Source organism: Pseudoalteromonas sp. SR44-8 (genome assembly GCF_014163635.1).
In the GTDB taxonomy this organism is placed as follows: domain Bacteria; phylum Pseudomonadota; class Gammaproteobacteria; order Enterobacterales; family Alteromonadaceae; genus Pseudoalteromonas; species Pseudoalteromonas rhizosphaerae.
In genome coordinates, this window is sequence record NZ_JACJDS010000022.1 from 1 (window position 1) to 57,671 (window position 57,671).

52 protein-coding genes (1 of these 52 running past the window's edge) are annotated in these 57,671 nt (G+C 40.0%); 34 read left to right on the plus strand and 18 right to left on the minus strand.

Going from position 1 to position 57,671, the window contains the following annotated elements:
* The first annotated feature begins 818 nt into the window (after positions 1–818).
* From H5183_RS12320 to H5183_RS12350, 7 genes are all read left to right on the plus strand, one after another.
* Positions 819–1,076 (plus strand): type II toxin-antitoxin system Phd/YefM family antitoxin, encoded by a 258-nt coding sequence (locus H5183_RS12320; RefSeq protein ID WP_149981240.1) that lies wholly within the window; start codon positions 819–821, stop codon positions 1,074–1,076.
* Positions 1,064–1,363: a type II toxin-antitoxin system RelE/ParE family toxin gene (locus H5183_RS12325; protein WP_182731804.1), complete on the plus strand. Its 300-nt coding sequence runs from the start codon at positions 1,064–1,066 to the stop codon at positions 1,361–1,363. Before H5183_RS12320 ends, H5183_RS12325 begins: the two co-directional genes overlap by 13 nt.
* A 307-nt stretch (positions 1,364–1,670) precedes the next feature.
* The gene (locus H5183_RS12330) at positions 1,671–2,186 is read left to right on the plus strand and encodes a hypothetical protein (RefSeq protein WP_182731805.1); all 516 of its coding nucleotides are present in this window, start codon (positions 1,671–1,673) and stop codon (positions 2,184–2,186) included.
* A 566-nt stretch (positions 2,187–2,752) separates the two neighbouring features.
* The gene (locus tag H5183_RS12335; protein WP_182731806.1) at positions 2,753–3,748 is read left to right on the plus strand and encodes a fatty acid desaturase; all 996 of its coding nucleotides are present in this window, start codon (positions 2,753–2,755) and stop codon (positions 3,746–3,748) included.
* An 83-nt stretch (positions 3,749–3,831) separates the two neighbouring features.
* Positions 3,832–4,209 carry a VOC family protein gene (locus tag H5183_RS12340; protein ID WP_182731807.1) on the plus strand — a complete coding sequence of 126 codons (378 nt, stop codon included), beginning with the start codon at positions 3,832–3,834 and terminating at the stop codon, positions 4,207–4,209.
* A 50-nt stretch (positions 4,210–4,259) separates the two neighbouring features.
* Complete coding sequence (locus H5183_RS12345) at positions 4,260–4,508, plus strand: TIGR03643 family protein (RefSeq protein WP_182731808.1); 249 nt, start codon at positions 4,260–4,262, stop codon at positions 4,506–4,508.
* Positions 4,509–4,595: 87 nt separating this feature from the next.
* Complete coding sequence (locus H5183_RS12350; protein WP_182718283.1) at positions 4,596–5,003, plus strand: GFA family protein; 408 nt, start codon at positions 4,596–4,598, stop codon at positions 5,001–5,003.
* A gap of 28 nt (positions 5,004–5,031) precedes the next feature.
* Here the strand turns inward: H5183_RS12350 and H5183_RS12355 are convergent, their stop codons facing one another.
* Entirely contained in the window at positions 5,032–5,550 is a 519-nt protein-coding gene (locus H5183_RS12355) for a carboxymuconolactone decarboxylase family protein (RefSeq protein ID WP_182731809.1), read from the minus strand.
* Positions 5,551–5,860: 310 nt separating this feature from the next.
* Here H5183_RS12355 and H5183_RS12360 point away from each other — a divergent pair, with 310 nt between their 5' ends.
* Positions 5,861–6,754, plus strand: a complete 894-nt coding sequence (locus tag H5183_RS12360) for an AraC family transcriptional regulator (RefSeq protein ID WP_149981235.1) — start codon at positions 5,861–5,863, stop codon at positions 6,752–6,754.
* Positions 6,755–6,759: 5 nt separating this feature from the next.
* On the opposite strand, the gene H5183_RS12365 is transcribed toward H5183_RS12360, so the two are convergent.
* Positions 6,760–7,956, minus strand: a complete 1,197-nt coding sequence (locus H5183_RS12365) for an MFS transporter (protein ID WP_259397247.1) — start codon at positions 7,954–7,956, stop codon at positions 6,760–6,762.
* Between the two features lie 212 nt (positions 7,957–8,168).
* Between H5183_RS12365 and H5183_RS12370 the strand changes: the two genes are divergently transcribed.
* The 5 genes from H5183_RS12370 (at position 8,169) to H5183_RS12390 (ending at position 12,863) form a co-directional block, all read left to right on the plus strand.
* Positions 8,169–9,911 (plus strand): VWA domain-containing protein, encoded by a 1,743-nt coding sequence (locus tag H5183_RS12370; protein ID WP_182731811.1) that lies wholly within the window; start codon positions 8,169–8,171, stop codon positions 9,909–9,911.
* A 180-nt stretch (positions 9,912–10,091) separates the two neighbouring features.
* A complete protein-coding gene (locus tag H5183_RS12375; protein WP_145241223.1) occupies positions 10,092–10,673 on the plus strand; it encodes a sigma-70 family RNA polymerase sigma factor in 582 nt (193 codons plus the stop codon).
* Positions 10,663–11,292 (plus strand): hypothetical protein, encoded by a 630-nt coding sequence (locus tag H5183_RS12380; protein WP_145241221.1) that lies wholly within the window; start codon positions 10,663–10,665, stop codon positions 11,290–11,292. The genes H5183_RS12375 and H5183_RS12380 overlap by 11 nt, the downstream gene beginning before the upstream one ends.
* Before the next feature lie 87 nt (positions 11,293–11,379).
* Positions 11,380–11,643 (plus strand): helix-turn-helix domain-containing protein, encoded by a 264-nt coding sequence (locus H5183_RS12385; RefSeq protein WP_182731812.1) that lies wholly within the window; start codon positions 11,380–11,382, stop codon positions 11,641–11,643.
* 2 nt (positions 11,644–11,645) lie between these two features.
* Entirely contained in the window at positions 11,646–12,863 is a 1,218-nt protein-coding gene (locus tag H5183_RS12390; protein ID WP_182731813.1) for a type II toxin-antitoxin system HipA family toxin, read from the plus strand.
* 25 nt (positions 12,864–12,888) lie between these two features.
* On the opposite strand, the gene H5183_RS12395 is transcribed toward H5183_RS12390, so the two are convergent.
* The 3 genes from H5183_RS12395 to H5183_RS12405 all read right to left on the minus strand — a co-directional run bounded on the left by H5183_RS12395 (position 12,889) and on the right by H5183_RS12405 (position 17,516).
* Positions 12,889–14,943 carry a TonB-dependent receptor gene (locus H5183_RS12395; protein WP_182731814.1) on the minus strand — a complete coding sequence of 685 codons (2,055 nt, stop codon included), beginning with the start codon at positions 14,941–14,943 and terminating at the stop codon, positions 12,889–12,891.
* A 65-nt stretch (positions 14,944–15,008) separates the two neighbouring features.
* The gene (gene rhlP / locus H5183_RS12400) at positions 15,009–15,866 is read right to left on the minus strand and encodes a rhombotarget lipoprotein (protein ID WP_182731815.1); all 858 of its coding nucleotides are present in this window, start codon (positions 15,864–15,866) and stop codon (positions 15,009–15,011) included.
* Positions 15,867–15,935: 69 nt separating this feature from the next.
* Entirely contained in the window at positions 15,936–17,516 is a 1,581-nt protein-coding gene (locus H5183_RS12405) for an ATP-binding cassette domain-containing protein (RefSeq protein ID WP_182731816.1), read from the minus strand.
* A 404-nt stretch (positions 17,517–17,920) separates the two neighbouring features.
* Here H5183_RS12405 and H5183_RS12410 point away from each other — a divergent pair, with 404 nt between their 5' ends.
* The 3 genes from H5183_RS12410 to H5183_RS12420 all read left to right on the plus strand — a co-directional run bounded on the left by H5183_RS12410 (position 17,921) and on the right by H5183_RS12420 (position 19,878).
* Positions 17,921–18,340, plus strand: coding sequence for a hypothetical protein (locus H5183_RS12410; protein WP_182731817.1), 420 nt, complete (start codon positions 17,921–17,923; stop codon positions 18,338–18,340).
* Positions 18,341–18,442: 102 nt separating this feature from the next.
* Positions 18,443–18,775: a hypothetical protein gene (locus tag H5183_RS12415; RefSeq protein ID WP_145241208.1), complete on the plus strand. Its 333-nt coding sequence runs from the start codon at positions 18,443–18,445 to the stop codon at positions 18,773–18,775.
* A 14-nt stretch (positions 18,776–18,789) separates the two neighbouring features.
* On the plus strand, positions 18,790–19,878 hold the full coding sequence (locus H5183_RS12420) for an endonuclease/exonuclease/phosphatase family protein (protein ID WP_182718292.1): 1,089 nt from the start codon (positions 18,790–18,792) through the stop codon (positions 19,876–19,878).
* A gap of 88 nt (positions 19,879–19,966) precedes the next feature.
* Here H5183_RS12420 and H5183_RS12425 read toward each other — a convergent pair whose 3' ends face one another.
* Entirely contained in the window at positions 19,967–21,343 is a 1,377-nt protein-coding gene (locus H5183_RS12425) for an NAD-dependent succinate-semialdehyde dehydrogenase (RefSeq protein WP_182731818.1), read from the minus strand.
* Positions 21,344–21,534: 191 nt separating this feature from the next.
* Between H5183_RS12425 and H5183_RS12430 the strand changes: the two genes are divergently transcribed.
* A complete protein-coding gene (locus tag H5183_RS12430) occupies positions 21,535–22,566 on the plus strand; it encodes a nitronate monooxygenase family protein (protein WP_182731819.1) in 1,032 nt (343 codons plus the stop codon).
* Positions 22,567–22,614: 48 nt separating this feature from the next.
* Here H5183_RS12430 and H5183_RS12435 read toward each other — a convergent pair whose 3' ends face one another.
* Positions 22,615–23,136, minus strand: a complete 522-nt coding sequence (locus H5183_RS12435) for an NUDIX hydrolase (RefSeq protein ID WP_182731820.1) — start codon at positions 23,134–23,136, stop codon at positions 22,615–22,617.
* Between the two features lie 153 nt (positions 23,137–23,289).
* Between H5183_RS12435 and H5183_RS12440 the strand changes: the two genes are divergently transcribed.
* Genes H5183_RS12440 through H5183_RS12460 form a run of 5 tightly spaced genes read left to right on the plus strand, consistent with a single transcriptional unit; the run spans position 23,290 to position 28,820 of the window.
* Positions 23,290–24,630: a sigma-54 dependent transcriptional regulator gene (locus H5183_RS12440; protein WP_145241198.1), complete on the plus strand. Its 1,341-nt coding sequence runs from the start codon at positions 23,290–23,292 to the stop codon at positions 24,628–24,630.
* A gap of 31 nt (positions 24,631–24,661) precedes the next feature.
* Positions 24,662–24,871, plus strand: a complete 210-nt coding sequence (locus tag H5183_RS12445; RefSeq protein ID WP_145241196.1) for a histidine kinase — start codon at positions 24,662–24,664, stop codon at positions 24,869–24,871.
* A 21-nt stretch (positions 24,872–24,892) separates the two neighbouring features.
* Positions 24,893–26,377: an ATP-binding protein gene (locus H5183_RS12450; RefSeq protein ID WP_149981220.1), complete on the plus strand. Its 1,485-nt coding sequence runs from the start codon at positions 24,893–24,895 to the stop codon at positions 26,375–26,377.
* Positions 26,378–26,839, plus strand: a complete 462-nt coding sequence (locus H5183_RS12455) for a response regulator (protein ID WP_145241192.1) — start codon at positions 26,378–26,380, stop codon at positions 26,837–26,839. It abuts the gene before it with no gap.
* Between the two features lie 19 nt (positions 26,840–26,858).
* Entirely contained in the window at positions 26,859–28,820 is a 1,962-nt protein-coding gene (locus H5183_RS12460; protein ID WP_182731821.1) for a hybrid sensor histidine kinase/response regulator, read from the plus strand.
* On the opposite strand, the gene H5183_RS12465 is transcribed toward H5183_RS12460, so the two are convergent.
* Genes H5183_RS12465 through H5183_RS12475 form a run of 3 tightly spaced genes read right to left on the minus strand, consistent with a single transcriptional unit; the run spans position 28,807 to position 32,509 of the window.
* Positions 28,807–29,811, minus strand: coding sequence for a LacI family DNA-binding transcriptional regulator (locus H5183_RS12465; protein WP_149981218.1), 1,005 nt, complete (start codon positions 29,809–29,811; stop codon positions 28,807–28,809). The two genes, H5183_RS12460 and H5183_RS12465, sit on opposite strands and share 14 nt — an antisense overlap.
* Positions 29,812–29,822: 11 nt before the next feature.
* Positions 29,823–31,154: a glycoside-pentoside-hexuronide (GPH):cation symporter gene (locus H5183_RS12470; RefSeq protein WP_182731822.1), complete on the minus strand. Its 1,332-nt coding sequence runs from the start codon at positions 31,152–31,154 to the stop codon at positions 29,823–29,825.
* Between the two features lie 20 nt (positions 31,155–31,174).
* A complete protein-coding gene (locus H5183_RS12475) occupies positions 31,175–32,509 on the minus strand; it encodes a GH1 family beta-glucosidase (RefSeq protein WP_145241184.1) in 1,335 nt (444 codons plus the stop codon).
* A gap of 290 nt (positions 32,510–32,799) precedes the next feature.
* Between H5183_RS12475 and H5183_RS12480 the strand changes: the two genes are divergently transcribed.
* From H5183_RS12480 to H5183_RS12490, 3 genes are all read left to right on the plus strand, one after another.
* On the plus strand, positions 32,800–34,014 hold the full coding sequence (locus H5183_RS12480) for a sugar MFS transporter (RefSeq protein WP_259397251.1): 1,215 nt from the start codon (positions 32,800–32,802) through the stop codon (positions 34,012–34,014).
* Between the two features lie 16 nt (positions 34,015–34,030).
* Positions 34,031–36,538, plus strand: coding sequence for an exo 1,3/1,4-beta-D-glucan glucohydrolase (locus H5183_RS12485; protein WP_182731825.1), 2,508 nt, complete (start codon positions 34,031–34,033; stop codon positions 36,536–36,538).
* 121 nt (positions 36,539–36,659) lie between these two features.
* Entirely contained in the window at positions 36,660–37,256 is a 597-nt protein-coding gene (locus tag H5183_RS12490; protein ID WP_149981213.1) for a fumarylacetoacetate hydrolase family protein, read from the plus strand.
* On the opposite strand, the gene H5183_RS12495 is transcribed toward H5183_RS12490, so the two are convergent.
* The 3 genes from H5183_RS12495 to H5183_RS12505 all read right to left on the minus strand — a co-directional run bounded on the left by H5183_RS12495 (position 37,195) and on the right by H5183_RS12505 (position 39,843).
* Positions 37,195–38,136: an ABC transporter substrate-binding protein gene (locus tag H5183_RS12495; protein WP_182731826.1), complete on the minus strand. Its 942-nt coding sequence runs from the start codon at positions 38,134–38,136 to the stop codon at positions 37,195–37,197. The two genes, H5183_RS12490 and H5183_RS12495, sit on opposite strands and share 62 nt — an antisense overlap.
* Positions 38,137–38,343: 207 nt before the next feature.
* Positions 38,344–39,396 carry an aldo/keto reductase gene (locus H5183_RS12500; RefSeq protein WP_182731827.1) on the minus strand — a complete coding sequence of 351 codons (1,053 nt, stop codon included), beginning with the start codon at positions 39,394–39,396 and terminating at the stop codon, positions 38,344–38,346.
* Between the two features lie 15 nt (positions 39,397–39,411).
* Positions 39,412–39,843: a thioesterase family protein gene (locus tag H5183_RS12505; protein WP_145241172.1), complete on the minus strand. Its 432-nt coding sequence runs from the start codon at positions 39,841–39,843 to the stop codon at positions 39,412–39,414.
* Positions 39,844–39,989: 146 nt separating this feature from the next.
* Between H5183_RS12505 and H5183_RS12510 the strand changes: the two genes are divergently transcribed.
* From H5183_RS12510 to H5183_RS12520, 3 genes are all read left to right on the plus strand, one after another.
* Complete coding sequence (locus tag H5183_RS12510) at positions 39,990–40,193, plus strand: hypothetical protein (protein ID WP_145241170.1); 204 nt, start codon at positions 39,990–39,992, stop codon at positions 40,191–40,193.
* 66 nt (positions 40,194–40,259) lie between these two features.
* On the plus strand, positions 40,260–41,312 hold the full coding sequence (gene dinB / locus H5183_RS12515) for a DNA polymerase IV (RefSeq protein ID WP_145241168.1): 1,053 nt from the start codon (positions 40,260–40,262) through the stop codon (positions 41,310–41,312).
* Between the two features lie 175 nt (positions 41,313–41,487).
* Positions 41,488–43,011, plus strand: a complete 1,524-nt coding sequence (locus H5183_RS12520) for a leucyl aminopeptidase family protein (RefSeq protein ID WP_182718306.1) — start codon at positions 41,488–41,490, stop codon at positions 43,009–43,011.
* Positions 43,012–43,081: 70 nt separating this feature from the next.
* On the opposite strand, the gene H5183_RS12525 is transcribed toward H5183_RS12520, so the two are convergent.
* Together H5183_RS12525 and H5183_RS12530 are read right to left on the minus strand one after the other, a co-directional pair.
* The gene (locus tag H5183_RS12525; protein ID WP_182731828.1) at positions 43,082–44,719 is read right to left on the minus strand and encodes a methyl-accepting chemotaxis protein; all 1,638 of its coding nucleotides are present in this window, start codon (positions 44,717–44,719) and stop codon (positions 43,082–43,084) included.
* Positions 44,720–44,896: 177 nt separating this feature from the next.
* Positions 44,897–47,122 carry a S9 family peptidase gene (locus H5183_RS12530; protein WP_145241162.1) on the minus strand — a complete coding sequence of 742 codons (2,226 nt, stop codon included), beginning with the start codon at positions 47,120–47,122 and terminating at the stop codon, positions 44,897–44,899.
* Positions 47,123–47,238: 116 nt separating this feature from the next.
* On the opposite strand from H5183_RS12530, the gene H5183_RS12535 reads away from it, so the two are divergent.
* Positions 47,239–47,634: an HIT domain-containing protein gene (locus tag H5183_RS12535; protein WP_145241160.1), complete on the plus strand. Its 396-nt coding sequence runs from the start codon at positions 47,239–47,241 to the stop codon at positions 47,632–47,634.
* A 135-nt stretch (positions 47,635–47,769) separates the two neighbouring features.
* On the plus strand, positions 47,770–48,513 hold the full coding sequence (locus tag H5183_RS12540) for an ABC transporter substrate-binding protein (protein WP_182731829.1): 744 nt from the start codon (positions 47,770–47,772) through the stop codon (positions 48,511–48,513).
* Positions 48,514–48,580: 67 nt separating this feature from the next.
* Here H5183_RS12540 and H5183_RS12545 read toward each other — a convergent pair whose 3' ends face one another.
* Positions 48,581–50,281, minus strand: coding sequence for a dipeptidyl-peptidase 3 family protein (locus H5183_RS12545; protein WP_182731830.1), 1,701 nt, complete (start codon positions 50,279–50,281; stop codon positions 48,581–48,583).
* A 283-nt stretch (positions 50,282–50,564) separates the two neighbouring features.
* Between H5183_RS12545 and H5183_RS12550 the strand changes: the two genes are divergently transcribed.
* Complete coding sequence (locus H5183_RS12550) at positions 50,565–51,404, plus strand: HDOD domain-containing protein (protein WP_145241153.1); 840 nt, start codon at positions 50,565–50,567, stop codon at positions 51,402–51,404.
* A gap of 66 nt (positions 51,405–51,470) precedes the next feature.
* Here the strand turns inward: H5183_RS12550 and rdgC are convergent, their stop codons facing one another.
* Complete coding sequence (gene rdgC, locus H5183_RS12555) at positions 51,471–52,382, minus strand: recombination-associated protein RdgC (RefSeq protein WP_145241151.1); 912 nt, start codon at positions 52,380–52,382, stop codon at positions 51,471–51,473.
* Positions 52,383–52,503: 121 nt separating this feature from the next.
* The gene (locus H5183_RS12560) at positions 52,504–54,267 is read right to left on the minus strand and encodes a HAMP domain-containing sensor histidine kinase (protein WP_145241149.1); all 1,764 of its coding nucleotides are present in this window, start codon (positions 54,265–54,267) and stop codon (positions 52,504–52,506) included.
* Between the two features lie 283 nt (positions 54,268–54,550).
* On the opposite strand from H5183_RS12560, the gene H5183_RS12565 reads away from it, so the two are divergent.
* The 3 genes from H5183_RS12565 to thrB all read left to right on the plus strand — a co-directional run.
* Entirely contained in the window at positions 54,551–54,916 is a 366-nt protein-coding gene (locus H5183_RS12565) for a response regulator (RefSeq protein WP_182731831.1), read from the plus strand.
* Between the two features lie 230 nt (positions 54,917–55,146).
* On the plus strand, positions 55,147–57,564 hold the full coding sequence (thrA, locus tag H5183_RS12570) for a bifunctional aspartate kinase/homoserine dehydrogenase I (protein ID WP_182731832.1): 2,418 nt from the start codon (positions 55,147–55,149) through the stop codon (positions 57,562–57,564).
* Between the two features lie 9 nt (positions 57,565–57,573).
* Positions 57,574–57,671, plus strand: partial view of a homoserine kinase gene (thrB, locus tag H5183_RS12575; protein WP_182731833.1) — the 5' portion only. 829 nt of this gene lie beyond the right edge of the window; 98 of the gene's 927 nt are visible here — the first part of the coding sequence; the start codon lies at positions 57,574–57,576; the stop codon falls past the right edge of the window.

Here is a 57,671-nt window from a genome sequence, read left to right on the forward strand (position 1 = left end):
TAAAGCAACAGCAAATCCTCTTTTTATATTTTACGTAAAATCGAAGTAAGCGATTGAATCAAAATAGGAACTCGACTATGGTTAAACCATCAATAAAAATAAATTAAAAACGAGTAATTCTACAGCCTTATTAGGTGTTCATTATACTTGGAGGTCATATGGGTTATAAATTCTGGATTATGAGGGCGCTTAAAGTTTTTATCGGAGTGTTAATTTTACTTTTTATTGTTCAATTACTTAAGCAGCACACTATCGAAGACTCTATTATATTTGCAGTTACATGGTCATTTATAACAACATTGGTATTTATTGGTTCAAGAATCTATCAATCCCGTAAAGGTGTAGAATGCGCTCTTTGCAATGACACACCCGACTCAGGTAATAAAAACACCTAACACATATGAGCCTTAACTCTGTCAATAGGCACTAGTATTCTTTTTGACCGTTTTTATAAATGGACGGTCAATTCTAAATCAATAAACAAATTCGTTTACTTCGTCTGTCGATGTGGCTGTTAAGCAAGTAGCTTACGGCAAACACATATAGAGGCGCTTTTATCGCAGCCAGGTTTTTCCCATATCCTTTTGGGGTCGCTGGGGCACTACGACCAAATGGATTTAGAAGGTAGAGCAAAGCAGTATGCCAGAGCCGAGACATTCATCGGTTAACTTCATCATGGCACTACTCAAGAGGGCTGGTTTCATCAATCGAATATGTCAGTCTAGTTTCGTCTAATTTTAATCTACATGCTCGTTAGCTGTGTTTCCTAAATTGCTTACTCAGTGCTACTATAGTGATACATTTTTATGGAGGTTATTATGAGAGTAGAGTTAGTAACAACATTGAAACGCCAAGCGACGAAAATATTATCTGAACTGCATTTAACTAAAGAGCCCGTATTAATCACCGAACATGGGCAACCGTCAGCGTATCTTGTTGATGTTGATGACTTCGAATTCATGCAGAAACGTATGCAAATCCTTGAGGCGTTGGCTAAAGGTGAGCAGGCAATAAGTAGAGGAGAAACTACGTCTAATATTGAAGCTAAAGAGAAAATGAATAAATGGCTGAAATAATCTGGACAAATCCTGCTCTGGAAGATCTAAACGATATCGCTGAATATATTGCATTGAGTAACTTGCTGTCAGCTAAAAAGTTGGTGGCGAAAATCTTTGCTAAAGTTGAACACCTTGAAGATTTCCCTGAATCAGGGAAAACACCGATTGAACTATCAAATATGAATTACCGTGAAGTGATAGTTAATCCTTGTCGTATATTTTACAAAATAGACAATGATAAGGTTTTTATTTTACACATAATGAGACAAGAGCGTGATTTACGTAAGTTCTTGTTGCAAATGTAGCTTACACTAATCGGGTAGCCTGAGCTCTTTCAACATCACCCATATGCGCTTTTTATTTACAGTAAGTGCAGTGGGCGGTTCACCTCCTGTAATCACGATGTACTGATAAGGCTAGGCACTTACCACATAAAATAAGCCACTCAAACACCTGCAAAAATGCCAATTAAAACAACACCAAGCCCTCTTTTTATTTTTTACGTGAAAGCCAGTTGTCGATTGAATCAAAATAGCAACTGGGCTATGGTTAATGCATCAATAAAAATAAATTAAAAACGAGTTATTCTACAGGCTCGTTAGAGTTTTCTGTATGTCTCTTGTAAACGGAATTCCAATTTCAGAACTACCAAAGGTTCTTAATCTTATCTTTGAAGATGATGTTCTTATTTACGAAGCTTATTCAGATTTCGATAAAGAAATACAATTTTTTTCTAATCGGAAGGATTTGAATGAATATGCTAATTTCAAACTATCTGAGAATGACTTTAGGTGTAAAGATATCAACTTGACTCTCCATTACTCTGACACTGGTGGGGAGGTTTACATTGAGAAACATGATTTGGTTCCAGATAAGTGTGATGGTGCTACCTCTAGATATACAGCAGATGGCTGGGGCACAATCAATTTCAATATTTTTATTGAAGGAGATTACTTCGTGTTGTTTTCGCTTCATGCAAGAGATAAAAAGGAAGCAAAAGAGTGGCAGGATACTTATCCAGAGTTTGGGTCTTTTTTAGTTTGGGAATGGAAAAATGTCAGTAAGCATTTAAAAAGACTAGAGACGTCATACCGTGCAATTCATAATAAGTTGGCAAAAAAACTCTAACAAGTCGATTATGTTCGCCCAACAATTTGGGCTGAGACTGCAAACCCGCGCGCCATATCGAAGAAAAACAGCATCAGGTCTTGCATCTTGCATTTTATTATAAAAGTCAAAAAGAAAGACCTGCCGACGGAACCATGCGAAGGTTATAGTCTCTGAAAAGGCAAAAGCTATCCCAACTTGTCAGCTAGTGATTCAAATTACTCATGCTCTAAATATCAACCGTGGGAAGCTGAAGCGTTTGAACTAGAAGGTAGAGTAAGAGAAGCTTTATATAACAGGATCCCAGAATTAAAATGCTTATAACAAGCAATTAGGATCGGCAACGTCCGTTCATGGCACTCTGTCGCCATAATAATTCTTACAGGTCAAAAGACTGCTATTTTAATTTAAGTCGATTTAGCTACGGCTAACTTAACCAATTGTAGTTATATTAAAAAAACATGCTTGACTTAAATTAACGGCACTTTTATTTTTTCGTTGCTCGTTGCTCGTTGCTCGTTGCTCTAGCAGCTTTTTATTTATTCGGGTATCATTTGCGCAACTTTGATTATCAGTTGCTATTTATTATGACCACGTTAAGTGCTAAGGAAAATATTCAAGCCATTGTTAAGGCGATTAAAGCTGAAGAAGCTAAGCTTCGTCAAAAGCACCCGTTATTAGCCCATCAAAATACTATCGGGATGGCTATTTTATTATTATCACTCAGTGCGTTAATTGGGGTTGGTGCACTTTATTACTTCGCTATTATCCCTGCGTGGCTATGTATTATTTTAGCAGCCATTGCAGCGTCAATTTCCCACGAGCTTGAACACGACCTGATCCATAAACAGTACTTTAGTAACCAGCCTTTTCTACATAACTTTATGATGCTAACAGTGTGGCTAATGCGCCCAAATACTATTAGCCCATGGTATCGCCGTAAAATGCATTTACATCATCATAAAGTGTCGGGTACTGAGCAAGACTTAGAAGAGCGCTTAGTGGGTAATGGCATTAAAAAGCCATTGTTACGGGCGTTGGTAATTGTTGATGGCTTACTCGGCTTGTTAATTAACGCTAAACGTTTTAGTAAAGAAATCAAAGGGTTTAGCTTTTTTAAGGTATTTAACGCAGGGTTTCCGGTTACCACAGCGTACTTTGCTATTTTATACAGCGTAATTGTGTTCCATTTAGTTGATTTATTTACCCCACTTGCGGCTAATTCGCCGGCGTTGTTGCTAGATACTATGGCGGTGTTTGAGTTTTTAATGGTGGTGTTGATTGTGCCTAATATTGTGCGTTCAAGTTCATTAAATTTTGTGACTTCATCAATGCATTACTATGGCGGCGTTAATAACATGCTGGAGCAAACGCATGTTTTAACGAGTCGCTTGTTCGCACCGTTTAACTTGTTTTGTTTTAACTTTGGCCATACCCATACGATTCACCATTTTGTGCCGAATCAACCGTTTTATTTACGCCAAATGATCAGCAAGAAAGTACTTGAGGTAATGAAAAAACACGGTGTTCGCTTTAACGATTTTGCTAGCATCAAACAAGCAAATCGCTATCAAGCTTCTTAATATCAAGATACAAATTACTAATTGACCTCAAGTTAAGTTAAGGTTTTAAAGTCGTTATCTAACTCAATATTTAGGTAACGACTATGAACCTTAATCAAATCACTTTACCTGTCTCTGACATCGAAAAAGCAAATCAATTTTACCTGGCCATGGGCTTTACACAAATTGTAAAAATGGATCATTATTCACGCTTTGAGTGCCCTAATAAAGCTACATTTTCTTTATTATTAACCGATGATGTGTTTAGTAATGGCGCGGTTATATATTTTGAAAGCGCAGAACTAGAAAAGTGGGTCGCGTCACTAAAAGCTAAGGGCTTTGAGTTTGAATCAGCGATCACCGAGCAGCGTTATTTATGGCGAGAAGCGGTGTTAAAAGACCCATCAGGCAATAAAATTAAACTTTATTGGGCGGGGTGTAATCGGCTGAATCCACCATGGCGAGTTGAAATTACAGATTGATCGTATTCTTGCTATGTCGGGTATAAAGATATTTTGTAGAAGAGTCTGTTATGTTTGATAGTAGCCAAATGTCTAGAATTATCGAGATGGCATGGGAAGATCGCACGCCATTTGAAGCCATTGAAAACCTTTATGGTTTAAATCATTCCCAGTTAGTTAATTTTATGCGCGACAATATCTCATCGGGTTCGTTTAAAGTTTGGCGCAAGCGCCATGCTGGCCGTACAACAAAACATTTAAAGTTACGCAATCCCGCTATTATGCGCAGCCACTGTAAAACCCAGTATAAAAACCGTTAATGACCTAAACGTTTGTTGAAAATACAAGGGAAGTTGGCGTAAAGTGATACCACTTTAGTTAGTTAAAATTCTATGTAGGGATCTTAAATGCAAATTACCGGACGTTGTCATTGTGGGGAAGTTACTTACCATGCAGAAGTTGATGAAAATAAAGTAATAAATTGTCATTGTACTGATTGCCAAATTATCGCAAGTTCCCCATTTCGAACTGTGGTTATATCACATCCTAACGCGGTTACGTTTACTGCAGCTGCGCCGAAAGAATATATAAAAACAGCCGAAAGTGGTAATAAGCGTGCACAGGGATTTTGTGGTAATTGCGGAACCTCTTTGTATGCAACGTCAGTCGGTGATGGCGATAAAATTTATGGCCTACGTATTGGGGCTATTGAGCAGCGTGAGCAACTTATACCTAAAGCACAAATTTGGTGTCGTTCAAGTCCATCTTGGTTAAAAGAGCTAAACACTATAACTGGCTTTGATACTGTGCCTTAAGCGTCTAATTTCGTAATGTATATTACTACTATGCGCGCTCTAACAATTTTGCAAAAGATACATTAGCGCGCATTGCTACGTTTATATCTGCTTTAATAGCCAGTGAATTGATCACGGCATTTATGTGTGCTGCTTCAAATTGCGAATCAAGACATGTAACTAAATGGGCTTGAAGCAGAGCTTGAAAATTATCGTCCACCGCCAATGCCCCCAGCTTTATTGCCAAGTAACAGTGATGAGAAAGCCTGCTTTGGGCGCTGTTTATTTTAGTCGTGGATAGGTGTTCAATTTCTTTTTCAACCAATGCTGTACGATTTGGCTGTCTTTGCAAACATATTTGTTTTAGCACGTTTAGGCTATTTAACGCCCGAGGGGCACCAATGTAGGTAACCATATAAGAAAATGCACTATTAAGCTCATCAATGGTATGTCCTTTATCTAAGGCTTCGTTCAACAAGTTTTTTAGACGATATAACTCCCCCATTGCTGCAAGTGCGGCAATAGCTGCAACAAACGGGTATTTTGTGTGGTTATTTACTTTAAGCATAATGTCTCTTTAAAAATTAAATTGTTAAAAAGCAAAAATATCGCAGTAGGTAAGCTTTACCTTAGGCTGCTTAATTTGCTGTTTAAAATAGTGCGTAGAGAAGTGAATTATTTGGGTTTTTATAGTGATAACCTGTCAGCGCATTGATATGCCTGAGCGAATATTTATTATTACTGATAATGGCTAAATGTGTTTGTTAAAACCAATGTGTTTTTTGCCTAAAACAACAGATCGTGATTGTTTTTAATATTTATGAGTGTGCTTAGTGCTAAGCTTTGATTAAAGTATGATGAGATCAAATTAAAACGCGATGACTAGTAAACAGACCTTAACCGAATCCGTGTTAGCAATTGCTACACACGATGGTATTTTTAACACTCAGATAGATGCGCTTAAATTAGTACGTCGCAGCAATGTGTCTGAGCCTATGCCATGTGTTTATGGGCTTGGTTTAGGCATTACTGTGCAAGGTGGCAAGCGTGTTACCTTGGGCGAAGATATTTATGATTATGCAGAAGGACAAACATTAGTTGCCTCTGTTGATGTGCCAGTTGTAAGCCATATTACTTCAGCGTCTATACAACGACCTTTTTTAGGGTTGCACTTATGTATCGACAGTAAAGTTTTAGGTCAAGCAGTTGCTAATATGGATTTTTCATCTCAAGATCATGTAGCTCGTCAATGTGCTATGTCGGTAGTCGATGCTGATGAGGGGCTTTTAGATGCTATAAATAGGCTGATTAAATTATTAAACGAGCCTAAGCTGCTTTTGCAACTCGCCCCTTTAATCCAAGAGGAGATTGTTTTTCGGTTATTACAAAGCCCACATAGTTATCAATTAAGGCAAATAGTAACCGCAGGATCCGCTAGTCAAAAAATAGCTAAAATTTTATATTGGTTAAAACAAAATTATAAAGATGATTTTTCGATAGTTGACTTAGCTGTTGAGGCGCATATGAGTGAATCAACGTTTCGCCAGCACTTTCGAGAAGTGACTAAACTCAGCCCTTTGCAATATATCAAGAATTTACGTTTACAAGAGGCGAGGCAATTAATGCTGAATCAGCGCCTTGATGCGAATACGGCTGCTTTGCAAGTGGGCTATGAAAGCGCCTCACAATTTAGCCGAGAGTACACCCGATTTTTTGGTCGTCCTCCTCTTAAAGATATAAATGCATTGCGTTTAAGCAATGCATTTATTTAAGTGCTTTAGTTGTCATTTCTCATGGTGATATTACGTCCACCTAAATAACCAAATACGGCGCACAATGCACTCGCAAAAGCACATAACCATAAGGTGGTTGTCCAATTGCCAAAGTAGCTATGTAATGAGCCTGCGATAATAGGCCCAGAGGCTGCAAGCAAATAACCCAAACACTGTGCCATGCCTGAAAGTGATGTAGCCTGACGGGTGTCATGGGTACGTAAGCTAATAAACGATAACCCTAGAATAAAACATGCTCCTGAACAAAATCCTAAGGTAATAGCCCACATTGCTGCAAACTCAGGGATAAACAGTAATCCTAATGAGCAAAATGCGGCTACCAGCGCTAATAAGCTAGTTAATATGCGTTGATCTTTAAGCTTGGCAAGTAGCGGTATTAAGATGATGCCAGGGGTTGCTGAGGCTACCTGAAATGCGCCTTGCAAAGCTCCCGCGTGTTGTGCTGTATGACCTGCTTCAATCAAAATGCTCGGCAACCAACTAATCATAATATAGGTAAAAAATGAATTTAACCCCAGCAATAAGGTAATTTGCCACGCAAGCGCCTCGTGCCATACTTTGTTGGTGTTGACACTCGCCAGTAGATCTTTTGTTGGCTTAGTATGAAGTTTTAACTGTGGTAGCCAAATAACAATACTAACTAGGGTAAGTAAGCCATAACAAGCAAGGGCTAATTGCCAGCCGATACTTTTATATTCAGCCAGCGGAATAATAAGCGCGGCATAACTACCACCAAAAATTCCCATTGCTAGTACGTAAGTAGAGGTCATCACTGCAACTTTATGTGGGAAGTCGCGTTTAATTAAACTCGGTAACAGTACGTTACCAATTGCGATACCGATGCCAATGACTGCTGTGCCTAAGTAAAGCATTGGCATAGAGTCAATCAGTCGTGAAGCCAGGCCCAAACCAATCAGAATAAGCGCAATAAACAATGATATTTCTAGCCCTTGTTTTTTAGCAAGACTTGCCGCCATCGGGCTGGCTAAAGCAAAGGCAATTAACGGCAGTGTTGTGAGCATACCGGCTTGCGAAGGGCTTAAGTTAAAGGTCAAAATTATTTGCTCAAGCACAGGAGCAAGCCCTGTAACGGGGGCGCGTAAGTTAGCGGCAATAAAAATAATGCCTAAAATTAAAATCGCAGTGGAAAATAAAGTCCGTTTAATTGGAGTTGAATACAAAACTAAAGTCACCAAGTAGATGGCAGGTAGCGTAATTATACCCCAACGCAACTGACGTTGATATTAAATTGCCAGCTGATTACTCTTTAAATTTGAATAACTTATTCTTAACAATTCCTTGTTCAGCAGGGTATTTTAAAAATAATTAACCCTACTTTTTAAAGTCATCCGTTAATAGGTTTAGTAATCCTAATTAATAACAAGGTGAGTTTATGAACCACACTACATGTTACCACTATGGTAAAAACAATTTGCGTTTGACGCTATTAAGTATCGCGGTTTTGGCTGGTTTAGCTGGCTGTGATCACACATCACGTAGCTCTGTTAAAGAGCAAGAGCAACAAACAGATGCGATCGAAGTAACGCAAACTGAAGTAGATAGTCAACAGGGGCTTGAGCAGCAAGTTCAGCTGCAAAAACGACAACGATTGCACCCGGTAAGCTACGCAGCAAGCCCTCAAGGTTTAACGCATGCAAGTGTTATGTTAATGCCGCAAATGCCACAACCAATGCCTATTGATGATGTGGTATTTACTACTGAACAAGAACGTGAAAACTATTTGAAATCCCAGCAAAACCCAGTAAAACAAGTTGGTACTGAACCGGTTTCAACCTTTTCAATTGATGTTGATACGGGCAGTTACAGCAATACTCGGCGTATGCTCAATATGGGGAAATTACCACCTAATGACGCAGTGCGTGAAGAAGCTTTTATTAATTATTTTGACTACGATTACAGTGCACCCAATAGCATAGCTACACCTTTTAATGTTCATACCGAGATGGCAACAGCTCCTTGGAATGAGCATCGGCAACTGTTAAAAATTGGCATTAAAGGTTTTGAGATTGAAAAAGCCGATTTAAAGGCAGCGAATTTAGTGTTTTTACTGGATGTATCTGGCTCTATGAATGCACCAAATAAGTTACCCTTATTAAAAACCAGTTTAACCATGTTAACTAAACAATTAGATGAAAATGATTCAGTTGCCATTGTCGTGTATGCCGGTGCCGCAGGCGTGGTTTTGCCAGCAACGAAAGGCAATGATCAACAAACTATCAGCGCCGCGTTAGATAAACTGGCAGCAGGCGGCTCAACTAATGGCGAGCAAGGTATTGAACTGGCTTATCAAATTGCGGCCGAAAATTTTAAAAAAGGAGGTATTAATCGGGTGATTCTAGCCACTGATGGCGACTTTAATGTGGGCACCCAATCAATCGATAAACTCACAGAGCTGGTGGCATCTAAGCGCAAGACGGGGATTGCCTTAACTACTTTGGGATTTGGCCAAGGTAATTATAATGATGGCCTAATGGAGCAACTGGCGAATATAGGTAACGGCCAGCATGCTTACATAGATAACATAAACGAAGCACGCAAAGTACTGGTCGATGAACTCAGCAGTACCATGCAAATTATTGCCAAAGACGTAAAAGTTCAAGTGGAATTCAATCCACAGCAGGTGGCTGAATATCGTTTAATTGGTTATCAAAATCGCGTACTCGCTAATGAAGATTTTAATAACGATAAGGTCGATGCCGCAGAGTTAGGGGTAGGGCATAGCGTGACTGCGCTGTATGAAATAACCTTAGCCAACTCAGATCATAAACAAATTGATGAGCTGCGTTACCAATCTAAAGAAGACAAAAAACTGGCTACCAGCAATGAACTCGCCTTTGTAAAAGTGCGTTATAAACAGCCTGACGCTGAGCAAAGTAAGTTGATCACTCAAGCTGTTGCAACACCTAAAGGTGAGCTGCCTTTATCGCAAGCCAGCCAAGACTTTAAATTTGCCGCCGCAGTGGCTGGTTTTGCGCAGTTATTAAAAGGTGCAAAATATATCGGAGACTGGCAGTATGAAGATTGCGCTAAATTGGCAACCGCTAACAAAGGCATAGACACATTTGGCTATCGTAGTGAGTTTGTGCAACTCGTTAATAATGCTGCGGCACTGTGATACCAATCAACTTAAATATTTAGTCATTCTAGCGCGCTAAATAAAGCGCTAACTGTGTTATAAATTTCTCAAATAGAACAACTATATGTCAAAGTTTATGCCTTGTTATCACTCTATTTATATGTCGCTATAAATGACTAATAACTTAACACGATTGGTATGATTTAAGTAAAGGATGTTATGACAGAACTAGCTGATGAGCAATTAATGTTGAGTTATGGACAAGGTGATGTACAGGCTTTTACCCAGCTGTACCTACGCCATAAAAATAGCTTATATCGTTATTTTTTACGCCAGTGCGCAAACCCGCAAGTGGCTGAAGAGCTTTATCAAGAAGTCTGGAATAAGCTGATAAAAGCGCGCTCACAGTATCAAGTGAGCGCTAAGTTTACCACTTGGTTGTATCGTATTGCGCACAATGAATTGATTGATCATTACCGCCGCACTGGTACGCAAAACAAATGGCTAGACGGTGATAATCAAGACATTGAAATTGCCGAATTTGCTGATCATAACAGTCGACCAGATGCTGAAAAGCTCGAGCAGGCTCAGCAAGCAGCGCAGTTAAAAGTGTGCCTAGCACAATTGCCACGTGAGCAAAAAGAGGCGTTTTTACTTAAACACGAAGCTGATTTTACCCTCAAAGAAATTGCCGAACTAGCGGTAGAAACAACTGAAAATATCAAAAGCCGCATCCGTTACGCGCTAGCCAAGCTAAAGCAATGTATCAAGTATAAAATGGAGACTAACAATGAGCGATAAGTTAACCGATCATGATATTGCTTCACTTTATAAACGAGGTGCAACGGAGCAACCAAGCTTACAACTTGATGAGCAAATATTACAACATGCAGCTGAAGCCGCTAATGCTAACAAAGTAACCAATATTAATAAGCGCAAACGCTTTTACCAAACTTGGTATGGGCAATTATCTACTGCGGCATCACTGGTGTTAGTCGCGGTTTTATATATGCAAAATACTACTCAGTATCTTAAGCCGTCAGAGGCAATGAATGATCTACAAATTTTAGCCGATGAACAGACTGCTTTAGCACCTGCAGCCTCGTCTGAAATGATGCAAAGCGAAGTGCTAGAACAAAAGCAGCTAGAGCAATTAAAGCAAACTCAAAGGCTTCAACGCAGTACACAATCTTACATGGCAGGACGGCAATTTGAGTCGCAAAGCATGACCGCTAAAAGCGAAGTATTATTAGAGCTTGAAATTATCACCGCAGAGGTAGCAAATAAATTTAAACGTATAGATACACTTATTGCTGATGGTGAAACAACCGCCGCTAAAGCTCAGCTTGCTGAGTTATTAGTAGCGCACCCAGAACTCAAGGTGCACTTAACTGAGCAGTATAAACAGCTATTACAGTAAAAGGTAATCTAGTTATGTTCGCTATATAGCTATATTTTTTGTTTTATACTACCATGTTCGCTATATGGCGAGTTTTTGGTGGCTGCGATGAATAGAATAGAAATAGGAAAAGCGCTTGCTCAGGCGCGAAAAGAAAAACAACTAACACAACGAGAAGTGCAAAAATTGACGAACATTAATAAAAGCACACTATCTGAAATTGAAAACGGTAAATTTACAGGATCATTGGATATCCTTGAGCGTTATACTCATTATTTAGATTATGAGCTAGCTGTAGTACCAAGAACTTTGTCTAAATCACGGTTACCTCGTTGGGATGAATTAAACGAGCTTTTTAGTGAGGATAGCTAGTGATGGCTTTTAACCTACCTGAAAAAGTACAAAAGTTGACAGTGTGTATAGATGACAAAGAGCTGGGTGTGCTAACTCATGATGCAATACACGATTATAAGCAAACGCAAAATGAGTTTAATCTATCATTAACTATGACTGAAAAAGGCATGGATGATAGTTATCGATCTGGTGCATTGCATCCTATTTTTGCGCAAAATTTGCCTGAAGGGCATAACCGTAGATACATTGCACAAAGGCTTGCTCGTTACGCCAAAGTTAACGACATGTACTTATTAGCTTTGCAAGGAAGTGATGGTATTGGCATGTTATCTTACCAAGGTGACTTTAAATTACCGCAAGTTGATAGCGTGTCACTTAACGATATTCTTACGTATTCGCATGCACAGCCTTTATTTCCGCAGTTATTAGAAAAATACTATCTCAGGAATACCTTGTCAGGAATGCAACCCAAAGTAAGTATTCCAAGTGTTGAGCGAACAGTTCATCAAAAAGATCTGATCGTAAAATCATTTGATGAAGAGTTTGAGCTGCTTACTGTTAATGAATATGTGTGCATGCAAGCAGCTAAATATTGCGGTCTAGCACCGCCAAATACGTATTTATCTGATAACCTTGAAACATTTGTGATTGAACGCTTTGATCGTGGTGAAAGTGGCACTCAGTTGCTAGGTTATGAAGACTTTACAACTTTGATGAAGCGCTCTTCAGATCCCGATGAAAAATATCGGGGAAGTTACGAAACCCTACTGAAAGCAACCTATTTGTACACGAATAATATGCTCGAAGTTGAAAAAATGTATAAGTACATCGTTTTCAGTTGTTTAATTGGTAACGGTGACGCCCATCTTAAAAATTTTGCGCTGCAGTACACGCCAGATATGAGCAATATTTTTGTTTCTCCACCTTTTGATATTACTCATACATTAATTTATCCAACCATCAATAATAAAATGGCACTTAATATTTGTAAGAGCAAAGAGTTTCCAGACTGTGATCACTTAATTAAGCTGGCTAATCAAGGTCATATCGTAATTAGGAATGCGCAAGAGATTGTTGAATCGTTAGCTCAAGGGGTTATAGAGTATGTTTCAAGGTCACAAGAAGTCTTGCTCTTAAGTGGTTTAAAAGAGTCGATTTTAGCTGGAATTGATAAAGTGATGACTGCAACTTACAACTCAAAATCATATCGCCATGATAAAAAGAAAAAGTTTGAGTAATAGCAGAAATCACTTAATTCAATATTTACCAAGCGTAACTTGCTGAGAACATTATATTACGTGGTCGCCCAGGAAAATAACGGTCGCCAGTAAAGCTGGTGTAATCGGCACGCTCTGCATAGGCGGTATCAAATAGATTGTTAATGCGCGCGGTTAGTTTCAATTGTTCAGTCAGTTTCCATGCTGCGCGTAAATTTAGTAAGTCATGGCCTGCGTAACTGTGTTGGTTTTCAGGATCGGTAAAATAGTCACTGACATGATACCACTCAATAGCAATTAAGGTGTTATTGGTGACTTGCCAGTTAGCTTGTAGGTTGGCGATATTACGCGGTGCTGTGTCTATGTCGTTACCGTTAATGTTTACTTCAGATAAAACTTGGTCATAGTCGTATGTGTGTATTGCATGGCTTGCTGCTAGGGCAAGTTGAATCGACTGAGTAAGTTGATAATCCAGCTCCAGTTCAATACCACGGTGCTGAGTTTGGCCATCATTAATGGTGAAAAAATTGCTGTCGCGAAAAATCACGTTTTGTTTATTCATCGTATACGCAGAGACTACATAGTGCAGTTGTTGATATTGCCCTTTGAGGCCCACTTCTAGATTGTCTGCTGTTTCAGATTCGAGATCAGCCACTTGTTGTTCGCGCTGTAGCTGATAAAGTTCAGCCGCTTGCGGCGCACGGTAACCGCGAGATAGGTTTGCATATAAATAATTATCAGCACTTAATTGATAACTCAAGCCAAGTTTAGGCGATGTATTGGTAAAGGTATTCTTACTACTTGGCGGGCGCGAGTAACGACAACCGCCAAATCCACATTCGCTGCCATTCTCGTCAGTGCGACCAGCCAGCATATTATTGGTGTAGTCGTAATCAAGCTGCTCAAAGCGTGCGCCTAAACTGATAGCGAGTTGCTGCCATTGCCAATCAAGGCTAATAAAAGGGGCGAGTAGGGTGCTGGTTACATCGTAATCGTAATGCTTACCTTGTGGCACAGTTGCTACTAAAAATGCTGAACCTTGAGTTGGCTCGTCTTGATATTGCAAAAAATCTGCACGGGTGTATTCGCTGTCTAGCCCTAAATTAGCAGTTAATTCGTTTGAATACGCATGCTGCCAAAGTGATTGCACGCCAACGCCATTTTGGCTGTTTTCTTCAAGCGGTGTGCCCGGTAAAAAATGCTTAAAGAAGGTCATACTTTGATTGCGCACATACGGGGTAATGGTTAGCGTATCTTTTGCTGTTTGCCATTGTGTTTTTGACCAAAGCCGAAATGAGCGGGCTTTTCTAAATGCATCAGGATCAAAGTTTTGCTGGGCTATTTCATCGTTTTTATAGCTTTCAAAGCCTTCAATAAATCCGGCAGTTTTTTGATCTAAGTGGGTATAGCTCAATCCTGTTGTGACGGATAGATCATCACTTGTATAGCGATGGCGCAGATTGAGCTTTTCTTGGTCTACGCTTTCATCATCACGGTATCCGGTATCGCGAGTGATACTGGCATTGATACCAAATCCTTGATTGCCTAAATCTTTTCCGCTGCGCAGTTTGAATCGGTTGTAACCGTAAGAGCCTAAATCAACGCCGAGCAAATGTTCATCATAAGTGGTATCTGGGGTGATCACATTAATTACGCCATGCACAGCATTTGAGCCGTAAAGGGCAGAGCCTGGGCCTTTTAAAACTTCAATACGCTGCGCCATTTCGGTGTGCGCTTCAAACAATTCGTTAATATTGCAAAAGCCTGCCGCACGCAGGGGGATGCCATCTTCGGCTGTTAAAATACCGCCACAGGCGCCAGCGCCAGAAAGCACCGGAGAGCGCAGTGCGGGCAAATATTCTTGACCGTTACCATGTTGCACATTGGCACCTGCAACTTGCTTTAACACTTGCTCGATATGGGTCGGTGCGATTAAATCTAACTGTGCTTTAGTGATGCTGCTTATTACTAAAGGAAGAGGATCGGCGCGTACCTCAGCACGAGATGCTGTAGTGGTAATGCGTTCAATGTCGTTTTGCGCGGCGAAAGAATTAAAGGCTGTAGGTGTGATCAGCGCCAGAGATAATAATCGAGAAAGCATGAAAGCCCTTTATCTAAGATATTTCAAAAGGGCAGGATATAACCTTTTTTAGGAATTCTAAAGCTTTAGCGATAAACGCTTGTTAGTTTAATGTAGAGCTGTTTAGTTATTTGCTCGTGTTGTTTTAAAATTAACATAGCAGTTAGTAACATTAATAAGAAATATAAACTGCCACCACTGCTGCCGTCTTTATGATTAACATTGGCTATTTTGTCTTCTTTGACACGGGTTTTAAATGAACCAAGTTCAGCATCTAAGTTTGTGATCATGTCATCAACAGCTAAGCTAAAGCTGCCTTGCGACTGCTCGTTTAAGGTTTCATCAATACCGACGGCTGTACTGCGTTGCTCTACTTTGTTAATTCCCGGAGCTCGAAACAGCATTTTTCTACTTTTCACATCGAAAACAGCTGTATCAACAAAAGTTTGTACGGTGTTTTCGTTGCCAGGAATAACGTATAACCCCACAATTGTTAAATATAAGAATGCAGCATTATTTTCGAGAGTTTGTGATACTTGGTCATATGATACCAGCGCAATAATATCAACGTCATATAATCTAGATACTTGCTCAAGAGTGGTAAATCCTTGACCTCCTTTTAAATAACTACTAGGAATAACTTCAATACGGTCAATGTAGTCATATTGCATAAACTGTTTTTTTACTTTCTCAAGCAAGGCGATTTCGTCGTTACTGCGAATGCCAGAGTCATATTGGTTAGGAATAAATGCAATACCTACAGTGGCAGGTAAGTTGAGTGTTGGCACGCTTGGTTGATGGGCTTGGCGACTTTGTTCATCAGGGTATAGAAAATCCACCAAGCTACTTGAGCGCGTTTTTTGATTCGCATTTTGGCTGAGCATAGTGCTGCAGCCAGCTAACGAAGTAATTACAATCACCAAAACCAATTTTAGAGTTTTCATATTATTCCTTTTTATAATTAAGTGATCCGATGAGTTTGAACCTTGAACGATGAAAAAGTTCTCACTGTGCTATTTTAAGATAATGTTAGTTAGTACATTAGATTGCTTAATAAACTCCTCATCGTGGCTCACCAATATAAAGCTGCCAGTAAAATCAGCCAGATTTTGCGCAAGATGTTGCTTGTTAGCCAAGTCTAAGTGGTTATCGGGTTCATCGAGTAACAATAAATAGTGCTGCGCATTTTGCGCCGCTATAAGCATGGCTAATTGCATTTTCTCGCCGCCGCTTAATTGACTAATTGGCCGATAAATATTCTCTCCCTTAAAGCCAATATTCGCAAGCAAATGGCGTACTGTTTGTTGTTTTAGCTGACAGTGTTTTTCTAATGCATTGCATAAAGTGTCTGTTGCTCCTAAAAAAGAGCTGTGTTGATCGATATAAAGCACTTTACTATTTAATTGAAGCGCTGTTGATACTGGTGAATTTGCCGAGTCATTAATCATCCGGAGTAATGTTGACTTACCGCTGCCATTGGCTCCTTTTAGGTGTAACTTATCACCACTAAAAATTTGCAGGGTGATTGCTTTATTAGCGCTTGAAAATGGCAAAGTAAGTTTTTCAATAAATAGTAGGCGTTTATTGCTAGTCGGTTGCGTAAACTTTACTGTTTTAGCTTTACTATTTGGTAACTGCTGTTGAAGTGTTTGGCGTTTTTCGGTTAGGGCTTCGTGTTTGGCTGAGGCTAGCCGCTCAGAAGCGCCTTTACTTGCTTGGGCACTGTTTTTCTTAAAGTCTAACATCACTTTTGGTTGGCTGGTGGTGTTACGTTTTTTATTACCTTGTGCTGCTCTTTGTTGGGCTTTTTCACGATTAAGCTGGGTTTGCTGAAGGTGTTTTTGTCGCTCCTTGTCAAGGTTATTAATTTGCTTTGTAAGCGCAGTTTGTTGTCGTGTTTTTTGCTCATTAAAATGCTCATAATTCCCCGTTTCATAATGAATACTTTGGCTGCTGAGCTCAATAATAGCATCGCATTGATTAAGTAATTGGCGGTCATGACTTACTACAATTACTTGCCCTTTAAACGCATGTAATTGGTCAATTAGCCATTGCTTTGCTGATTGGTCTAAATGGTTACTTGGCTCATCTAAAATCAGTAAATCAGGCTTTGTTTGCAACGCGCAAAATAGCATTAAACGCCGCTGTTGACCGCCGCTTAAATGCTTAATTGGCTGGTTTAATGAGGTATCAATAGCAAGGGCTAAAAGTTGTTGTTTGTAATATTGCTCGCATAACCAATCATCATTGATTAGGTTAAAGTCAGCCTCATGGCAGCTTCCTTGTTCAATACGATTAAGGGCGGCTAACTTTTTATCAACTCCTAATAGTTGTGCAATTGTGGATGACGATGTTTGAAGGTGCTGCTCACTTAATTGTTGTTGTGAAATAAGCACGCGAGTACCACTAAATTCAACATGTCCCGTACTAGGTTGTTGTTGGTTTGCCAATATACTCAACAATATTGATTTACCGCTGCCATTAGCACCAATGATCGCGGTGAGCTTTTCATTTATTGAAAAACTAAGTTGTTTAAATTGAGTTTGGCCATCAGGGTGTTGATAGCTTAAATTGTGGATGTGTAATGTATGCATAATGCCTCTGGAGTGTTCAGGGCATGGCGCGCAAAGCAATTAAAATTAACTAGGTATCGTTAAGTCGATAGCAAGATATATGACGAATTTTGCGCCCACTAACCCTGTAAATTCAAAAAATAAAACGAATTTCAACAGGTGTTAGTTATTCATTAATGCGCAAACTCCAGTAAGGTCAGTGAGTTAATAATATACGAATATGTTGTGAGCTGTCAGCCAGTTTTTATTATTTATTGTTTTACAGCATTTTATTTATTTTCTTTAATATAGCTAACTAATTGTTTGTTAAAACACAAAACTGTAAGCACTCACTATCTTTACAAAGTTTACAATTCATTTCATCTTTCATTCAGGCTGACTTGTTAGGCTTTAGTTATTCACACAGATTATGCTAGGAAGTAGCTATGAATAAATTAATCCCCCTGTCTTTGGCTGTACTTGGTTTGAGCCTATTACCGTTTGCAGCAAATGCTAAGCACGAGCGCGAACATGATCGTTATGAACATCGCCATGAGCATCATCATGAGCATAAAAAGCACAGTAAAAAGTACCATAAAAAATATTATAAAAAACACCATAAGTCAGCAGATTATAAAAAGTTGCCGCCGGGTTTATACAAGAAAGTAGGCTACGGGCATGGCTTACCGCCGGGTTGGTATAAAAAATATCATCGTGGCGATCGCCTTGATAGAGATATTTACCGCCGTGGTCGAGTTGTTGAGAGTCATGACCGAAAGGGGATAATTTTACTGGAAGTTGATGATCAGCTAATTCATTTAGTGCATGACACTCGAGAGATTCTCTCTATTGTTACTCGTCACTAAATTTTTACCAAGTCACAACTTGATGTAGGGTTATTTAATTTACTTCATAACGAGTTCATGAATTATTGCTATTCTTTAAATGAACTAAATAGGGAGTAAAATATGAAAGCACTTCTATCTACTGCTTTGCTTGGCTTAGTACTTTGCAGCGGCGCAGCTTTTGCAAAAAATGATAACCATGACAAAGACAAAAATAAAGGTAAAGGGAGTTTACCGCCAGGATTACAAAAAAAAGTTGATAATGGTGGTCAATTGCCTCCTGGTTGGCAAAAAAAGTACCACAAAGGTGACAGATTAGATTACGATATCTATCGCCATGGTCGAGTAGTAAAACCGATAGACCGTGATGGTCGTATTACGATTGAAATAGACGATACCATCATTCATATGGTGCATGATACTCGCGAAATTTTGTCAATTTTAAGTCGTTATTAATAAAGGATTATTGAATGCTAATTGTGCTGGTAAGTATATTAAGTGTGTTATTAGTTGTGACACTTTTACCTATGTCTTTCAGCCAGCATTATTTAATTCGTAGTTGCGACTTTGTTCGTTTACAGGTTTTTTATCTTGCATTGGCTGGGTTGCTTTTAGGTGTTTATTTTGCATTAAGTGGACTATCGCCTTTGGTTGTATCGTCGCTAATCATGGCAACTGTAATTTTGCTTATTCAAGGTAAATGGATATATCCTTATACTTGGCTTGCTAAAAAAGAAGTGGCGCAAAGTCCCGCAGGCAGTGGGCATAGTATTCGTATTATGTCGGCTAATGTGTTGATGTCGAACACTCGCTACCAAGACTTAATAGATTTAGTCCATGAACACCAGCCAGATTTACTTATTACGCTTGAGTCAGATACTAAATGGCAACAGCAACTTGCAGCCATTGAAGAAGATTATCCATACAAAATATTTTGCCCGAAAGATAATCGCTACGGCATGCATTTATACAGTAAATATAAGATAAAAAAACAACAAGTATGTGAGCTTGTAGAAAACGATATTCCCTCAATTCACGTTCTATTTGAAACTGCAGAAGGTCTTGAAGTACAAGGTCATTTTATTCATCCTGCTCCTCCAAGTCCTACTGAAGAAGATACCTCTAGGCCACGAGATACCGAACTTATTTTGCTTGCTAAGGCTTTAAAGAACAACAAACGTCCAACAATTGTTGCCGGCGATTTAAATGACGTTGCTTGGTCAAGAAGTACCCGTTTATTTATGGAAATCAGTGACTTTTTAGATCCACGCAAAGGCCGAGGTTTTTTTAATACCTTTCATGCTGGGTATTTCTTTATGCGCTGGCCGCTTGACCACTTATTCCATAGCCATGGCTTTACTGTTAAACGTATAAAACGGCTAGAAAAATATGGCTCGGACCATTTTGCTCTTTTAACTGAGTTAGTGCACAAACCTGGTAATAGTAACCAGCAACTCGATGACGATATGGACATTCAAAAGGCGGTTAATGAATTGCAAATGGAGAATACTTCTAGCCGAGAAGTACCTACCTTTAATGATGAAGTAAGTAAAATATAGCGAATAACCGTTATTGTACACTTAACTTATTTAGTCATAAAAAAAAGGGCCAATTAAGGCCCTTTAGAGTATTTTTTATTAGGAGTAGTTAGCTATTAATCATAATCGCTTTAATATTAACAAACTCTCTCATACCAAAACCGCCGTGCTCACGACCATAACCACTGTCTTTAACACCACCAAATGGTAAGTTTGGCTGAGCCAGCCCATAACCATTTATGTTAACCATACCGGTATCAAAATGCTTTTTAGCAAGCTCAATGGCTTTCTTTTCATCTTTACAAAGTATGCCGCCACCAAGACCATAGCGAGAGTCGTTGGCAATGCGCATCGCATCTTCGTTATCTTTGGCTTTGATAAGTGAAGCGACCGGGCCAAATAATTCATCGTCATAGGCCGGCATGCCGGGAGAGAGATTCACAAGTAATGTGGCTGGATAGAAATAACCCGTTTGCTTAGGTATTTCGCCACCAGTCACAATAGACGCACCAGCCTCAACTGATTGCATTACTTGTTTATGAATTTTGTCTCTTAAATCCTCGCGTGCCATTGGGCCAAGATCGGTGTTTTCATCCATAGGATCGCCAACTATTAAGGCGTTAAATTGCTCTGTTATGCCTTTTTTAAACTCATCGTATAAGGCTTCTACTACCACAAAACGTTTTGCTGATACACAAGTCTGACCATTATTGATCATCCGTCCTTGCAGGCAGGTTTTAATTGCCAGCTCTAAATCTGCATCATCAAGTACTAAGTAAGCGTCGTTACTACCAAGCTCTAGGACAGTCTTCTTCACGTGTTTACCTGCTTGCTCAGCCACTTTTTTACCAGTGCCATCACTGCCAGTAAAGGTAACACCACGGATTGCTTTATGGCTAATAAGCTCGCTGGCTGTTTTACCGTCAATCAGTAAATTTTTAAATACATGACTAGGGAAACCTGCATCGGAGAACATTTCTTCAATTTTTTCAGCCATACCAAACACGTTACTAGCATGTTTAAGTACTGCCGTATTACCAGCCATAATGTTAGTCACGGCATAACGAATTACTTGGTAGAGAGGAAAGTTCCAAGGTTGTATGCCTAGTAACACACCTGTCGGTTGATATGTAATTATAGCGCGACCGTTTTCCATAGGGCGTTCTTCATCCGCTAATATCGTTTGGCCATGTTCGGCGCTGTAACGACATATAGCTGCACAAAGCTCTACTTCTTGTAGACCTTGATTGTATAATTTGCCCATTTCTTGAGTCATCAATGTTGCTAGTGACTCTTTTTGTTGCTCGAATACATGTGCAAGTTTGTTTAAATACTTAGCACGATCGGTCAATGAAATATGGCGCCACTCTAAGAAAGCCTCATGACTTTTATCTATCTCATTTTTTGCTTGCTCTAGGTTAAGCAATGTATAGTCTGCAATAGTTTGTTCAGTGGCAGGATTAATTGTCGTTACTGTGTTAGTCATTTTCATCTCCTTACAAATAATATTGAGTAAAGGAGTGCAAAGCTAACGCCAACTCTGCGCTAAACTATTTAATTATTTTAAGTTGTTGCTATAAAACAGCTTTTAATTTTTTTCATTATTATTTTTACTCAGCTATTATTTTTGTATCGGTAAAAAGTTCTGGTGGCTGAAAAAGTTACAAGGAGTATGTTGTGGCGTTATCTTTTTTCAATACGCATTTAGCGCTTATTCAAGCGCCGATGGCGGGTGTGCAAGATTTTCGTTTAGCTGCTGCGGTGAGTAACGCAGGTGGTTTAGGATCATTACCCTGTGCAATGCTCTCAAAACAACAGTTAGTGAGCGAGCTTGATAAACTGACTCAAGCGACCAGTAATCCCTATAACCTTAACTTTTTTTGTCATACGGTCGGTGATTACACCAGCCAACAAAAGCAGCAATGGCATAATTTGCTAGCGCCTTATTTTGATGAGTATGGTATTGATGCTGAAAGCTTACCTGCAGGGGCTTCTCGTCAACCTATTAGTCAATCGGTTGTTGATATTATTGCCCCTTATAAACCCGCTGTGGTGAGTTTTCACTTTGGTTTACCTGAGCAAACGATTATGGCGCAAATCAAAAGTTGGGGCACTAAAGTGATTTCAACCGCTACCACTTTAGATGAAGCTATTTGGCTGAGTGAAAATGGCGCTGATGCTATTATTGCGCAGGGTTTAGAAGCAGGTGGCCATCGAGGGCATTTTTTATCAATGGATTTAAGTCTGCAGCAATCAACTGTGCAGTTAGTTCAAAACTGTGTGGCACGTCTTTCTTTGCCTATTGTTGCCGCAGGCGGTATTGCAACCGCTGATGATGTAGAGCAAATGCAAGCTTTAGGTGCAGCCGCTGTGCAAGTCGGGAGTGCTTACTTATTATGTTGCGAGGCACAAACTTCAGCGCTTCATAAGCAAGCAATTTTAAATCAGAAAACGGATAATACTGCGCTTACTACGTTATTTTCTGGTCGGGCGGCACGAGGCATTCAAAATCGTGTAATGGATGAGTTAGGCGCTTTGGCTATAGGTGTGCCTGAATTTCCTCATGCCAGTACCGCGATAACGGCACTTAGAGCAAGCGCTGAAAAAGCAGGGCACGATGATTTTTCACCACTTTGGTGTGGCCAAAAGCATGTCCCTCGTGTAGGTATGTCGGCAGAAGATATCACCTATTTACTTATGAAAAAGTGATTGGTTTAAATTGAATCAAAGCCCTAACTTATTACTGGGTGATAGTTATCAATAATTAGTAATATGTTTGGCAATCTCTTTTAGTAAATAGGTTTCGCGAATGATTGATAGCCCTTGTTTTTCACTGGTTGCCAGCGTTCGCTCATTATGAGCAATGGCATCATAAATATTAACCCATTTAGCAACCATGCCATTTTGTTGCTCATAATGTTCTAGTTGCGCTTGCCCTAATTGCTCATCGATACTACAAAAATAGCAGTAAGACTTTATATGGATCACTGCATAATCATCTTTATACCAAGGGCGGTATTCTTCATAAAGGCCAAACTCACCGAGTACTTTGATGTTTTGTGCGCCAGTTTCTTCTTGTAGCTCGCGGATTAATCCTTGCTCTATGCTTTCACCTTCATCAATGCCGCCGCCAGGCAAGCTGAAATCTTCATAGCGGGCAGTGTACATTAATAAAATATCAGTGCCTTTTAAGGCAATAGCACGGCTCGTTAGGCGAGTAAATTGACGTGGCTCGCTGGCACTCACACTGGGATGAACGGTGCTTTTAAGTAAGCGCATCAGAATGTTCCTTAAAATTTAATTTAAAAATTATATCTCAAAAAAGATCTAAATCTATTTAGATAGCGTAAATTTCCAGTTAAGCATCGATTTTGTAGAGTAAGGCAGTTAAGATGTGGGGCTGGGCAATGATAATAAGCATAGGGATTTATCATGTTAAACATACTGTTAGTTGATGATGATAGCGAGTTTAGTGATGTCGTTTGTCATATCGTAGAGTTTTTAGGACATAACATTAATACTGCTGCTAATTTAGCAGAGGCTGAGCAGTGGTTTGTAAATAATACCTTTGACCATGTATTGTTAGACTTTATGCTGCCTGATGGAAGTGGTTTACACTTGGTTGAGCACCTTAAAAGTATTGGTCAAAAACCAAAAATAACCCTTATTTCAGGTCATCCTTCAGTCAAAGGTAAGTTGGCTGAAATGTGTGAGCCTAACGTTGGTCATCTAGTTAAGCCCTTGCAGCGCGAAGATATTGAGCGCCTTCTCAACCCTAAAAAAACCACGGCTAAGAAAAAAGCCGAGCCAAGTATTAAAAAGCATTTTGGCACCTTAATAGGTGAGTCGCCGCAAATGCAGCATTTGTATACCATGATTGAGCGCGTTGCTAACACCAACGCCAACGTAATGTTAATGGGTGAAAGTGGTGCTGGTAAAGAAGTTGTCGCACAAGCGATTCATAATGCTAGCGCATGTACAGGACCTTTGGTGGCTACTAACTGCGGTGCGTTATCGAAAGAACTTATTGGTAGCGAATTATTTGGCCATGAGAAAGGGGCTTTTACTGGTGCTATTGCCCGTAAAGACGGTGTATTTGAGCAAGCAACCGGCGGAACATTATTTCTAGACGAAGTGACTGAAATGCCAATAGATATGCAGCCTAATCTATTGCGCGTGTTAGAAACTAAAAAAGTAACCCGAGTAGGTGGCAGTAAAGAAAGTGCGGTAGATTGCCGAGTGATTTCTGCGACTAACCGTTCATTAGAAGATTTAGCGCAAAATAATGTTATTCGTGAAGATATCTACTTTCGGTTAGCGGTATTTCCTATTGATATTCCACCACTGCGTGAAAGAAAAGAAGATATTGCCTTATTAGCCAATGCTTTTTTAAATCAATTAAATGAAGAAAACAATACCGACTTTCAATGGCAAACTGCACAATTAAAGTTACTTGAAAGCTATGATTGGCCAGGCAATGTTCGAGAACTGCGCCACGGCATTCATCGTGCTTTTATTATGAGTGATCCAAAAGGTAAAGCGATTACTTTGCCAGATAACTTAGAGTCACCATTTTCACGAGTGAATAAGCAAACTCAAGCAAATCAAGTGACTGCAGGGCAAACTATTGAAGAAGTTGAAAAAGAGCTGATCCACGCTACGTTGGATAAAGTACAAGGTAATAAAACGCTTGCAGCGCAAATGCTAGGTATAAGTACTAAAACTTTATACAACCGTCTAAATGCCTATGGTGGTATTGGCGAATATAGCTAAATTAAACTCAAGTAATCAATAAAGGGGTAGCATGGCTAATAACGATAAAATCAATAAGTTGATTCATGATGCACGCGGACCACTGAATCGTATATCGATGAATGCAGAATTGATTAAATTAGTGCTAGAAAATGATATGCCAAAAGAAAAAGCATTGGCAGCACTTGATAAAATAATAAGTAATTGCCAGCAATGCAGTGACAGCTTAGAACAAATATCGAATCTCGGCGTCGTTGAATAAGATAATATAAAAGGATTATAAATGAAGCTGCAAAAGCAACAAGGTAAGGTCAAGGTAACCTGGGCCAGTTTTATCGCGGTGCTGCTGTGTATTGTGGTGGGGAATGCGATTTTGGCAATGAATACCATTCAAAGCCTGACTCAAACCCAACAGCGTTTAGATGATACTAATATGTTAAACACCGCAATTGAGAAGCTTCATCTTTCAATTGTGCAGGCAGAATCAGGACAACGTGGTTACTTATTAACGGGCGATAAAGATTATTTAGCACCCTACAACGACGCTATTATGCAGCTCAATTCACAAGCTACACTGGTTAAAAATTTACGTACTGAAATTGCAGGCCAAGCAGATAAAGTAGCACGTTTACTATTTTTGGTTGATGATAAGGTTGCGGTATTAACCAGAACCGTTGATTTAGCGTTAGCAGATAAAGAACGCCGTGCCCATTATTTACTAGAGACGCATCAAGGCCGTAAGCTTTACGAGCAAATTAGAGAGCTCGCTGATGAAATTCAAGATGCGGAGTCTGCTTTTAAAGCTGTGCAGTTTCGAAAGTTAGGACAAATTAAAAAAGAAGCCAAACTCACTTTTGCAATTACTGCCGTAACCAGTGCTTTATTGATCCTTGGTATGTTTATGCTCACGCGTATTAACTTACATACAGCGGCAAAATATCAGCAGGAACTTGAATATCAAAACGAAACACTGGCTAGTAAAGTGACCGAGCGTACACAAGAGCTGACCTTGTACTCTGATGAACTAAGTCGCAGTAACCGTGAGCTTGAAGAGTTTGCCTTTGTAGCGAGTCATGATTTGCAAGAGCCACTGCGCAAAATTCAAGCATTTAGTGATCGCTTAGAAACCATGTTTAAAGACGAATTGGGTGAAAAAGGCATTGATTATATCGCGCGTATGAAAAATGCAGCGCAAAGAATGTCTAATTTAATTAATGACTTGTTAGAGTTTTCGCGAGTGACAACACGTGGTAAAGACTTTGCCGATACGGATTTAAAGCAAGTACTTGATGATGTGCTAAGCGATTTAGAAATTGCGATTAAAGAGTCAAATGCGCAGGTCAACGTGGGCGAAATGCCAGTAATACAAGCAGATCTGAGCCAAATGCAGCAGCTATTTTTGAATTTGATTTCAAATGCGGTGAAATTTAGACGTCCAGATGTGGCACCAATTATCACTATTGAGTATCAGCATCAGACTGAATTTAATGATGATTATAATACAGAGCTGGAATGGCAAATCATTACAGTGAAAGATAACGGTATTGGTTTTGCGCCAGAATATACCGACAAAATTTTTGTTCCGTTTCAACGTCTGCATGGGCGTTCGCAATATAAAGGCACGGGGATTGGTTTATCCGTGTGCCGACGTATTGTAGAGCGTCACGGCGGTACGATAGCGGCACAAAGTGAAACCGGTGAGGGAGCAACCTTCATCATAAAACTACCTGTGGAAAGCGAGCTTTTCACATTGCAAGGAGAGGCTTAAATGCCATTTTCTAAAGTAAAGCCAATCACCATTTTAATGGCTGATGATGATGAAGATGATCGTTTATTAACGCAAGACGCACTCGCTGAAAGCCGTGTATTAAACGAGTTATACTTTGTTGAAGATGGTGTGGAGCTTTTGGAGTACCTAGAGCGTAAAGGTAAGTTTGAAGACAAAAACTCATCGCCACGACCTGGGTTGATTTTATTGGATTTGAATATGCCACGCATGGATGGACGCGAAGCGTTGCAAGCGATTAAAGGCAATTCAAACTTAAAAGGTATTCCTGTAGTTATTTTAACCACGTCTAAGCAAGAGGAAGACATGGTTAAGGGTTACGATTTAGGCGCGGCTTCATACATTACTAAACCAGTTACGTTTGATGGCTTAGTTGAACTAATGAAAACGTTAGGTAAGTACTGGGTGGAGTTTGTAGAGTTACCTAGTACGTTTAATGACTAAATAAAAAACTGGAGACGCTATGTTAGATAAGGCAACCAGACTGTTACTTGTTGAAGACGATGAAGATGATTATATTTTAACCTGTGATTATCTAGAGCAGCTGAGTTCGCATACATTTGATATAGAGTGGATCAGTGATCCCAAGCAGGCAGTTAAGGTGCTGAGTAAAAATCAGCACGATATTTGCCTGCTTGATTACCGCTTAGGGGCTTCAGACGGCTTAGCAGTTTTAAAGCAAGCTGTAGAAAATGGTTTTAATGGCCCTATCATTATGCTCACAGGGCAATCAAACGACGCCCTTGATTTAGCCGCTTTGGATGCCGGAGCTGTTGATTACCTCGTAAAAAGTGAAATGAGCTCAAGTCGCTTTGCCCGCTCTATTCGCTACGCATTAGCCCGACGTGATGTTGAAGATGAACGCCTTGAACGACTCAAAGCAGAAGCCGAAAATCGTTCTAAAGACCGCTTTTTAGCACATTTAAGCCATGAGCTACGCACTCCGTTATCGTCAATCTTGGGCTATACCGAGTTGCTTATGCAAAGTGAATTTAACAATCATGCCAATAATGAGTTAGGGGTTATTTATCGTAATGGTAAGCATCTACTTAGCTTGTTAAATGATGTTCTCGATTTATCAAAAATAGCTGCCGATAAACTGGAGCTCAGCTGCAGTGATGTCAACCTTGATAGTTTAATGGCTGATGTGTTTACCTTAATGCGAGTATCTGCGCTGGATAAAGGGCTGTCGCTGCGTTTTGAGTCATTACAACCTTTGCCCCTTGTAATTAGTATTGATGCGACACGGTTTCGGCAAATTTTAATTAATATCATCAATAATGCGATTAAGTTCACCGAGCAAGGCGATATCATTGTTCGCGCATGGACAAAAGTTATTGATGGCCGTGAAATGCTGTTTTTTAGTATTAAAGATTCTGGAATGGGTATTGCCCCTGAGAAACAAGCACTTATATTCAAACCATTTGAACAAATAGCCGATGTAGAATCGCGCTCAGTTGGCGGCGCGGGGTTAGGTTTAGCTATTTGCTCTGAATTGTTGAGTCGTATGCAGGGCGGGATCACATTAGAGTCTGCTATCGGTCATGGATCTGAATTTACTATTTCAGTGTATCCGGGCAATATTCAATATGTAGAGCGCAGTGTATTGAAGCTCGATTTGACACCTAATATGCAGCAAAAAATGGCCCCCTGTAAAGTCAGTGGCCGAGTATTGGTGGTTGATGATTTACGAGATTTACGGGTGTTAGTTGGGCATATGATCTCTTCTGCTGGTGCAAAGGTTGATTATGCTGAACACGGTAAGCAAGCACTTGATAAAGTAACTAAAGCACAACAGCAAGGTGATCCGTACGACATTATATTTTTAGATATTCATATGCCGGTGATGGGGGGCAAAGAAACCACGATTGAACTTAGAAAAATGGGTTTTAAGGGGGCGGTAATAGCGCTTACTGCTGCCACGATGAAAGGTATACATAGCGAGTTATTGGCGCTGGGTTTTAACGATGTGATAGGCAAACCTGTTGATTCAAGCTTACTTTATCAGTGCTTAACTAATTACTCTATGGCGGCTAATAAGCCCGTTGATAAATTAGCGCAACCAGCGCGAGTAAAAAGTTGTGCGCGTTTTTTATTGGTTGAAGATGATGCAGATGCGGCGCAAATCACCCAGTTATTACTGGAAAGTTTAGGGGTTGAAACCGTTGTTGCAACTAGTTATGAGCATACTTTAGCAATTCTAAAAAATGACTCTCAATTTGATAAAGTGTTATTAGATATGCATTTGCCTGATGGCAGTGGCTTGGATTTAGCTCGTTATACAAAGCAGTATTATCCAGATCTAAAGCGAGTAATCGTCAGTGGTATACAGCCAGATCCGAAGCAAATTGAACTCCTTGAGATAGAGCAAGTATTACTTAAACCGATTAATTTAGCATTACTAACCCAACTTATTGAGGGTTAGTAATAATTGATTGACGCACCACTAATTCAGGTTCAAAAAGAGTTTGTAAAGCTGGGGTGGTTTTTTTATACACCTCACTTAAAATCCAGTTAGCAGCCATTTGGCCCATTTCGTTGATTGGGTAATTGACGGTACTAAGTGGTGGATACACATGACGGGTAAAAAATACGTTATCGTAGCCCATAATAGAAAGTTGCTCAGGCAAGATTAATGATGACTCACGAGCACTGGCCATAGCGCCGGTTGCCATTTCATCATTGGCACAAATTAGCGCTGTAAATTTTGAATTACCGTTATATAAATGCTGAAAGCCTGCGGTGCCGCTGTCTTCCATAAAATCACCTTGATATAGTAATTGCTCATTAAAACTAATGTTGTGCTCTGCTAGAGCTTGTTTGTGCCCTGCAAGGCGATCTTGAGCATCTTGTTTCCACAGTGGGCCGCTGATATAAGCGATATTCGTATGGCCTTGCTCTAATACGTGTTTAGCCGCTAAATAACCGCCTTTTACGTTATTTAAAATAATGCAGCGCGATGCTAGTTCGCGAATGTATCGGTTGATCAGTACAAAAGGAGTTTTCCCTTTGCTCAACTCTATTAAGTAGTCATCACTAATTGCTTCAACATGCAAAATTAAGCCATCACAATTACGACTAATTAAAAACTCGATTGCTTGTTGTTCACGTTCTTCGTCACTGTGACCTGCAGCAATGATCACATGCTTGCTTTGTTTACGAAAAGCGGTCTCAATGCCGCTCATCATTGGGCCATAGAAAGGGCCTTGTAGTTCGGAAACTAATAAACCAACACTATTTGAACAGTTAGATGCGAGAGATTGTGCAATGGAATTAGGCCGGTAACCAAGCTGTGTCATCGCAACGGTTACCTTTTTTCGCGTTGCATCACTGACATTAGTATTATTATTCATTACCCTTGAAACGGTCGCTAATGAGACCCCAGCAAGTTTTGACACCTCATAAATGGTCGCCATGATATTCCTTGTTAAGTACTACTTCTTTGGGCTAAATCAGCGTTTATTTTCTCTAAGGTATTATTATCAAGAATATACCTTTTCATGATCAACGCGACAAGTACACTACCAATTGCAGGAAACAGTGTAAACGAGGTTAAAATACCGGCTTTAGTTGCTTCATTAAGCTCAGTGTTAGCCTGATAGCCATAGTAAGCCAGTAACCAACCAGCAATAGCTCCGCCCAGTGCAAGGCCTAGTTTAATAAAGAACACCACGCTTGCATAGACCAAGCCAGTTAGCCGATGGCCATTTTGCCATTGTCCGTAGTCAATTGCATCTGCCATTTTTGCCCATAACAATGGAGTTGCCATTTGGGTGAAAAAACACCATAAAAAATAGACTGCAAACGCGAGCACTAATTGGTCGTCAGATAAGAAAAATGCAAAACAGCTTATGGCCGCAGAGATGTATTGGAGATATATATATGCTGCTTTTTTATCAACCCGTTTACTCAGTGGTTGTGCGCAGGCGCAGCCAAGGATATTACCGATCATTCCCAAGGTAACAAATTGCGTAACTAAGTCGGCTTCACCAAGAACATATTTTACGTAATAAATTGCTAAAGTCGTACGCAGCACCATACTCGTGAGCAGCATAATGGCAGCACCACAGAGTATTTTAAAAGGACCGTTTTGCCACAACGTTGCCATTTGTGCTTTGAGGCTAAGGGTTTGTTGCTGTGGTGCAACCACGCGTTCTTTAGTAAAGCGAAAGCAGGTCAAAAATAATATCACACCGAAACAGCTCATCAGTATCATAGTAAGCTGATAGCCAAGAGCATTATCGCCTTTACCAAACCAGCTTACTAATGGCAATGTGCAAGCACTGACGAGTAAGCCACCGAGCATACCAAATACAAAACGATAAGATTGAATGGATACGCGTTCGCTCGGATCGCGACTTAGTACTCCACCCAAAGCTGAATAAGGAATATTAATTGCGGTATAAACCAGCATTAATAGCGTATAGGTGACAAACGCGTAGATGACTTTTCCTGTCGCGTTTAAATCTGGTGTGGTAAAAGTAATTACACTAACCAGCCCAAACGGGATCGCGAGCCACAATAGGTAAGGCCGGTAACTACCATATTTGGTTCGGGTTGCATCGGTGAGCGCCCCCATTAACGGATCGGTGATTGCATCAATAACTCGCACCACTAGGAACAGAGTACCAACGATGGCCGGAGAAATACCAAATATATCGGTATAGAAAAAAGTTAAAAATAGCATCACGGTTTGAAAAATGATGTTACTTGCAGTATCACCTAAGCCATAGGCTATTTTTTCTTTTCTAGTTAGCATAATTGGCACTCATGTTGTTATTATTTTTTGCGCTGTGTGAGCAATGCGCGATATTGTATTGCGCTCTCTTTTAGTATGCGTTGCTGGTTTTCATAATCAACATAAACGAGACCAAAGCGTTTTTCATAGCCGTATGCCCATTCAAAGTTATCCATTAAGCTCCATGCAAAATAGCCTTGTATATCAACCCCTTGCTCAACTGCGTCATGCACTGCATTGAGGTGGGTATGATAATAACTAACGCGCTCTGTATCGAGTACTTGGCCATCTCGTAGTGTATCTGCCATGGCCGCACCATTTTCAGTTACATAAACTTTAGGTAGTTGGTATAGCTCATTTAATGATACTAACAACTCAGTTAAACCTTGTGGATAGACTTCCCAGCCCATGTCAGTCACAGCTATGTTGTTGATTTGTGCTTCGGCAAACCAGTTATCATCAGTGTTTTTGTAGTGTATGCGGGTATAGTAATTAACGCCAATAAAGTCGATTTTTTGACTGATTATCGCCATATCATTAGCAGCTATATGGGGTTGCACTTCACTACTGAGGCTATTTAAAAGCGCCGGATACTGACCTTCTAAAACTGCTTTGATATACCACTGATTGTGATATTGATCGGCTAATAATGCTGCTTGTGTATCGTTTTCTGTCATTGGATAAGCTGGGCTGAAGTTAAGAACAATACCAGCTTCTATATTAGGGCAATTGGCGCGCAGTACTTGCATGGCAAGACCATGGGCTAACAATAAATGATGAGCCGCTTGACGACCTGCTTGTTGGCTTTTAATACCGGGTGCATGTACACCCACTTCATAGCCTAAATAGGCACTGCAAAAAGGTTCATTTAAAGTCGCATAAGAGTCAACTAAACCTGTCAACTGCTTGGTAACTAAATCAGTATAGTGAGCAAATGCATAGGCGGTGTCACGGTTTAACCAGCCACCGTTATCTTCCAAGTGTTGGGGTAGATCCCAGTGATATAAGGTGACATAGGTCTTGATATTGCGTGCTTTTAAAGCCGTTAATAAATCACGATAAAAGCCAATGCCTTGCTGATTAATACTGCCATCTTGATGCAATACGCGCGGCCATGAAATTGATAATCGGTACGCATCAACGGCTAAGTCAGCAATCATTGCGATATCTTGTTGCCATAGTTCAACATGGTTACAGGCTGTATCGCCATTGCTATTGTCGGTGATAGCCCCTGGTTGGTCACAAAAAGTATCCCAAATAGATGTCAGGCGTGCGTTGCGAGCTCCCTCAATTTGAAATGAGGCTGTGGCTACACCAAAGGTAAACTGAGGTTTAAGTAGCGCAGAGCTAGGCGGCAGAGAAATAGTTTTAAACACGATTAGGTGCATCCTTTAACATTCAGTTTTGGCAATTACTTTTACATTAAGCGCAGCATAGTTATTAAAATGGAAGCGCTTACAGAATGTTTGTAAATAAATTGCTAATTTCGATTTATATGATATAAATGTAAGCGCTTACATTTTATGTTGCAACTATTATTTGCTTTTTTTAAGTAATGAAAAAGTACTTTAATAAACGTAACGAACTGATAATTAAAATAATTAGAGAGTTTAATATGGCAAACGTCACACACAATCTGGCAACGAATGAACATAGCCTACAACCAATGGGCAAACAAACGTTTGCTTTAACGTCGTTGACCACCTTATTTTTTATGTGGGGGTTTATTACGTGTCTAAACGATATTCTGATCCCCTATTTAAAAGGGATGTTTTCACTCAATTATACCCAAGCGATGCTAATCCAATTTTGTTTCTTTGGGGCTTATTTTGTGATGTCGATACCCGCTGGTAAGTTGGTGAGTAAAATAGGTTATCAATTTGGTATTGTGGTGGGCTTGGTGGTGGCAGCGGTTGGTTGTGCATTATTCTATCCCGCAGCCGTAGCGCATGTTTATGAGCTGTTTTTATTGGCGCTATTTGTACTGGCCTCGGGGATTACCATCTTACAAGTGTCAGCCAATCCATACGTAAGCGTACTTGGCGCTGCAAAAACAGCGTCGTCGCGTTTAACCATGACCCAAGCATTTAATTCGTTAGGTACTACGGTTGCGCCAATCTTTGGTGGCTGGCTTATTCTAACCGAAGTCAGCCAAGCAACCGCAGAGCAAGTTAAACTTCCTTATCTAATGCTTTCAGCAAGCTTGCTGGTACTTGCGGTTATTTTTGCTTTTTTAAAATTACCTAAACTTGGCAAAGCAGCAGATGCTGAGAGTGAAAATCAATATGTTGAGAACTTTATTGATTTAGGTAGTGTTTGGCAGTATCGCCATTTAATTTTAGGAGCCATTGGCATTTTTGTTTATGTCGGTGCTGAAGTCGCAATCGGCAGCTTTTTAGTAGGCTTTTTAACCTTAGATCATATTGCGGGTTTTACTGAGCAGCAAGCAGCACATTATATTAGTTATTACTTCGCTGGCGCCATGATAGGTCGCTTTATTGGTGCTGCCATCATGCAAAAACTCAATGCAGGTAAGGTATTGGCATGTCATGCACTACTTGCCATGGTACTGGTGTTAATGGCGATGACAGGACAAGGGGCATTAGCAATGTGGGCTATTTTGTTGGTCGGATTATGTAACTCAATTATGTTCCCAACCATCTTCAGTTTAGCCCTACAAGGCCTTGGCAAATATACCTCTCAGGGTTCAGGTATTTTATGCTTAGCTATTGTCGGTGGTGCAATTATTCCATTATTACAAGGCGTCCTAGCTGACAATTTTGGTGTGCAATTAGCACTATTACTGCCGATCGGCTGCTATTTATATATTACTTACTTTGCGCTATTTGGCTCAAAAGTAACAACCTCAACTCGTCATTGATAACTAGGTGGACAACATGACAATAACAAAACCACGTACTCTTTTGGTAATGATGATTGCAGCAATGGCGATGAATGGCTGTTCGCAATCAGAACAAACAGCAGCGACCAATGATATTTGGCCGATGATCAAAAGCGGTGTTAAAGACGATGCCAATATGGAGCAAAAAATTGCTGACTTGCTCGGCTCAATGAGCTTAGAACAAAAAATAGCACAGATGATCCAACCTGAAATTCGCGATATTACAGTGGAAGATATGCGTCAATATGGTTTTGGTTCTTACCTTAATGGCGGTGGGGCTTTTCCTAATAATAATAAACATGCCACGGCTGCTGATTGGATTGAACTAGCCGAAAAAATGTACCAAGCATCAGTAGATGATTCCCTTGATGGTAGCCGTATCCCAACTATGTGGGGAACCGATGCAGTTCATGGTCATAATAATGTTATTGGTGCGACGTTATTTCCACACAATATCGGTTTAGGTGCGGCTAACAATCCACAATTGATTGAAAAAATTGCTGCAGCGACCGCGCAAGAAGTGATGGTAACCGGTATAGATTGGGTGTTTGCACCTACCGTTGCTGTGGTACGAGATGACCGCTGGGGCCGCACTTATGAAGGGTATTCAGAAGATCCACAAATTGTTAGAGATTATTCAGCCGCAATAGTAAAAGGCTTACAAGGCGCAGTTGATCAAGACTTTTTATCAGATAAACGGGTGATCAGTACGGTTAAGCATTTTATTGGTGATGGTGGTACACAAGGCGGTGATGACCAAGGTAATAATATTACCAGCGAAGCAGAGTTATTTACCATTCATGCGCAAGGTTATGTGGGAGGCTTAGGTGCTGGAGCACAAACAGTTATGGCGTCGTTTAATAGCTGGCATGGCGAAAAAATCCATGGCAGTAAATATCTCTTAACTGATGTGCTAAAAGGCAAAATGGGTTTTGATGGCTTTGTTGTGGGTGATTGGAATGGTCATGGACAAATTCCTGGTTGTACCAATGGAAACTGTGCACAAGCCGCTAATGCCGGCCTTGATGTATACATGGTGCCTACTGATGCATGGAAGCCACTTTATGAAAACCTTATCGCACAAGTTAACAATGGCACAATTGCGCAATCACGAATTGATGATGCGGTAACGCGTATTCTGAGAGTAAAAATGCGTGCGGGTTTATTTGATAAACCAAGTCCTGCAAATCGTCCACTTTCAGGAAAAACAGAGGTCATTGGTAGTGCTGAACATCGTAAAATCGCAAAACAAGCAGTTCGCGAATCTTTAGTACTCCTAAAAAACAAACAACAGTTACTGCCGCTTTCGCCAAAAGCAAATGTGTTAGTAGCCGGTCTAGGTGCTGATAATATCGGTATGCAATCTGGCGGTTGGAGCATTACTTGGCAAGGTACGGGGAATCAAAATAGCGATTTCCCAGGTGGCACGTCGATTTTGGATGGTATTGAACACACTGTTAAGCAAGCGGGCGGGCAAGTTCAGCATGACTTAAACGGTGAGTTCAATACTCGTCCAGATGTCGCTATTGTAGTATTTGGTGAGCAACCTTACGCAGAAGGCAATGGGGATTTAGATAATCTTGAATATCAGCGGGGTAATAAAACGGATTTAGCGCTACTGCGAAAATTAAAGCAAGCCGGTATTCCCGTTGTATCATTATTTATTAGCGGCCGCCCAATGTGGGTAAACGCAGAACTTAATGCCAGTGATGCGTTTGTCGCGACGTGGTTGCCAGGTAGCGAAGGGGATGCAATTAGCGATGTGTTATTTGCAAATGTAGATGGCTCAGTAAATCATGATTTTAAAGGCAAGCTGTCGTTTTCTTGGCCGAATAACCCAGTTGATAACGAAAATCGTGGTGATAAAGATTATTCGCCATTATTACCGTATGGTTTTGGCTTAACTTATTCAGATAAAAACACCTTGCAAGATGATCTTGTTAAGCAAACAGGAATATCACAGCAGCTTGATGATTTAGTATTGTTTGAGCGCGCGGTTAAAGCGCCATGGAGTCTGCATTTACAAAGTGGTGAGCAGCAAAAAGTGATGGCAAGTAGTCGCGAATCAATCGGAGCTGTTAGCGTTAAAACCTTTGATAAAGACGTTCAAGAAGATGCGCGTGCAATTACCTTCAGCGGCGATGAACTAGCAGCAGTGCGTTTAAGTGCGGCATTCCCATCTGATTTACGTTCGTTTGTTGAAAAAGCAGGGCAATTACAAATGCAAATTAAGGTTGAGCAAAGTGCCGATGCCCCGCTTTGGCTTGGTATGCAATGTGGTGATGATTGCCAAGGTAAATTGGATATTGCTAAGCAGCTAAATGCAACCAACGAATGGCAGACTTTAAACATTGATTTACGGTGTTTTGCACAGCAAGGTGTTAATTTAGGTCAAGTATTTTCACCTTGGCAGTTAAGTACAGCTGCGCCATGGCAGGTATCGATTGCGAAACTCAACATCACCAGCGAGCATGTATCTACTGAGGTTATTTCATGCCAGTAATGCCTTTGTTGATCTTAATAGCAGTGACATCGATCTAGATAAATAGCAATACGAAGTTAATTGCCAATAAACGTCATAAAAAGTAGTCTAGGCTGCTTTTTATTGAATAGGAAAGATCGAAATGAAACCAGTGAATCCATCAAAAGTCATTTGTATTGGTCGTAACTATGCTGCGCATATTGCTGAGCTTGGTAATCAAGAGGCAGACGAAATGGTGGTGTTTTTAAAGCCGCCAAGCGCGATAACAAATACCTTAATGTGTACTCATAAGGATGAGCAATTACATTTTGAGACTGAAATTTGTTTTCAAGTTAACAATGGCTGTTTAGCTGCTGTGGCGGTGGGACTGGATTTAACTAAGCGAGATTTACAGAGTAAATTAAAAGCCAGCGGTTTACCGTGGGAACGCGCGAAAGCCTTTGATGGCTCTGCATTGTTTAGTGAGTTTGTACAAATAGACGAACAAGCTATTGAGCATTTAAGCTTAACCTTACTGATAGATAATAAGGTGCGACAACAAGGCGGCGTTGAGTTAATGCTTTATAAACCTGCGGTTATTTCAGCCCAAGTTAGTGAGTTTATGACTTTAATTGATGGCGATATTATTATGACTGGCACACCTGCAGGGGTAGGAGCTGTGAACGCAGGAAGTAAATTTATTGCTCAGTTACACTTGGGCTCAGACTTATTGGTTCAGCAAGAGTGGTTGGCTGAGTAAGTTTTAATATCTGTTGTTGATATTGTTGATCAAACTCTGCAAAGGTATTTTCAAGCAATACACGCTGTGTTTGCTGGTACTTTGCAGACGGCAGTATGCTATTTGTTAGCACTCGATTTATTTTTTTTAAAGCATTATTAGCAAAATTATTAGGGGCATTGGTTGAGCAGCCAATCGCACCTAAAACCAGCTTATCGGCGTGATCGGCAATAGGTAAGGTTACTACATTATCAAATTCGCTGAAGCGGTTGTAGTAATCGGCTAAAAAAGGATAGTCGATAGTGTAATCAATATACCCATGATTGAGCCGATTGATCACCGAGCTGCTTTCGTTTTCACTGTTCCAACTTAATGATGTATGTTGGTCGCTTTTAGTATTTCGAGCGATGGTATTTAACTCTGGAGTAAATTTACGCGCAGCGGATTGACCAAAAATAAATTTATTATCTGTCAGTAGTTTAACTAAATTTATCGGTGAACTGTGTTGTTGGCTAATTACTTTCGCTGTTTTAGCTGAGGCAATGATAGCAAATGGTGGGTACACCGTTGTTGGCACCGAATAGATCACTCGCGGGGTGTTAACTTTACGGTGGATCATACAAGGGTAACATGCATGTTGACCTTCATCGAGGTACTTGCCTATACGTTTTTGCGGCAACATGAGGCGGGTATGCTCTATATCGGGTAACTCAATGATGAGCTGTTCGACTAAGTAATCACATAAGCCTCCATCTGGAGTTTGCGCTGTTTTAGCCAGATGAAAAGGCGCCGCATCACTTTGGAGCCAAGTTATGTGAGTTACTTCATCGGTATTATTAGCAAGTACATAGGCGCTTGAAAAAAAAGAGAATAATGTAACGAAGTAATAGACAATACGCATAGCTATATTTACTTTATCCGCTAACAATTTAAATCGAGTATACAATAACTAATATTTTGCGCTACTAAAGGATGGTAAATTATTGCATTAAGTTAATTTTTTAATGCTTTTGTGGGGGTTTTTGATTCACTATTTGTGAGAAGTCGTTTTTCAAGTATTTTAATCTGGTGGAAAGCCCAAGCATTGATAATGATTGGGCTTTATTGATTAAAATGGCATTGGGTATTGCTTAAATACATTACCAATATCAGTTAAAGCTTGTTCGCTTAATTCGATGTTGAACGCGGCAATGTCATCTTTTAGTTGTACTAAGCTGGTTGCACCAATAATTGAAGAAGTAACACCATCAACTTGGTCACACCATGCAAGCGCTAATTGTGCTGGGGTTATTTGGTATTGCTGGGCAATTTCAACATAGTGGCTGATTGCTTGTTGCGATTGTGCTGTGTCACGGAATAAACCATTACGCTGCACCAGTGTCCAGCGGCTACCATCGGGACGTGCGCCATTTAAATATTTTCCACTTAACATACCGCCTGCTAAGGGTGACCAAGGTAAATAAGCAATATCTTCGTGAATACATTGCTCTATTAGATAAGGCCAATCTTTAGCGTGTAATAAACTAAATTCATTTTGAATAGAGACCATGCGCGGTAAATTGTGTTGTTCACTTAACCGTAAAAATTGGCTAATACCCCATGGCGTGTCGTCAGAGAGACCACAATGTTTAATTTTACCAGCTTTAACACAGTCGTTTAAACCTTCAAGAATATCGAGCATACCCGCTGTGTGTTGCTCTGTATTAGCGTCACTAAAACGGATCATACCTGGCCAATGTTTGCTAAAGTGCGGTGATTGACGATTCGGCCAATGCAGTTGGTATAAATCAATTACATCGGTTTGTAGGCGTTTTAATGACTCGTCAACGGCATGAACGACTGCTTGACGAGTAATATCGCCGCCATCGCGTATCCAAGCTAGGCCATTGCCAGCAATTTTAGTGGCGAGCACAATATCGTCTCGCTTACCTGGATTACGCGCTAACCAATTACCGATAATTTGCTCTGTCTTTCCGTAGGTATCAGGAGTGGGAGGTATGGCATACATTTCTGCAGTATCAATGAAGTTTACGCCATGCTCTAAGGCATAAGCAATTTGCTCATCAGCATCTGCTTGATTATTTTGTACGCCCCACGTCATGCTGCCTAAGCATACACGAGACACATTTAGACCACTGCTACCAAGTGGGTTGTAACGCATAATGATTCCTTACTTTTATGATTCTCGGCTGTACTTATGTAATGCAGCCAATAATGGCTCACTTAATTGTGCTTTCTTACCCGTTTTAAAATTAAACATCACCACTTGCGATGACCCTAATGTAGTCAAGGCATTTTGCGCTTGGCTAAATACGCTGTAGTGCATCATAAAACGGTCTTTTTGAATATCACTGATGGTAACGCCTACCAACACTGTATCAGGAAATGTGACTGGGCGTTTATAACGCGCGTTATTTTCACTAATCACAGGACCAATACCTGTTGTTTGTAAATCTTCGAGTAAATTTATTTGATTAAAAAAATCAATTCGAGCAGTTTCGAAATAACGAAAATACACCACATTATTGACATGTTGTAAGGCATCCATTTCTCCCCAAGCAACATTAATTGCTGTATGGATAGGATGTTGTTCTATAAATGATTGCATATTCTACAGCTCTTTAAAGTAAAAACGTAGATTAGCAATTGGTGCTGTTTAGCTCAAGAAAATTAGGAAAACAGTGAAAATGTGCTAGTTTTAGTAGTTCACGGTTACGTAAATGAATACTTTAATCTGATTTAAAGGAGCTAATTATGAATACAGTGACAGCAAAAATAATGAAACGCTTAGCGCTACTGGTGGTGATCTGTTTGGCATTCGTTTGTTATGCGATGGGCAATGCTTCTGGGATGGTGATACTAATCGTAGTTGGTTTTATTTTAGAAGGTGCTTTTTGGTTATTCGGTGCGAGGTTATTTAATCGTAAAAAGTCTTCACAGCAAGAATCATCGAGCTGATGACTTGCTAATAAATCAAACTTAATGAATAATAACTGTTCATTTGTACAGTGCTTGGTTTGAGGAATGAAAAAGTTTATTCATATTGACATGGATTGCTTTTACGCAGCGGTCGAAATGCGCGATAACCCCGCGCTTGCTAATGTACCTTTGGCAATTGGTGGCAATAGTCGCCGTGGAGTGCTCTCTACAGCAAATTACATCGCCCGCGAATACGGTGTGCGCTCTGCGATGTCTAACTACCGTGCTAAACAATTATGCCCAGATTTAGTGATTGTACCAGGGCGTATGCAAGTTTATAAACAAGCCTCTTCGCAAATTCGTGCTGTATTCCAGCGCTATACCGACCTTATAGAGCCTCTTTCTTTAGATGAAGCTTACCTTGATGTGACTGAAAGTAATGCATGCCATGGTAGTGCGACCTTAATGGCAGAGCAGATCCGCGCCGATATTTTTGCAGCCACCGGTTTAACTGCTTCGGCTGGAATTGCGCCGATAAAATTTATTGCCAAAATTGCCAGTGATGAAAATAAACCGAATGGTCAATTTGTAGTATTGCCTGAGCAAGTGGATGACTTTTTAGCGCAATTACCTTTGGGTAAAATACCCGGGGTCGGTAAGGTTACCCTTGAAAAACTCAATTTAAAAGGCTTATACACCGGTGCTGATGTGCGCGCTAAAGGGGTTAATTGGATGCAGCAACACGTTGGTAACTTTGGGGTCTCGCTGTATCAAAAATGTGCCGGTTTACATATTGGTAAAGTATCCACAGAACGTACCCGTAAATCGCTCAGTGTTGAGCATACCTATGAATATAATAAAACCAGCTTACAAGCGTGTTTAGATCAATTGCCAATATTATTGGCTGAGCTTCAACGTCGATTAACAAAACAGCAATTAGAGCAACGCATAAATAAACTCAGTGTCAAAGTCAAGTTTGCTAATTTTGTGGTGACATCGGCCGATCAAACTTGCCACCGACTTGATGAAACTATCTTGGCTGAGCTGCTGAGCAAAGCATATCAACGTGGCTTGCAGCAGCCAGTGCGGTTACTCGGTGTAGGGGTCGGTGTTAAAAATGAACCGCAGCAACATGTACAGCTGAGTATATTAGATTAAGATACTGCGCGCTATTTGCTTCAATAAATGATAAGTGGGCAGTGAGTAAATGCTGTATTTTACACTGTAACTCCAAGTTGCCAGCGTTATGTTAGCTCGTCGTACATTGCTGGCAATAGCTATTTAAATCAATGATAATAAGTTCCTACGTATTTTGACAACAGGACCTTTTTTTATGGCATATCCTCACGCAGTTGCAGCCCCGCAATTAGATAACGCAAAACATGATGCGCTTATTATTATTGCCGATAACTTTTCTGAGTTAGACGACCCGAATCTAAGCCAAGCTATTAAAGCGCAAATGGCGGTTGATGCACGTATTGGTAAGCAAGTCACGCTGCTTGTTGTTGATTCTAAAAGGGTAATTTTAGCGCCGACAGGTCCATTAAATCGTGATTATGACGATGTACGTCGTTATTTTGATGCAGCTAAATTGGCTATCAATGAAGCTAAAGCATCAGGCAGTACAAAACCTGCTATTTACTTACCACAAGCAAGCCAAGATAGCCGTTATCAGTATGCCTTAGAAGTTGCTTATCTTGGTGCTTGCCAAGCGTTGTGGCAGCCGCTTGAGGCGCGCGAGTTTCATGGTGAAAGCATTGAACCGATCACTCAAATAGCCTTGTTTGGTGCTAATGAGCAAACAATTAAAGCAGTAAATGCCATTGCCGCAGGGCAGTATGCTGCTCGTGATTTATGTGGCACTGAGCCTGAGCGTATGGCGCCACCACGTTTTGCTGATTACTGTGTAGATTTATTTAAAGGCAGCAAGGTCAATGTTGCAGTGATTGCAGATATTGCCACGATTGATAAAGAGTACCCGATGATGAGTACCGTGGCTCGCGCTTCATATGCGGTTGAGCGTCATCACCCTCGTGTTGTAAAACTTGAATATGTACCAGAGGGCGAAGTAACACGTACCTTAATGTTTGTCGGTAAAGGCTTAGTATATGACACCGGTGGTGCCGATTTAAAAGTGGGCGGGCATATGGCCGGTATGAGCCGTGATAAAGGCGGCGCAGCCTCTGTTGCTGGTTTTATGAAATCAGTGGCAGACTTTCAACCACAAGGCGTTAAAGTTATTGCTTACTTAGCGGTAGTTCGTAATTCAATTGGTTCTGATTGTTTTGTACCAGATGAAATTATTACTAGCCGTGAGGGCGTACGTGTTCGCATCGGTAATACGGATGCAGAAGGGCGCTTAGCTATGGGGGATTTACTCAGCGAGATGAAAGATTTAGCAAAAGGAGAAGTTAATCCTGAAATCTTTACGGTCGCAACGTTAACCGGACATGCAGCTCGTGCAATGGGACCTTACAGTGCATACGTTGAAAATGGCCCTGCACGTGCGGCTAATATTTCTCGTAAGCTGGCTGACAGTGGTGACTTATGGGCTGATGGTGCAGAAGTTTCTCGCAGCCGTCGCGAAGACTATGATTTTATTAAACCGCGTACTTTAGCTGATGACGTATTATCAAGTAACAATGCAGCATCAGCAGTTACCGCACGTGGTCATCAGTTCCCTATGGCATTTTTAGCTATTGTTGGTGGCCTTGATAAGCATGGTTGTGAGTCAGCACAGCCTTTACCTTATGTGCATATGGATATTGCCGGTAGTGGTGTTGAAGGTGGTGATTGGCAGCACGGTAAACCAACTGCAGCAGGCTTAAGCAGTTTATTTGCTCGTTACTGCTTATAATAAGCAGTATTAAATACAACAGCCCCGTCATATAAAATGACGGGGCTTTTTTGTAATTTGTTTTTGTTAATTAATCTAATTTAAAGCGATTAACCACATCAGTTAGCTGTTGGCTACTGTGTTTAAGATTATCGCTTGCACCAGAAAGTTGTGATGTATTGGCCAGAGATTGTTCGGTTGATTGCGATAGTTCATTAATTCGCAAATTGACTTCATCAGCGGCGCTTGATTGTTGCTCCGTCGCACGGGCTATTTGACCATTCATATCGGTGATCACCGACACCAGACGTTCAATTTCAGTTAATGAGGTATTGGCAGATCCGGCTTGTTGTACTGTGCTGGTGGATAATTGTTGGCTAGCTGTTACCGCCTCTACAGCCGCCTTTGCGCCTTTTTGTAATTTGGCTATCATCGCCTGAATTTCGTCTGTGCTCTTGCCTGTGCGACTTGCAAGAGTGCGTACTTCATCAGCTACAACGGCAAACCCTCGGCCTTGTTCGCCAGCACGTGCCGCTTCGATTGCAGCATTGAGTGCCAGTAAATTGGTTTGCTCCGCAATACCGCGGATCACGTCTAGTACCGATCCTATATTATTACTTTCTTGAGCTAAATCAGCAGTAACTTGACTCACAGTCTCAATATTTTTGGACAGTGTTTCTATGGCTTGAATTGTTTTAGCAACGACTTCTTTACCTTCAGATGCATTCACCGCGGCTTGGTTAGCGGCTTGTTCAGCCGCTTCGGCATTGCGACTTACATCATGAATTTGGTGGGTCATTTGCTCCATTGCTGCAGCGACTTGCGTTGAGCTATCGTTTTGCAGTTCAATAAAAGAATGATTGGTTTTACTCGCATCATCCACTGTTTGGGCATGCTGGTTAACATCATTGGCATTATTTGCCACTTGTTTAAGTGACTCACGCATTTTGGTAGTAAATAAATTAAAGTGGCGAGATAATCGTGATACCTCATCATTACCATTTTCATCTAAGGTTTGGGTTAAATCCCCTTCACCTTGAGAGATACTTTTCATCATATTTGCAGCAAGCCGAGTTGGCAGTAAAATACTTCTGGCGATTAAGTAACTTAAACTAATTAACAGCAAAATAATCACTGCGGCATTGAGAATAACTAAATTCCGTAAGCTGGCAAAAGCGTTATCAATAGTATCAATATAAACACCTGAACCGACTATCCATTGCCACGGGGTAAAACCTTTCACATAGGCTATTTTATCAACTGGTTGATCTTTACCTGGTTTAGGCCATTTGTAAGGGATAAAACCTTCACCACTTTGCTTAACTATTTTAACCATTTCAACAAATAACGGTACGCCATCTGGGTCTTTACTGTTGCTGAGTGATTTACCGTTTAATTCTGGTTTAAAAGGATGCATAACCATGGCTGGCTGAAAATTATTGATCCAGAAGTAATTGTCATTGTCATAGCGAATACTAGCTATTGTAGCTAGAGCACCTTGTTGGGCTTGTTGCTCGGTGAGTTCGCCGCTTTGTTGTAATGAATGATAATGGGTAATAACGCTATAAGCAGCTTCAACCAGATTTTTAGTTTTCGTATATTGGCCTGCTTTGAGTGAACCATATTGCTGAGTTAAACTAGTAATACTTAAAAAAAGTAAACCAACAACGACCAAACTTACCAAAATAGCTAAGCGCTGAAAAATAGTAAAACGGCGTAGGTACGACATAAAAAATCCTTTAGAAGTGCTCGCAGAAGGCGCGCATATATTAAGCGTAGTAAATATTACTTTAAAATCTAGTTAACTGTCCCTTGTTTTGGTCTAAAGTTTTTAAATAAATAGGATTATCATTAAGTCAAAAAAAAGGCTGATTTTTCAATCAGCCTTTATGCGGTCATTACTGATTTACTCTACATCAAAATGACGATTAAAGAAGTTAGTGATTGTTTGATGCAAGTGAGTTTGCACTTGTTTACCCCGTAAGCTGTGCTTGGAACCAGGATAAGTCATCATTTCAAATTGCTTTTCGTTATCTTGCAATTGTTTAAATAACTTAGTGGCATGGGTAAACAATACGTTATCGTCGGCCATACCATGGTAGATCATTAATGGCCCTTTCAAGCCATCTGCGTATGGAAATACCGCACTGTCTGCATAGCCTTTGGCATTTGTATCAGGATGTCCTAAATAACGCTCGGTATAGTGAGTATCATACAGTGCCCAATCAGTCACTGGCGCTCCAGATACACCTGCTTGAAAATAATCACCAGCTTTAAACATGGTCATTAATGCCATATAGCCACCGTAACTGTGACCATAAATACCAATACGTTGTGGGTCAACATAATCAAGCGTACGTAAAAATTCGACGCCTTTTATTTGATCAGCCACTTCAACCACACCTAAATGTTTGTAAATGGCATCTTCAAACTTTTTACCACGATTATACGAACCACGGTTATCTAATTGGAACACTACATAACCTTGCTGTGCCATATATTGGAAATATAAGTTTTTGCTGCGCCAACTATTGGTTACGCGTTGTGCGTGCGGGCCGCCATAGACATTGACAAGAACAGGGTGTTTTTTACCATCATTTACCGTTGCAGGTTTAAATAAACGATAGTGCATCACTTGACCATCATCAGCAGTCAAAGTGCCATATTCAGGCTCAGCTAGATCAGCAAGATAAGGGGTCAGAGGATGGTTTTCATCAAGTTTATTTTGTTCTAACCAAGTAACAAATTCACCGTTTACTTTACGCAGTGCAGCTGAGTTTGGCTTGTTGACCGATGAACTGTTATCAATAAAAGTTTTACTGTCTTTTGCCATTACCACATTGTGATAAGCACCTTGCTCAGTGATACGTTTAATATCGCCCTTTTTAAACAGTGGAACACTGTATAGCTGGCTTTCCAAAGGCGTGTCTTTGCGTCCGGCAAAGTAGACAATGCCTTTTTTCTCATCAATACCTTTTAAGCTATCAACCACCCAGTCACCATCGGTGATCTGACGCACTAACTTACCATTGGTACGATATAGATATAAATGCTTAAAGCCATTGCGCTCAGAGGCCCAAACAAAATGTTTTTTGTCTTTCAAAAACTGTAGATCAAAATGTAAGTTGATCCAGGTATCACTAGTTTCTGTTAAGGCGACTTTTTGCTCTGTTGTTTCGCTGTTATAAAAGCGCAATTCTAAGTTGTGCTGTGAGCGGTTTTGCCACTGATATGATAGGGTTTTGTCATCTTCTAACCATTTTGCACGGGCAATGTAAATGTCTTCGTCTTTACCTAAATCAACCCAATCAGTTTTTTGATTATCGAGCTTAACCACACCAAGTTGAATTTTTACATTATTAGTGCCGGTAAATGGGTAGCGTTGGTTAAACAGTTTCACTTCATCAGCGTAAATTTCATTGCGGATAGCTTCTTTAACTGGGCTTTCGTCAATGCGAGTGAAGGCTATTTTTGATTCATCACCAGACCACCAATAACCTGTCATTCGGCCCATTTCTTCTTGCGCGACAAACTCCGCCATGGCGTTTTTGATCACACCGCCGCCATCTTTACTCAGCTGAATTTCTTTACCTGATTTAAGATTTAGCGCATAAAGATTTTGTTCACGGACAAACGAGACAAAGTTTCCTTTTGGTGAAAAGCGTGCGTCGGTTTCAAATGCCTCAGTATCGGTCAGTTTACGGCTTTTTCCTGCTCCTAGCTCGTAATAATAGAGGTCACCATTAAGTGGAAATAACAAGGCTTTACCGTCTTTAGACCATTTGTATTCTAAAATACCTTTACCAAAAATACGTTGGCGCTCACGGCGTGCTTTTTCTTCGTCTGAGAGGTTTTCGGGGCCTGAAAAAAGTTTGGCAGAGTCGACTAAAATACGATTTTTGTTATCTTTTAAATTATATTCCCATAAATCATAACGGTTGTAATCGTCGCTTTTACCTTGCAGGTAGGTAACTCGGCTACCGTCTGGTGAAAACTTAAGCTGTACAGGTGCTTTACCCGCTAAACTTGGATCATCAAAAATACGTTCTAAAGTAAGAGGCTTAGCTTGCACTGTGATGGCTGTTGCCACCAAAGGTAGCAAGTATGAGAGGTGTTTAATTTTTTTTAACACGTGTTTACCTTCGCTCGAATAAAAACTGCAACGATGGTAAAGCCAAGCGTGGGCAACTGCAACTAAATGCTATAAAGTAGCGAAAATGTAATGCACTTAATTTGTAAGGAATAAAAATGACCGTTGAATTCTCTTTAGCCCCAGAACTTGCACGTGATTGTATTGAACTGGCCGATTGGCCATTATGCAAAGTGTTACTTATGAATGATAGTCAATACCCGTGGTTTATTTTAGTGCCTCGTAAAGCGAATTTAAAAGAGAGCATTGATCTAAGCGAGTCTGAACAGCTATTGCTAATGCAAGAGTCAGCGAAGTTAAGTCGGCTCCTCAAGGAGGTACTTAACCCAGATAAACTTAATGTCGCAGCGCTTGGTAACATGGTTCCACAGTTACATATTCATCATATTGCCCGCTATAAAACCGATGTCGCATGGCCTGCGCCAGTATGGGGGAAGTATCCCGCTGTGCCTTACAGTGAAGAGCAATTGGCACGTTTAAAAACACATTTTTAATCGTGGTTGAGTGTTTATATAACAGAATTTTATCATGGAATTATGACTTTTAGTTGGGTGAAAATAGACTATGCTTAGGGTCACTAAGTTGTGGCTGTTTATTACATTCAGTATATAAGGATTGCAAATTAACGGATGAAAGCTTTTGTATTGTTTACCTTGTTAATTGTATTTTCGCATCACAGTGCTGCAAATACATTTTACTTTGTTGGTACCACCTTTCCGTCGGTACTTGAAAAAAATGAACAAGGTCAAATAGAAGGCTTAGGCGCCGACATCGCAGGTGAGATTTGCCTGCGTTTAGGTTGCCAAATTAAAATTGATATTTTGCCATTTAAACGGGCGCTAAAAATGATTGAACTTGGCAAAGCTGATGCATTTATAGGCCCTTATAAGTCGGCTATTAGAGAGCAATATATGGTTTATAGTGAGGCTGCTTTCTATCAAGATCCGCTGGTTTTTTATGTCAAAAATAGTAATGAATTCCAGTGGCATAATAATTTAGAAACATTAAAAGAGTTATCGGTAGGATTAACAAGAGGTTGGAACTATGGTGACGATTTTGAGCAATATAAAAGTCAGTTGGAAGTTTCTGAAGTGGGTACTGTAGAAGCCAGTTTTTTGCAATTAATTCATGACCGTGTCGATATTATAGTGACTCATCCAAGAGCCGCACAGCTCGTTATTAAGCAGTTAAGTTTAGCTAATCAAGTTAAACAGTTACAACCGCCATTAATTGTTAATAAAGGCTATTTTGGTTTTTCAAAAAAACGTAATTTAAATGAGTTTATTACCTTATTCGATAAAGAATTAAATAATATGATTGCTAATGGTGAAGTAAAAAAAATGAGTGAAAAATATGGTTTAGCATTCCCGTAATAGCAATATTGAATTAAAAAAGGCGTTTTAGGTGAGCCCTTAAAACGCCTTTTTAGTATTAATTATATTATTTTAAACCTAACTCTTTCTTACCTTGTTTAAAGGTGACATCTACAGGAATATTTGCTTGGCTTAGTTTTTCTAAATCTTTAGCAAGTTCCACTTTGATATCACCATGTGTGGCAATCAGTTGATCGACTTTCTCATAATCACCATCACCTTGTAAGGTTAAGATCAAACCAGATAGCTTGGCCATTGCTTGGCCCATTTTTTCCATATTTACGCTGTAAAGGCCTTGCTCATTTTTAGAGAATGCACCTTCTTCTGCGAAAAAGTTAAAGCGGATCATATTTGCTTTACCATGGGCACTTGATGCGCCAAAACGCACTGAGCGGAAAATACCGGCCATAAAAGTGATGTAATAATCTTCAAGTGTTCCCTCAGTGATCTCACCTTTTTTGAGTAACTGCTCAACCATGTACAAGCCTAAGATATCGGCTTTGCCTTCTTCTAAAGCACTGGCATGTTCTTGTAAAGACTGACGAACAGTGCCTTTACCTGTGATAGTATTTTTTATCCCTAAACCATGAGCGACTTCATGGAACATGGTATTGGCAAAAAATGCATCGAAAGTAATGTGTTTACGTTGCTCAGGAACAATTAACTGCTCAGCAATTGGCACCAATATTTTATCAAACTTAGCGCGCATAGCATTTTTCAGTTGTAAACGGCGAGTGCCTTTTTCAAGTTGTACTTGTTCGTCATTTGGTAAGTTAATAGCAATAGTTTTACTGCCAGCATTAGAATGGCCTGCGTAGTAAACAACATCATATGCATTTAAGTCCGCATCAGAGCCAGGCACTTCTTGTTTGTATTTGCCATCAACAGGGAGGCCTTTTTGTAGCTCTGGTAAAAATGCTGCAAATTTAGCAAGGCGCTCTGACCATGCTAAATCTTTCACTAATACATACGATTCGAAGGCTGCGCGAGAGCCGAACAATTGATCTTCATAGGTTTCGATTGGACCAATAACGATATCGATGGGGTTGTTCTTCATGTCCATCCAAGCAAAGTCTGATGCTTGATAATCATCGTTTTGTAGTGCATCTGCACGTAAATTCAGGTAACTAGCAAACTCTTTATCATCGGCAAGCTTGCTCGCCTCACGTAATAAGTTAGCCGCTTTTTCAAGGGCTTGAGCATATTCAACCGAATAGGCAACGCTATATAGCTTGCCTTGCTCATCTCGCTTAATGACTGAATACAGGCCATTTTTATCTGCTACGTCAGCCTTGTTTAGCTCTTCTTTAGTGATATCGGCTGGATAAAATTGAGCTCCGGCTGTTTTATCTTCATAGCCTGACAAAAAGACTTGATCGCCATTTAATCTATCCCATGGTCCATAGTTAATATCGGCAAATTTTTGTACTTTAGGATCATTGATTTTGGCTAAAAATGCCGCTTTATCTTCACCAAATGCTTGGCGCCAGAATAGATCATCCATAATTTTAGACGCATCAATAAGTTTTGCTATTAACGCTTTTTGGTTGTCGCTTAAATGTGATAAATCAGTCGTTAAACTAAAATCGGTATAGATATCAAGGCGACTAGTGTCAGCGTTAACAAGTTGTGGGCCGCTATCTTGTACTTGCTTAATTGAGGCTGCTGCGTCAGTTGACGCTTTAGGTGCGCTGGCTTGATCTGAACATGCACTAAGAAAAACGGCACCGGTGAGAATAAGTGCTTGGCTAATTTTATTGAGAGTCATTATATTGCCTGTTAAAAAGTAAGTTTAATTATAGATACCCTTGAGAGGGTATTTCGCTTCCTTGTTATGCCAGCATTAAAGCAAATCTTATGCGTAAATAGCAAGTTTCCTGTGTTGTGATGGTCTTAGCGAAGGGATATAAACTGTAGTAGAAAAATAAACTAATATAATTTCTGTAATTTTCTTAACTTTAGCGGTAACTTAGACAATACTGTATTTATAAAAAATAAACATTCCATGGTTTGGGTGTATTAACAAATCAATACAAAAGGATGGCACATTTATGTCAACAGAAAACGCACTACTGACCATTTTGGTTGATCGTATAAATAATGACACGTTAGTTTTACCCACCTTGCCTGAGGTTGCGGTTCGTGTACGTCAAGCTGCCGATAATCCAGATGTAAACTTAGCGCAAATGGCTGATGTGATCTCTCATGATCCGGCATTAGCAGCACGGATGATAAAAGTCGCAAATAGTGCTTTTATGGGGCGAACAGTTAAAGTTTCTAATATAAATCAAGCGGTAACGCGTATTGGTCTGCGTCAAATCAAAAATATCGCAACAGCAATGGCGATGGAGCAACTGTTTGTTTCAAATAATGAGCTGATCAAAGGTTACATGGATAAGGCATGGCAGAAGACCTTAAAAGTAGCATGTCACTCAATTACTGTGATGGAGTTTTTCCTTAAGAAAAACAAGCAGACCTCATTGAATCGTGACACCATTACACTGGCATCACTAGTTTATAATATTGGTGTATTGCCTATTTTGACTGAAGCGGAACGTCACCCGGAAGTATTTGCCAATCCAAGCTTTTTAGCGCATGCGATTCAAAAGCTTAGCGGTAAAGTAGGGGGAGCCATCATGCGTGCTTGGGAGTTTACTGATGAATTTGTTGAAGTAGCAGAAAGCTGGGCCAATCCTAACTATCGCCCAGAGCATATTAGCTATGTTGATTTCATTCGTATTGGCGCGATTATGGAAGGTATTTTACAAGTTTCAGATAAGTCTGCAGCATTACAAACTTATATTGATAAAGGTGTGATCCCATCACTTGATATCTTCTCAAGTGATGAATATAACGATATGCTCGATGATGTGAAATCGGTATTTAGTTAAGTTAATTCGTCAGTTAAAAAAAGCGCCAATAGGGCGCTTTTTTAGTATTTAAAACTTAGTCAAAATTTAGGCTAAATCTTCCACGTCACCTAAACCAGCCGTAAGTTCTTCTAGCATTAGTTTAATTTCTTCAGAGGCGAGAATAAAGTCAGCATCAAGTTTGACCAACATATCTTCTTTAGGGATGTCGGCGTTTTCTTCTTTTAATGTTTCAGAGTAGCTTAAGCGCTTAATAGAGCCATCATTTTGCAGCATGAACTTCAGGCGCTCTTGCCAATCTAGTGCAAGTTTTGTTACTCGCTTACCGCTTTCAAGGTGCGATTTAACTTCATCACAGGCTAAATCATGGCCTTTAAGCTTAACTTGAGCACCGCTATCGTCTGCTTCTTCAAGCTCTGCGTCAGAGCCAATAGCAAAGCCCTCAGGTGTACTGAAGTTAGTTAACCAGTCCGTTAAAAACACATCTAAGTCATAGTTTGCAAATGCAGGAACTACCGGCAATGTACCTAGTGATTTGCGAAGTAGTGCTAGTAACTCTTCTGCTTTATTAAAGCTACCACTGTTGACGACTACCCAGCCATTTTCTTGGTCAATAAAGGCAAACTGTAAACTCGACTTTTTAAAGGCTTGCGGTAATAAGCTATGGAGGATATTTTCTTTGAGCTCGTCTTTTTCTTTTTTCTTAACAGGGCGATTTTCTTCTGCTTCGATAAGTTCTATTTTTTCAGCAACCATATCGTTGATAACGGATGCAGGAAGTACTTTTTCTTCACGTTTAGCACAAACCAAAATACTCTTTTGCGAGAAATGGGAAAGGGTATCACCATGTTTACCAAAGGCTTTGGTCCAGCCAAATGTACTTAAATCTTGACTACCGCAAGGGCGAAATAAATCTTGCTCTAAGGCTTTCTCAAAGTCTTCTTGGGTGTACGACACGTCTTGCTTAAAGCGGTAACAAATAAGGTTACTAAACCACATAGGGAGATTGATCCATTCGGTAAATTTACCCAATCATAACAATAAAAAGCTGATGCGCAAATGACTGATTGGCCAAACGTTTAGCAATTAAGCAAAGTGTTAGGCAAACAGTCTCGGCGCATTAGTTATTAAATATAGACAAAGGTTTTGGCATGTCTTTAGGGAAACTAATATGATAATGCAAGCCGTTCCCCGGTGAGCTTGTCGCATCGATTTCGCCGCTCAAGGTTTGCTTGACCAAATTGAAAGTAATGTGTGTGCCCAGACCACTGCCGCCTTGATCGCGTTTAGTCGTAAAAAACGGATCAAACAGTTTTTCAAGTTGCTGTTCGGTAACGCCATTGCCATTATCTTTAAAGTCGATAATCACTTGGTCATCTTCATCTTTAATAGCAATGTCTATAATGCCATTGCTGACACCATCGAATCCGTGGATCAATGAATTCATAATCAAATTGGTAAAAATTTGACTGATAGCACCAGCAGGTAGATTTAAGGTTAAATCTACCGGGCAATCTAAATTAATATGATGACTGGTATTTTTTATCTTAGGGTGTAATGAGCGAATAATTTCACCTAGATATTCTTTTAGGTTGATAGTTCGCACAGCTTCACTGGCTTGATCAACCGCAATTTGCTTAAAGCTGGCAACCAGCTCTGAAGCACGGTCTAGGTTAGTGGTTAATAGGCTAGTACTTTGTTTGGCATCATTAATAAACTCCTCAAGTGCTTTAGGCGAGAGTGTTTTCTCTTTGTAAGCGTTTTCAATTTGTATTAAACGCTCTTGCAAAAAGGATGTGGCAGTAACCCCTATACCGACCGGGGTATTGATATCGTGGGTAATACCGGCAACTAAACCACCCAAAGCGGCCATTTTTTCTGAGCTGACTAAACGCTCTTGCGCCATATTGAGTTCATCAACATAACGTTGCATTTCAGTTTGTTTAGTTAGTAGCTCTTGCTCAGTATGGCGACGCAAATCAACTTCTTCGGTGAGCGTTAGTTTTTGTTTTTCCAACTCGTATTTTTGTTGCTGTAAATCCATCATAGCTTGACTTAAATTTGATGTTTTACGTGCCACTTCTTGTTCAAGTTGTAGATTTTGCTGATCGAGCTTTTCGTTACTTATTATCAATGCTTTTTGAGTTTGTTCAAGCTCTTTGCGGTATTGCACAACTTTATCGATCAACTTATTGAATGATTGTTCCATTACTTTTAATTCGTTGTGCTCAGTTGTTTCAATTTCGATATGTTGACCTTCGAGGTCATCTAATTGAAGATCTTCAATTTGCTCTGTTAGTTGTGCTAGAGGTTCAGTGAGTAGTTTTCTAAATGCCATTAAGAATAAGATGATTAAAAATGTAGTTTTGATCATCGCATTGCCAATTAAAAAATAAATTGAGATCATAATGCGACTAAATACCACTTCTCGGCTCGAAAATAGCGTGACATCACCAACTTGGGTGGCGCGGCCAGAAAATTCAAAGATCAATGGAAAGGTATAACCGAATAAGCCAGATGGAGTATCTTCGATAATCGCTTCTTCTTGTACTAATTGTTGGCTATATAGCTCGCGAATATCGAGTGAGCGACCTAATTGTGAGATTATCTCGCCGCTATCATCACGTACAATAATACCCTCAATCATTGGAATTGCTAATAAGCCTTCTGCTGTGGTGATGGTTTGTTTAGTGTTTAGCTCCCAAATAGCACGGGTTAAACTACGACTAAATGTTTTTTGTAAGGTCGTCAGTTCGTCACGTATATAATCTTTCGTGTTTACATATTCTGCAATAACTTGCCCGCACGTGACTACAAAAGTTAATAAAAAGTAGACGGATAACACGCTGGTAAGTAGCTTTTTTGATAGGCTTTTTTGTAGCATCGGTGGCCTATAGCTCCTTTATTTTTTTTACAAAGCTTAATTAATACCCTAGCAACGAGTACACTCAGTATTAAAGTTAGCTAATAAATGTTTAAAAATAAATAAAATAATCTTATTTAACAGTACAAACATTGTTAATTTTTCTTTTTTTAGCAAAAACTTAAGCTTATCGCTGTTAAATTTTTGTGTTATAAAATCACAACATTACTACAACATCGTTATTTATTGAGTGATAAGTTGTCTGCTCAGTAATCTATTATCCGTATTTTTAGTTGTCTATATTATGAATTTTTCCGTACTGGTGTGTGATGATTCAACAGTAGCACGCAAACAAGTTATACGCTGTTTAAATGAGTGTATCTCAGCAGATATTATGCAAGCAAAAAATGGCCGTGAAGCGTTAGAGTTAATGCATATACATAACTTCGATTTACTGTGTCTTGACTTAACTATGCCCGAAGTTGATGGAGTACAAGTTCTTGAAGGTATTAAAGCACAAAAAATTGAATGCTTTGTGCTGGTAATTTCGGCAGATATTCAACTTGAAATGAAACAACGCGTCGCTAAGTTGGGAGCTATAGCCTTCGTTGATAAGCCGATAGATAAAACAAGATTAAATGAAATACTGCATAAATTTGGCATTCATTAGATTTCTTTATAATCAAAAGGCATAATTTATCTTTTTATTTGGGGTTGACAGAATAGCCCTGTTTAAGGCAGTCTAAGGGCTATGAAAACAAATAATCACGCATTGACCATTATTATTACAACCACCATTCTTACTGGATAGTGGCATAGGTCGGTGCAACAAATTTAAAGGCCTGTGTTCACAACGAACACAGGCCTTTTTTCGTTTTATGGGATGAGGAAACATAAAAAATGCGAGTATTAAAATTTGGTGGGTCGTCACTTGCTGACTTTGCCTGCCTACAACAGGTAGCACAGTTAGTTAAAGCACAATTAAAAGACGAAATGTTATTGGTGCTATCCGCTCCAGGTGGCATGACCGATTCATTGGTTGCACTGGCAAGCGCTGCTGAACAAGGACTTGATTATGATACACAGTGGGACGCATTAATTGAGCGTTGCCAAAGCTTAAAAGCAGCCGTTGAAGCTGAATATGGTAGTGTTCAAAACTGGCCTGATTTAAACGAACTGCAAAATAAGCTAGCGGGTGTCAAACTCATCCAATGTTGTCCAGATCAAGTGCGTGCTTATGTTATTAGTTTTGGTGAGCGCATCAGTGTATCACTGATGCAGTGTCTATTAAGCTCACATAACGCCCACTACCTCGAAGCAACCGATTGTATTGCATCAACTAATGGTCATATTGATGCAGAAGCTGATCTAGTGGCGAGTAAAATTCGTTTTCAAACGGCTTTAAAAGCTAATCCTGCGACTATTTATATTATGCCTGGCTTTACAGCTAGCAACGAACAAGGCCAGCTAACTACACTGGGACGTAATGGCTCAGATTATTCAGCCGCAATTGCCGCAGCGTGTTTAGAAGCTGAAGTATGTCAAATTTGGACTGACGTTGATGGTGTGTACAGTGCTGATCCGCGTTATATCAAAAAAGCCACTAAAGTTGATTTTTTATCATATAAAGAAGCGATGGAGCTTTCTTACTTTGGTGCCAAAGTTCTCCATCCTAAAACAATTCTACCGTGCGCTAAAGCTGGCGTGCCGTGTGAAATTAAAAATACCCATAATCCGGATGCACAAGGATCACTGATCAGTAATGATAATGTGTCATCGGAGCCGGTAAAAGCGTTATCTAGTTTACAAAATCTTGCGATGCTAACGGTTTCAGGCCCCGGCATGAAAGGTAAAGTAGGCATGGCATCAAAAGTTTTTAATGCCCTTGCTCACGATAATGTTTCGATTGTACTGATCACTCAATCGTCATGTGAATTTAGTATCAGCTTCTGTGTCCATGAATCAGATTTGCCATTGGCTCTTGAGGCATTGCAAACTGCGTTTGAGCTTGAATCACAGGCGGGACTAATTGAACCTGTACAAGTGCAGCGTAATTTAGCAATCGTTACTTTAGTGGGTGATAATATGCGCGCTCATAAAGGCTTAGCTGCTAAATTTTTCGCATCACTTGCCCAAGCACAAGTTAACATTGTCGCTATTGCTCAGGATTCAACTGAAAGTGCAATTTCAGCAGTGATTGACGGCGAGCTGTGTAATGATGCTGTAAAAGTGTGTCACGAAAATTTCTTCACTCATATCCCATCAATTGATGTATTTTTATTAGGCTGTGGTTTAGTTGGCCAAGAACTTATTAAGCAGTTAGAGCGTCAGCAAGCATGGCTTGAAAAACGTAATATCAAACTAAACTTGTATGGTGTTGCTAATTCACGTCAATTACATCTTGATAGCGAAGGAATTGCTTTTGACGATTGGCAGCAAAAGTTGGCAGCATCAGAACAACCGTTTGACCTCAAACTGGTTGAACAATTTGTTAGGCAAAATCATTTAATCAATCCAGTGCTGGTTGATTGTACGTCTTCAGATGCTTTAGCGGCTCAGTATGTAGACTTTTTGAATGCCGGTTTCCACGTTGTGGCTGCAAATAAAAAAGCCAATACAAGTTCATATGCTTATTACCAAGATTTAATTACAGCAACGCAAAAAAATAATCGTAAGTTTTTATACGAAACAAATGTCGGTGCAGGTCTTCCAGTAATCGATAACTTACAGTCACTGTTTGGTGCTGGCGATGAGTTACTTGAATTTAGCGGAATTTTATCCGGTTCATTGTCATATATGTTTGGCGCATTGCAAGATGGTTTATCACTGTCTGAGGCAACCATTAAAGCAAAAGAGAGTGGTTTTACTGAGCCAGATCCACGTGATGATTTATCGGGCACTGATGTCGCGCGTAAGTTATTAATTATTGCCCGCGAAGCAGGTATGAAATTAGAGTTGAGCGATATCGAAGTTGAATCAGTGCTTCCTTTGGGTTTTGCCCAAGGTGATAACGTTGACGAATTTATGGCTAAATTGCCAAGTTTAGATGCTGCGTTTAATGACCGTATTCAAAGTGCTGCAAGTGAAGGCAAAGTGTTGCGTTATGTTGGTACTATCAAACAAGGCCACTGCAAAGTAGGTATTGAAGCGGTAGATGAAAAGCATGCTCTGGCTGTTATTCGTGACGGCGAAAATGCCTTAGCAATTTTGAGTGCATACTATCAACCACGTCCATTTGTTATTCGTGGTTATGGTGCCGGCTCAGCAGTGACTGCGGCCGGGGTATTTGCTGACATTTTAAAAACGTTATCGCGCTAGGAGAGTATAATGATCGAAGTATATGCTCCAGCCTCAATCGGTAATTTTGCAGTTGGTTTTGATGCCTTAGGTGCTGCGCTTGCTCCTATTGATGGCACGTTATTAGG

What these genes read in the sequence shown, in the direction of transcription:
- H5183_RS12320 (WP_149981240.1), top strand. Translation starts at nt 819, where the DNA reads ATGAGAGTAGAGTTAGTAACAACATTGAAACGCCAAGCGACGAAAATA.
- H5183_RS12325 (WP_182731804.1), top strand. Translation starts at nt 1,064, where the DNA reads ATGGCTGAAATAATCTGGACAAATCCTGCTCTGGAAGATCTAAACGAT.
- H5183_RS12330 (WP_182731805.1), top strand. Translation starts at nt 1,671, where the DNA reads ATGTCTCTTGTAAACGGAATTCCAATTTCAGAACTACCAAAGGTTCTT.
- H5183_RS12335 (WP_182731806.1), top strand. Translation starts at nt 2,753, where the DNA reads ATGACCACGTTAAGTGCTAAGGAAAATATTCAAGCCATTGTTAAGGCG.
- H5183_RS12340 (WP_182731807.1), top strand. Translation starts at nt 3,832, where the DNA reads ATGAACCTTAATCAAATCACTTTACCTGTCTCTGACATCGAAAAAGCA.
- H5183_RS12345 (WP_182731808.1), top strand. Translation starts at nt 4,260, where the DNA reads ATGTTTGATAGTAGCCAAATGTCTAGAATTATCGAGATGGCATGGGAA.
- H5183_RS12350 (WP_182718283.1), top strand. Translation starts at nt 4,596, where the DNA reads ATGCAAATTACCGGACGTTGTCATTGTGGGGAAGTTACTTACCATGCA.
- H5183_RS12355 (WP_182731809.1), bottom strand. Translation starts at nt 5,550, where the DNA reads ATGCTTAAAGTAAATAACCACACAAAATACCCGTTTGTTGCAGCTATT.
- H5183_RS12360 (WP_149981235.1), top strand. Translation starts at nt 5,861, where the DNA reads ATGACTAGTAAACAGACCTTAACCGAATCCGTGTTAGCAATTGCTACA.
- H5183_RS12370 (WP_182731811.1), top strand. Translation starts at nt 8,169, where the DNA reads ATGAACCACACTACATGTTACCACTATGGTAAAAACAATTTGCGTTTG.
- H5183_RS12375 (WP_145241223.1), top strand. Translation starts at nt 10,092, where the DNA reads ATGACAGAACTAGCTGATGAGCAATTAATGTTGAGTTATGGACAAGGT.
- H5183_RS12380 (WP_145241221.1), top strand. Translation starts at nt 10,663, where the DNA reads ATGAGCGATAAGTTAACCGATCATGATATTGCTTCACTTTATAAACGA.
- H5183_RS12385 (WP_182731812.1), top strand. Translation starts at nt 11,380, where the DNA reads ATGAATAGAATAGAAATAGGAAAAGCGCTTGCTCAGGCGCGAAAAGAA.
- H5183_RS12390 (WP_182731813.1), top strand. Translation starts at nt 11,646, where the DNA reads ATGGCTTTTAACCTACCTGAAAAAGTACAAAAGTTGACAGTGTGTATA.
- H5183_RS12395 (WP_182731814.1), bottom strand. Translation starts at nt 14,943, where the DNA reads ATGCTTTCTCGATTATTATCTCTGGCGCTGATCACACCTACAGCCTTT.
- rhlP (WP_182731815.1), bottom strand. Translation starts at nt 15,866, where the DNA reads ATGAAAACTCTAAAATTGGTTTTGGTGATTGTAATTACTTCGTTAGCT.
- H5183_RS12405 (WP_182731816.1), bottom strand. Translation starts at nt 17,516, where the DNA reads ATGCATACATTACACATCCACAATTTAAGCTATCAACACCCTGATGGC.
- H5183_RS12410 (WP_182731817.1), top strand. Translation starts at nt 17,921, where the DNA reads ATGAATAAATTAATCCCCCTGTCTTTGGCTGTACTTGGTTTGAGCCTA.
- H5183_RS12415 (WP_145241208.1), top strand. Translation starts at nt 18,443, where the DNA reads ATGAAAGCACTTCTATCTACTGCTTTGCTTGGCTTAGTACTTTGCAGC.
- H5183_RS12420 (WP_182718292.1), top strand. Translation starts at nt 18,790, where the DNA reads ATGCTAATTGTGCTGGTAAGTATATTAAGTGTGTTATTAGTTGTGACA.
- H5183_RS12425 (WP_182731818.1), bottom strand. Translation starts at nt 21,343, where the DNA reads ATGACTAACACAGTAACGACAATTAATCCTGCCACTGAACAAACTATT.
- H5183_RS12435 (WP_182731820.1), bottom strand. Translation starts at nt 23,136, where the DNA reads ATGCGCTTACTTAAAAGCACCGTTCATCCCAGTGTGAGTGCCAGCGAG.
- H5183_RS12440 (WP_145241198.1), top strand. Translation starts at nt 23,290, where the DNA reads ATGTTAAACATACTGTTAGTTGATGATGATAGCGAGTTTAGTGATGTC.
- H5183_RS12445 (WP_145241196.1), top strand. Translation starts at nt 24,662, where the DNA reads ATGGCTAATAACGATAAAATCAATAAGTTGATTCATGATGCACGCGGA.
- H5183_RS12450 (WP_149981220.1), top strand. Translation starts at nt 24,893, where the DNA reads ATGAAGCTGCAAAAGCAACAAGGTAAGGTCAAGGTAACCTGGGCCAGT.
- H5183_RS12455 (WP_145241192.1), top strand. Translation starts at nt 26,378, where the DNA reads ATGCCATTTTCTAAAGTAAAGCCAATCACCATTTTAATGGCTGATGAT.
- H5183_RS12460 (WP_182731821.1), top strand. Translation starts at nt 26,859, where the DNA reads ATGTTAGATAAGGCAACCAGACTGTTACTTGTTGAAGACGATGAAGAT.
- H5183_RS12465 (WP_149981218.1), bottom strand. Translation starts at nt 29,811, where the DNA reads ATGGCGACCATTTATGAGGTGTCAAAACTTGCTGGGGTCTCATTAGCG.
- H5183_RS12470 (WP_182731822.1), bottom strand. Translation starts at nt 31,154, where the DNA reads ATGCTAACTAGAAAAGAAAAAATAGCCTATGGCTTAGGTGATACTGCA.
- H5183_RS12480 (WP_259397251.1), top strand. Translation starts at nt 32,800, where the DNA reads ATGGGCAAACAAACGTTTGCTTTAACGTCGTTGACCACCTTATTTTTT.
- H5183_RS12485 (WP_182731825.1), top strand. Translation starts at nt 34,031, where the DNA reads ATGACAATAACAAAACCACGTACTCTTTTGGTAATGATGATTGCAGCA.
- H5183_RS12490 (WP_149981213.1), top strand. Translation starts at nt 36,660, where the DNA reads ATGAAACCAGTGAATCCATCAAAAGTCATTTGTATTGGTCGTAACTAT.
- H5183_RS12495 (WP_182731826.1), bottom strand. Translation starts at nt 38,136, where the DNA reads ATGCGTATTGTCTATTACTTCGTTACATTATTCTCTTTTTTTTCAAGC.
- H5183_RS12500 (WP_182731827.1), bottom strand. Translation starts at nt 39,396, where the DNA reads ATGCGTTACAACCCACTTGGTAGCAGTGGTCTAAATGTGTCTCGTGTA.
- H5183_RS12505 (WP_145241172.1), bottom strand. Translation starts at nt 39,843, where the DNA reads ATGCAATCATTTATAGAACAACATCCTATCCATACAGCAATTAATGTT.
- H5183_RS12510 (WP_145241170.1), top strand. Translation starts at nt 39,990, where the DNA reads ATGAATACAGTGACAGCAAAAATAATGAAACGCTTAGCGCTACTGGTG.
- dinB (WP_145241168.1), top strand. Translation starts at nt 40,260, where the DNA reads ATGAAAAAGTTTATTCATATTGACATGGATTGCTTTTACGCAGCGGTC.
- H5183_RS12520 (WP_182718306.1), top strand. Translation starts at nt 41,488, where the DNA reads ATGGCATATCCTCACGCAGTTGCAGCCCCGCAATTAGATAACGCAAAA.
- H5183_RS12525 (WP_182731828.1), bottom strand. Translation starts at nt 44,719, where the DNA reads ATGTCGTACCTACGCCGTTTTACTATTTTTCAGCGCTTAGCTATTTTG.
- H5183_RS12535 (WP_145241160.1), top strand. Translation starts at nt 47,239, where the DNA reads ATGACCGTTGAATTCTCTTTAGCCCCAGAACTTGCACGTGATTGTATT.
- H5183_RS12540 (WP_182731829.1), top strand. Translation starts at nt 47,770, where the DNA reads ATGAAAGCTTTTGTATTGTTTACCTTGTTAATTGTATTTTCGCATCAC.
- H5183_RS12545 (WP_182731830.1), bottom strand. Translation starts at nt 50,281, where the DNA reads ATGACTCTCAATAAAATTAGCCAAGCACTTATTCTCACCGGTGCCGTT.
- H5183_RS12550 (WP_145241153.1), top strand. Translation starts at nt 50,565, where the DNA reads ATGTCAACAGAAAACGCACTACTGACCATTTTGGTTGATCGTATAAAT.
- rdgC (WP_145241151.1), bottom strand. Translation starts at nt 52,382, where the DNA reads ATGTGGTTTAGTAACCTTATTTGTTACCGCTTTAAGCAAGACGTGTCG.
- H5183_RS12560 (WP_145241149.1), bottom strand. Translation starts at nt 54,267, where the DNA reads ATGCTACAAAAAAGCCTATCAAAAAAGCTACTTACCAGCGTGTTATCC.
- H5183_RS12565 (WP_182731831.1), top strand. Translation starts at nt 54,551, where the DNA reads ATGAATTTTTCCGTACTGGTGTGTGATGATTCAACAGTAGCACGCAAA.
- thrA (WP_182731832.1), top strand. Translation starts at nt 55,147, where the DNA reads ATGCGAGTATTAAAATTTGGTGGGTCGTCACTTGCTGACTTTGCCTGC.